The organism is Nocardioides sp. TRM66260-LWL (assembly GCF_020075545.1).
GTDB lineage: Bacteria > Actinomycetota > Actinomycetes > Propionibacteriales > Nocardioidaceae > Nocardioides.
In genome coordinates, this window is sequence record NZ_JAIQZK010000008.1 from 57672 (window position 1) to 113904 (window position 56233).

The window sequence follows — 56233 nt, forward strand, 5'->3', positions numbered from 1 at the left end:
GGCTCCTCGACCACCGGCAGGTCGTCCCAGGTGATCTCGATCGTCTCGAAGCCCTTGTGCCGCTGGGAGCGCACGTAGCCCTGGTAGGCGCGGCGGTCGGCCTCGGTGAGCCGGACGTTGTCGGTGAACGGCGTCAGCAGCGCCCGCGGCCACAGCCGGCGGGCCAGGACGACGTTGACCTCCATGCCCAGCACGCCCATCAGGGCGGCGAGGTAGATGATGCCGACCAGCCCGAGGACGAGCCCGAACGTGCCGGTCATGGTGTCGGTCTCGGCGAGCACCCGCGTGGCGTAGACGGTGCCGAGGGTCTGCAGGCCCTGCCACATGATCGCGACCGCCAGGGCGCCCGGCGCGGCGGTGCCGATCGTGTGCGAGCGGGCGGCCGCCAGGCGGAACAGCAGCGTCAGCACCAGCCAGAGCAGCGCGACGGTGCCGAGCCGCACGATCCACTGCATCTCGGCGTCGAACGAGGGGCCGAAGACCTGGGTGCCGGACGCGAGGGCCGAGGCGATCGAGACGCCGAGCACGGCCACGCCCGCGGAGAGCAGGAGCAAGAGGCTCTTGAGCCGCAGGACGATCGGGTTCGGACGGTTGTTGCGCGGCACCGACCACGCGACGTTCACGGCGTTCTGGATCGCCTGGCCCAGGCCCAGCGAGCCGTAGAGCGCGGCGACCGAGCCGGCGATCACGGCCGCCAGCGAGCCCTGCAGCTCCTCGGGTCGGCCGAGCTTGTCGCCGATGATCGGGAACTGCGAGAGCGCCGAGTTCAGCACCTGCTGCTGGAGGTCGGGATAGCCCTGCAGCACGACGCCGAGGATGGTCGAGGCGAGCAGCAGCAGCGGGAAGATCGCGATGAACGCGTAGTAGCTGATGATCGCCGCGAGGTAGGTGCCCTGGTCGTCCGCGAACTTGTAGACCACCGCGAGCGGCATGCCGATCACCGGCACGCGCTGCTGCGTGCGATCGGCGGCGTCGACCAGGCGTCCCACTCCTCCCACGGTAGTGCGGAACCCGTCGATCGGGCTCATCCGTCGCGGCCGTGAGGAGATGGTCGAGCCTGTCGAGACCCCGATGGTGTGAGCCGCGACATCGTGGGTGAGGATGCCGCCATGATCTCTCGGAACCCCCTCCGGAGGGCGGCCGGCCTCGGTGCCGCCGCCCTCGTCCTGACCGCCGGGCTCGCCCCGGCCGCCCACGCCGGCACCTACCGGCACGCCGACGCCACCGGCGACGTGCGCGTCTCCTCCCAGAACGTCGGCGGCGGATCGTTCTCCGACGAGGGCACCCAGCCCGGCGTCATCGAGGGCGACATCACCACCCTCACCGTCCAGCACACTCGCGACGGCGTGAAGGTCGCCACCGGACTGCGCGCCGTCCCGCCGCTGTCGCACAGCTGGCAGGCCCGCATCGTCACCTCCCGCGGCACCAACGTCTACGACCTGCGTCGCATCGTCCGCGACTCCGGCACGACGGTCGAGCTGCGGCGCAACGGCCGACTGGTCTCGTGCGACGGCATCCGCGTCGTCCCGACCAGCAGCGGCATCTTCGGGTTCGTGCCGCGCGCGTGCCTCGGCACGCCGTACAAGGTGCGCGCCGGCGTCGTCGTCAACGCGCTGCTGGCCGACGACTCCTCCGACGACACCTACACCCGCGGCCGCGACGACGCCCTGCGTGTCGGCAACGCCACCATCGGCCGTCCGACCCTCGGCAGCTGGACCACCGCTCGCTGATCCCTCCGTCCCGCTCGATCCGCACGGCGCGTCCCCTCGGGGGCGCGCCGTGCGGCGTCCGACGGCGGCTCCGGCGCCCCCGAACCGCTGACACGCCGGGCGCCGGCCGCCATGATCCGCCCATGAGCTCTCGGATCCCGCTCCGGAGGACGCTCGGCCTCGGCGCCACCGTCCTCGCCCTCACGGCCACCCTCGCGCCGGCCGCCCACGCCGGCTCCTCCCGGCACGCCGACGCGTCCGGCGACGTGCGCGTCGTGCAGTACTACTCCGACCAGACCTATCGCGACCGCGGCGCCGACGCGTCCGCCCGCGCGGGCGACATCACGGCGCTCACGGTGCACTACGCGCCGGACGAGGTGCGCGTCGCCACCGCGATGCGCGCCCAGCCGGACGTCTGGGCCGCCCGGATCAGGACCTCACGCGGCTCGCTCGTCTACGACCTCCGCTACCGCGACGGTCGCACGATGCTGCAGCGCAACCACCGGTACGTGACGTGTGCGGGTGCACGGGTCACGCCGACGCCCCGCGGACTGGTCGGGGTGGTGCCCAGCCGGTGTCTGGGACGACCTGCCCGGATCCGCGTCGGCGTGCTGACCCTCACCGAGGGGCATCGCAGCGGTCCCTCGCGCTTCGTCTCCGACGACGCGCTCACGTCGGGTGTCGGCTTCACCCGGCTGGCGCCGACGCTCGGCTCCTGGATCACCCCGCACTGAGGCCCCGCGCCGGGCCGCCGACGACGGGCAGGTCCAGCACCGGCGACGGCGCGCCCCCGGTCCGGGGGCGCGCCGTGCGGCGTCTCGGAGGTCGGCAGGGTCGGGCGCTCAGAGCGCCGCGGCCACCCGGGTGCCCTGCTCGATCGCGCGCTTGGCGTCGAGCTCGGCGGCGACGTCGGCGCCGCCGACCAGGTGCACCCGCGGGGCGTCGTCGCGGGCGGCGAGCTCGTCGAACAGGCCGCGCACCGACTCCTGGCCCGCGCAGAGCACCACGTGGTCGACGTCGAGCACGTGCTGCACGCCCTCCCGCGTGTAGTGCAGGCCGGCGTCGTCGACCCGGTCGTAGGCCACCGCGTTGACCTGCGTGACGCCGGACTGCTTGAGCACCGCGCGGTGCGCCCAGCCGGACGTCCTGCCGAGGTCCTTGCCGATCATCGTCGCCTTGCGCTGCAGCAGCGTCACCTCGCGGGCGGGCGTGCGCGGCTTGGGGTCGGTGAGGCCGCCGCGGTCGAGCGCGGGGTCGCCGACGCCCCAGTGCGCGAGCCACTCCTCGTCGGTCTCGGGCTGGTGGGTGAGCCACACGCTGACGTCGACGCCGATGCCGCCGGCGCCGACCACCGCCACCCGGCGTCCGGGCACCGCGCGGCCGGCGAGCACGTCGGCGTAGCTGAGCACCTTCGGGTGGTCGACGCCCTCGAAGGCGGGGACGCGCGGCTCGACGCCGGTGGCCACCACGACGTCGTCGAAGTCGGCGAGGTCCTGCACCGAGGCCCGGGTCGAGAGCCGCACGTCGACGCCGAGCACCTCGAGGCGACGCGTGAAGTAGCGCAGCGTCTCGGCGAACTCCTCCTTGCCCGGCACCGCCATGGCGAGCCTGAACTGGCCGCCGAGGTGGGGCTGGGCCTCGAACAGCGTGACCGCGTGGCCGCGCTCGGCCGCGCTCACCGCGGTGGCCAGACCGGCCGGCCCGGCGCCGACGACCGCGACCCGACGCCGGGTGCGGGTCGGGCTGAGCACCAGGGTGGTCTCGCGGCCGGCGCGCGGGTTCACCAGGCACGAGACCTTCTGGCCGCTGAAGGCGTGGTCGAGGCAGGCCTGGTTGCAGGCGATGCAGGTGTTGATCTCGTCGGCGCGGTCGGCGGCCGCCTTGGCGACGAAGTCGGGGTCGGCGAGCAGCGGACGCGCCATCGAGACCAGGTCGGCCTGCCCGGAGGCGAGGATCTCCTCGGCCAGCTCGGGGGTGTTGATCCGGTTCGACGCGCACACCGGCACCGACACCTCGGCCTTGAGCCGCGCCGTCACCGACACCCAGGCGCCGCGCGGCACCTGCGTGATGATCGTAGGCACCCGCGCCTCGTGCCAGCCGATGCCGGTGTTGAGCACCGTGACGCCGGCCGCCTCCAGGCCGTGGGCCAGGGCGAGGGTCTCGTCCCAGGTCTGGCCGTCCTCGACCAGGTCGAGCAGGGAGATGCGGTAGACGATCGGGAAGTCGGCGGGCACCAGCTCGCGGGCCCGGCGGACGACCTCGAGCGGGAAGCGCATGCGTCGTTCGGCGCTGCCGCCCCAGGCGTCCGTGCGGTCGTTGGTGCGCGCGGCGAGCATCTGGTTGATGAAGTAGCCCTCGGAGCCCATGATCTCGACCGCGTCGTAGCCGGCCTTGCGGGCCAGGGCCACCGAGCGCGCGAAGGCGCTGGCGGTCTCGTCGACCTCGCGGCTGCTCATCGTGCGCGGCTTGAACGGGGTGATCGGCGACTTGCGGCTCGACGCGCCCGCGCTCAGCGGGTGGTAGGCGTAGCGGCCCGCGTGCAGGATCTGCAGCGCGATGGCGCCGCCCTCGGCGTGCACGGCGTCGGTGGTGTCACGGTGCCGGGCGGCGTGCAGCCGGGTGCGCATCTCGGCGCCGAACGGCAGCAGCCAGCCGCGCCGGTTGGGGGAGTGGCCGCCGGTGATGATCAGCCCGACGCCGCCGCGGGCGCGCTCGGCGTAGTAGGCGGCCAGCTTCACGCGGTCCCACGGGTGGTCGTCGAGGCCGGTGTGCATCGAGCCCATGACGGCGCGGTTGCGCAGCGTCAGGCCGCCGATCGTCAGCGGGGCGAGCAGGTGCGGGTAAGGGGACGGGGTGGTCATGCGTGAGCCTCCAGGTACTCGGTGAGCCAGGCGACCCAGGCGTCCTCCATGAGGATGCCGCCGCGGAGCACGAGGTGCTGGTCGCGCTCCAGGCCGCTGAGGGTGGACGGGTCGGGGTAGTCGCGGGACATGAGGTACCGGTAGTGCGCCAGGCGGGCGTGGTGCTCGGCCAGGGCGGTGCGGACGACGTCGAGCACCTGCGCCCGGTCGCCGAAGGACGCGCCGCGCATCTTCACGGCGAGGTCGGAGCGCAGCGGGTGGGGGTCGGCCGGCTCGGCCAGCCACGTCGCGAGCACCCGGTGGCCCTCGTCGGCGACCTCGTAGACCCGCTTGGCCGGCTTGCCCTGCTGCTCGACCGTGTGCGAGACCAGCCAGCCGTCGTCGTCCATCCGAGCGAGGGTCCGGTAGATCTGCTGGTGGGTGGCCGACCAGAAGTAGCCGATCGAGCGGCTGAACCGGTGCGCCAGCTCCAGCCCGGACGCCGGACGCTCGGCGAGCGCGACGAGGAGGGCGTGGTCGAGGGGCACGTCCCCAGGGTGGCGGATGCTGCCGACCCTATGCAACGAGTTGCATGCCGATGTGCGCCAGGTCACGCGACGGCGCGGGCCGCCGTCCCAAACCCGAGCGCGCCCCTAGACTTCGCGCATGCGCCTCCGCTCCACCGCCCCCCGCCGCGCTGCCGGCCTGCTCGCCGCCACCGTCCTCACCGCGTCCGCGCTGGCCGGGTGCGCCTCGACCGCCGACACCGCGGCCGACCCGGCCGCCTCCCCGACGGCCGGCGAGACGGCGAAGGACTGCGCCGCCAAGGCCACGCTCACCGCCCCCGGCAAGCTCACCGTCGGCACCGACAGCCCGGCCTACGAGCCCTGGTTCTCCGACGACGACCCGACCAACGGCAAGGGCTTCGAGTCGGCCGTCGCCTACGCCGTCGCCGACCGCCTCGGGTTCGCGGAGGACGCCGTGAGCTGGACCAAGGTCCGCTTCAACACCTCGTACGCGCCCGGCGCCAAGCCGTTCGACTTCGACATCAACCAGATCTCGATCACGCCGGCACGGCAGAAGGCCGTCGACTTCTCCGACGGCTACTACGCCGCCGCGCAGGCCGTCATCGCGCTCAAGGGCAGCAAGGCCGCCTCGATCACCTCGCTGGCCGACCTGAAGGACCTGCGCCTCGGCGCGCAGACCGGCACCACCTCGCTCACCGCGATCCGCGACGGCATCCAGCCGACCACGGAGGCCTCGGTCTTCCAGGACACCAACGCCGCCAAGCAGGCGCTGCAGAACGGCCAGGTCGACGCGATCCTCGCCGACCTGCCGACGGCCTTCTACATCACCGCCGTCGAGATCCCGAAGGGCACGATCGTCGGGCAGTTCCAGCCGACGACGGGTCAGCAGGAGGAGTTCGGCCTGCTCGCCGCCAAGGGCTCCTCGCTGACGCCGTGCCTCGACCTCGCCCTGGCCGAGCTGAAGGCCGACGGCACCCTGGCCGGCCTGGAGAAGCAGTGGCTCTCCGACGTCGTCGACGTGCCCGTGCTCCAGTGACCTCCGCGCAGCCCGTCGCGGCGACCTCGCCGGACGCGCCCTGGCGGCCCAGCGAGCGCGAGCGGCAGCGGCGGCGCGTCCGGCGGCGTCAGCGCCTGCGGTCCCTGGCGATCGCGAGCCTCGCGACGGTGCTCGTGCTCGGCGGCCTGGTGCTCGGCCTGGTCAACAGCCCCGGCTGGCCGGCGGTCCGCGCGCTGTTCCTCGACGCCGGGTTCGCCCGGGACGCCCTGCCGGGCATCCGGGAGCACTTCTGGCTCAACGTCCGGCTCTTCCTGGTCGCCGAGGCGGGCATCCTGGTCCTCGGGCTGCTCGTCGCGCTGATCCGGGTCTCCCGGTCGCCGCTGCTCGCGCCCGTGCGGCTGCTCGCGGTCGTCTACACCGACGTCTTCCGCGGCATCCCCACGCTGCTGCTCGTCCTGCTGCTCGGCTTCGGCCTGCCCGCGCTGCAGCTGCAGGGGGTGACGACCAGCCGCACGGTGTGGGCGTGCGTGGCGCTGATCCTCTCCTACGGCGCCTACGTCGCCGAGGTCTTCCGCTCGGGCATCGAGTCGGTGCATCCCTCCCAGGTCGCCAGCGCCGCGGCGCTGGGCCTCTCGCGGGCGCAGACGCTGCGGTTGGTCGTCGTCCCGCAGGCGGTGCGCCGGGTGATCCCGCCGCTGCTCAACGACTTCGTCTCGCTGCAGAAGGACACCGCCCTGGTCTCGGTGCTCGGCGTCGTGGAGGCCGTCTCCTTCGCCCAGGACTACGGCAACTTCAACTTCAACTACACCGCCTACGTCGTCGTGGCCGGCTTCTTCATCGCCCTCACCGTGCCCACCGCGCGGCTCACCGACTGGCTGGCCGCGCGGGCGCGTCGCCGCGAGCAGCCGGGGCAGCGATGAGCGGGATCGAGCCGGACGAGGACTTCGGCCGCGACGACGAGGAGCGCCGCCGTGCCGCGCTCGCCGGCGACCTCACCAGCGGGCTCGCCACCACGGCGCCGCTGCTCTCGGTGCGCGACGTCCGCAAGGCCTACGGCCGGCAGGTCGTGCTCGCCGACGTCTCCCTCGACGTCGCCCGGGGCGACGTCGTGTGCCTCATCGGCTCCTCCGGCTCCGGCAAGTCGACGCTCCTGCGCTGCCTGAACCTCCTGGAGCCGATCGACGACGGCGTCATCGTCTTCGACGGCCGGGAGATCTCCGACCCGCTCGTCGACGCCCGGCGGGTGCGGCGGCGGATCGGGATGGTCTTCCAGGCCTACAACCTGTTCCCGCACCTGACGGTGCTGCAGAACTGCACGCTCGCCCCGCGCCACGTCCACGGCCTGCGGCGGCGCGAGGCCCGCGACCGGGCCCGCGACCTGCTCGACCGCTTCGGCCTCGCCGAGCACGCCGGCTCCTATCCCGACCGGCTCTCCGGCGGGCAGCAGCAGCGCGCCGCCCTCGTCCGGGCGCTGTGCGCCCAGCCGGACGTCCTGCTGCTCGACGAGATCACCGCCGCCCTCGACCCCGAGCGGGTCGGCGACGTGCTCGACGTCGTGCGCGAGCTCGCCGCCGCCGGCACCACGATGGTGCTCGCCACCCACGAGATGGCCTTCGCCCGCGAGATCGCCACCACGGTGCACTTCCTCGACGCCGGCCGCATCCTGGAGTCGGGCCCGCCGGAGCGGCTGCTCGTCGCTCCCCGCGAGGAGCGCACCCGGGCGTTCCTGTCGCGGGTGGTCGGGGGCTGAGGCCGGGCGGTTTCGTCGGCTGACCGACGAAACTGTCGCTGGGACGATGAAGCTTCAGCGTGCAGGCGCCAGTTTCATCGGCTGACCGATGAAACTGGCCGCCAGCCCCACTGTGACAGTGCTTCTGTCATGATCCCGTCATGACCATCGAGCTGGGACAGGGAACGGGGCCGCTGCGGGGCCTCAAGGTCGTCGAGATCGCCGGCATCGGCCCGGGGCCGCACGCGTGCATGATCCTCGCGGATCTGGGCGCCGACGTGATCCGCGTCGAGCGTCCGGGCGGTCAGCTGCTCGCCGGCGGCGCGACGATGCTGCTCAACCGCGGCCGGCCGAGCGTCGCTCTCAACCTCAAGGACCCCGAGGCGACGAAGGTCGTGCTCGAGCTCGTCCGCGACGCCGACGTGCTGGTCGAGGGCCTGCGTCCGGGCGTGTGCGAGCGGCTCGGCATCGGGCCCGAGCAGTGCGCCGAGGTCAACCCGCGGCTGGTCTACGGCCGGATGACCGGCTGGGGGCAGGACGGCCCGCTGGCGCAGGCGGCCGGCCACGACATGAACTACATCGCCATCACCGGCGCGCTCTTCGGCCTGGGACAGGACAAGAGCCGACCGCACTTCCCCGGCAACCTCGTCGGCGACTTCGGTGGCGGCTCCACCTACCTCGTCATCGGCATCCTCGCCGCGGTGCTCGAGGCGAAGATCAGCGGACGGGGCCAGGTGGTCGACGCCGCGATCGTCGACGGCACCGCGCACCTCAACGCCATGACGAACGCCTTCGTCGCCTCCGGCGGCTACCGCGAGGAGCGCGCCGCCAACCTGCTGGACGGGGGCGTGCCGTTCTACGACGTGTACGAGACCTCCGACGGGCGGCACATGTCGGTCGGGGCGCTCGAGGGCCAGTTCTTCGCCGAGCTGGTCCGGCTGCTCGGCCTCGAGGGCCGGTGCCCGGGCCAGCACGAGCTGGACCGCTACGACGAGATGCGCGCCCTGTTCGTCGAGACCTTCCGCAGCCGCACCCAGGCGGAGTGGATCGAGCTCTTCGAGGGCACCGACGCCTGCGTCGCGGGCATCGTCCCGATGAGCGAGGCGTTGACGCACCCGCACCTGGTCGCGCGGGAGACCTTCGTCGAGGCGCACGGCATGGTGCAGCCCCAGCCGGCCCCGCGGTTCTCCCGCACCCGAGCGACGATCACGACGCCGCCGAGCCGCGCGGCCGGCGAGCACACCCGCGAGGCGCTGGCGGCCTGGGGCGTCGACGACGTCGAGGGCCTGCTCGAGCGGGGCGTGGCGGTCCAGGCCTGACCGGCCCGCCCGCCCGCCCGGCCCGCCCGTCCCGTCCGGGCGGGCCGTCCGACCCCTTGCTGAATATCTGTCAATAAGCGTACGCTCGGGCCATGCCCACCTCCGAGCCCCAGCACGTCGACGTGCTCATCGTCGGCGCCGGCCTGTCCGGCATCGGCGCCGCCTGCCAGCTCAAGACCGCCCACCCCGAGCGCACGCTGGCCGTGCTCGAGGCCCGCGAGGCCAGCGGCGGCACCTGGGACCTGTTCCGCTACCCCGGCATCCGGTCCGACTCCGACATGTTCACCTTCGGCTACCGCTGGCGTCCGTGGCCCAGCCACACCTCGCTGGCCGACGGCGCGCTGATCCTCGACTACCTGCGCACGGTCGCCGAGGAGCACGGCGTCGACCGGCTGATCCGCTACCGGCACAAGGTCACCGCCGCGGAGTGGGACACCGCCAGCGCGCGCTGGACGGTCACGGTCGAGGTCGACGGCGAGTCCCGCGAGCTCACCTGCTCGTTCCTGTGGGGCACCACCGGCTACTACGACTACGACGAGGGGCACCGGCCGCAGTTCCCGCAGGAGGAGTCGTTCGAGGGCACGATCGTGCACCCGCAGTTCTGGCCCGAGGACCTCGACTACGCGGGCAAGAAGGTCGTCGTCATCGGCTCCGGCGCCACGGCGATCACCCTCCTTCCGTCGATGGCCGACAAGACCGAGCACATCACGATGCTCCAGCGCACGCCCACCTACATCCTCCCGCAGCCCGGCGAGGACGAGCTCTCCAAGCGCCTCGACTTCCTCCCGTTCTCGGTGAAGTACCCGATCGTGCGCTGGGCCAACGTCATGCGCCTGGTCGCCAGCTACCAGCTCGCGCGGCGCTACCCCGACCAGGCCAAGAGGTTCGTCCGCCGGTTCACCGAGCGGCAGCTGCCCGAGGGCACGAGCTACGACGAGAACTTCCAGCCGCCGTACCAGCCGTGGGACCAGCGCCTGTGCGTGGTGCCCAACTCCGACCTCTTCCGCGCGCTGCGCAAGGGCGACGCCTCGGTCGTCACCGGCCGGATCAAGCGCTTCGACGCCACCGGCATCGAGCTGGAGTCGGGCGAGCACCTCGAGGCCGACATCATCGTCACGGCCACCGGGCTGAAGCTGAAGCTCTTCGGCGGCATCACGCTGACGATCGACGGCGAGAAGCTCGACCCGTCCTCGTCGATGGCCTACAAGGCGCTCATGCTCAGCGGCGTGCCGAACTTCGCCTACACGATCGGCTACACCAACGCCTCCTGGACGCTCAAGGCCGACCTCGTCGGCGACTACGTCAACCGGCTGCTGTCCTACATGGACGCGAAGGGCAAGAAGGTCGTCGTGCCCGTGCGCGACGAGACCGTCGGCGAGCGCCCGTTCATGGACCTCGCCTCCGGGTACGTCCAGCGGGCCCTCGACGGGCTGCCGCGCCAGGGCGATCGCGCCCCGTGGTCGCTGAAGCAGAACTACCTCAGCGACATCCGCACCATCCGCCGCGACCGGATCGACGACGGCGTCCTGTCCTTCTCCTGACCCGCCGCGCCCCGGCGCCGCAACACCGCGACACCTCGACGGCCGCCCACCCCTTGGAGGGTGTGGGCGGCCGTCGTCGTGAGCACCGTGAGGAGGACGGGCCGCAGTGGCCCGGCCACCGCACAGCCGATCAGGGAGGTGCCCCATGGGTATCGCGGACAAGATCTCGAACAAGGCCGACGACCTCGCCGGCAAGGGCAAGGAGGCCGCGGGCAAGGCCACCGGTGACGAGCACCTCGAGAACGAGGGCAAGGCCGACCAGGCCAAGGCCTCGCTCAAGGACGGCGTCGAGAAGATCAAGGACGCCGCGTCCGACGTGAAGGACAGCCTCAAGAAGTGAGCGGACGGGCCGGCCGACCCGGCCCTCCGACCGACGGGCCGTCCCCCGGTGGGGGAGGGCCCGTCGGCGCGTCCGGCCCCCGGCGAGCGCGGCGCGCGGGTCCGATGTGGCCAGTGCGACGCTGGGACGCTCCCGCTGAGCCCCTCTCGCGACCTAGGCTCGACGCCGTGAAGCCCCTCCCCGTGCTCGTGCGCCGCTCGCTGTGGGACGTCGTCCCGCGCGACCAGCGCGACACCGACGCCGGGCTGCGGCGTCGCCAGTGGGTGACGGCCGGCTTCCTCGTGCTCGGCGGGGCGGTGCTGGCGGTCTCGCTGCGGATCGAGCCGGGCAGCGTCTGGTTCTACCCCGCGACCCTGCTGCTCGCCGCGGTCTGGATCGTCGGCGCGCTGGTCTCCGGGCGCCTCCACCTGGGCCGCATCGCCGATCTCGACCGGCCCGGCGGTCTCGAGCGGCCGATCCTGCCGCCGTTCCTGCTCGGCGCCGCGATGGTCGGCGTGTTCGTGCTCGGCGGCCTGACCGTCCGCGCGCTGCCGTTCCTCCAGCCGCTGGAGGACCAGATCTCGAACGTCCTCGCGCTCGCCGACGCCGGCAGCCTGCCGGTGCTGTTCGTGATCACCGCGATCAACGGCATCGCCGAGGAGCTCTTCTTCCGCGGTGCCGCCTACGCGGCGATCCCGCACCATCCGGTGCTGTGGACGACCGTGGCGTACACGATCGCGACGCTGGCGACGGGCAACGTCATGCTCAGCTTCGCGGCGCTGCTCCTCGGCCTCGTCGCTGGGCTGCAGCGGCGCGCGTCCGGCGGCATCCTGGCCCCGGCGATCACCCACCTGACCTGGTCGCTCTCGATGCTGGTCGTGCTCCCCGCCATCTTCTGAGCCCGCCTCCCGGGCTCGCGGTCGACTCTCGTCGCGTGCGCTTGTGAAAGTCTTCACAATATTTGTGACTACTTTCACAAAGCCTGGGAGGAGCCCGTGCGCCGACCTAGCGTCGAGGACGTGGCACTCATGGAGACGATCGGGGCGACGCTGCCCCACCCGCTGGTCGCGGCCCTGTCCGACGCGAACGCGCCGGCGGGTCTGCTGCCCGCCCGCGAGCAGATGGCGCTCTCGCTGGGCTGGCACATCGTCATCGCCTGCTTCGGCGTCGCCTTCCCCGCGATGATCGCCGTCGCCCACTGGCGCGGCGCCTACCGCGGCGACGACGGCGCCCTGCTCCTCGCGCGCCGCTGGTCGAAGGTGGCCGGCGTGCTGTTCGCCGTGGGCGCGGTCTCGGGCACGGTGCTCAGCTTCGAGCTCGGCATCCTCTGGCCCGGACTGATGGGCCCGTTCGGCGACGTGCTCGGCCTGCCGTTCGCCTTCGAGGGCATGTCGTTCTTCGTCGAGGCGATCTTCCTCGGCATGTACCTCTACGGCTGGGGCCGGCTGAGCCCGCGGCTGCACGTCCTGCTGCTCGCGCCGATGGCCGCCGCGGGCGTCTTCGGCACCTACTGCGTGCTGGCCGTCAACGCCTGGATGAACGACCCGCGGGGCTTCTCGATCGTCGACGGCCGGGTCACCGACGTCGACCCGTGGGCCGCGCTGACCAGCGGCCAGGCGGCGCTGCAGTTCGCCCACATGTGGGTCGCGGCGTTCATGGTCGTCGGCTTCGCCGTGGCGTCGGTCTACGCCGTGGGCCTGCTGCGCGGACGGCGCGACCGGCACCACCGGCTCGGCTTCACCATCGGCTTCGGCTTCGCGACGGCGGCCGCGCTCGTCCAGCCGCTCGTCGGGCACGTGCTCGGCCTGCGGGTGGCCGACACCCAGCCCGCGAAGCTGGCCGCCTTCGAGCTGGCCACGACCACCGAGAGCCCCTCGCCGCTGCGGATCGGCGGCGTCCTCATCGACGGCGAGGTGCGCGGCGCGATCGACATCCCGGGCCTCGGCTCGATCATCGCCCGCAACTCGCTCACCGAGCCCGTCCGCGGCCTCGACACCATCCCCGCGGCCGACCAGCCGCCGGTGAACCTCACCCACCTCGCCTTCCAGTCGATGATCGGCATCGGCACCCTGCTGGCCGCGCTCGTCGCCGGCTACTGGCTGCTGCGCTGGCGTCGCCGCGACCTGCTCGACCCCGCGCAGCGACTGCACCGGCCGTTCCTGCGCCTCGTCGCCGCCAGCGGCGCGCTGGCCGTCGTCGCCCTGGAGGCCGGCTGGATCGCCACCGAGGTCGGCCGCCAGCCCTGGATCGTCTACGGCGTGCTGCGCACCACCGACGCCGCCGGCGACAACCCGGGCCTGTGGTGGGTCTACGGCGCGAGCGTGCTGCTCTACGGCGGGCTGACGATCGGCGCGGTCACCGTCCTGCGCTCGATGGCGCGGCGCTGGCGGGCCGGCGAGGAGGAGCTGCCCTCGCCCTACGGCCCCGACCGCGAGTCCTCCGACGACGGACCGCGGCAGCCCGAGACCGTCGGGGCGGGACGGTGAGCCCCGACACCCTGGCCGTGCTGGTCGCGGCCGCCCTGTTCACGGGCGTCCTCGCCTACGGCGTGCTCGGCGGTGCCGACTTCGGCTCCGGGCTCTACGACCTGATGGCCGGCGACGCGCGACGCGGCGCGGCGCTGCGCACCCGGGTCGACCACAGCCTCGGCCCGGTCTGGGAGGCCAACCACGTCTGGCTGGTCTTCGTGCTGGTCGTGTGGTGGACCGGCTTCCCGCGCGCCTTCGCCGCGGCCATGGACACCCTGGCGATCCCGCTGGCCCTGGCGCTCCTCGGCATCGTCCTGCGGGGCTCGACGTTCGCGTTCCGCAAGCACGCCGAGGGGCTGCGCCAGGCGCGGCTGCTCGGCGCGGTCTTCGCGCTGTCGTCGGTGCTGACGCCGTTCTTCCTCGGCACCGTCGCGGGCGCGATCGCGTCCGGACGGGTGCCCCTGGACGAGCGGGGCGACCGCGTCGCTGCCTGGGTCAACCCCACGTCGCTGGTGGGCGGCGTCGTCGCGGTCGGCACCTGCGCGTTCCTGGGCGGGGTGTTCCTCACCGCCGACGCGGTCCGCTCGCAGGAGACGGCGCTGGCCGTGTGGCTGCGCCGTCGCACGCTGGCGGTCGGCGTCGTCACCGGGGCGCTGGTGTTCGCGGGCCTGCTGCCCCTGCGCGCCGACGCCCCCGTGCTGTGGGCCGGGCTCACCGGCCGCGCGCTGCCGCTGGTGGTGGTCGCGGCGCTCGCGGGCCTGGCGACCCTGGGGCTGCTGGCGAGCGGGCGGACGTCCCTGGCGCGGGTGCCGGCGGTGCTCGCCGTCGTCGCGGTGCTCTCCGGCTGGGGCGTGGGGCAGTACCCGTACCTGCTGGTCGACCACGCGACGCTCGTCCAGGCCGCCGGCGCCCCGGCGACGCTGGCGGCACTGCTGATCGCGGTCGGCATCGCGGCCGTCGTCGTCCTGCCCGCGCTCGGGATGCTGCTCTGGTTCGCCCAGACCGACCATCGCGACGACCACCGCCACGGCCGGCACCACGTCGACCGGCCGGAGGCCGGCGACGCGACTCAGGCCGGGACGGCGTCCGCCTCGGCGATCGCCCGACGCACGGCCTCGGCGTAGGTGAGCGGCTCGCCGGGCACCACCTCGCGGATGGCGTGGTCGCGCTGCACCACCTCGGTGCGCATCGACTCGATCAGGTTGCCGGCGGTGACGACGTCGACGCCGGTGATGAGCTTGATCCAGTACGCGGAGAGCAGCGGCGTGCCGATCGGCAGCTGCATGATCGGCAGGCGCCGCCCGCGCATCACCTGGGCGGCCTCCTGCAGCATGCCGAGGTAGGACAGCTGGTCGGCGCCGCCGATCTCGAAGACGCGATCGAAGGCGTCGGCGTGGCCGGCGACCCCCACGAGGTACCGCACGACGTCGTCGATCGCGATCGGCTGGGTGCGGGTGGCGGCCCACTTGGGCACGACCATGGCCGGCAGGTGGTGCACGAGCTGGCGGGTCATCTCCCAGGAGATGCCGCCGTCGCCGACGACGATCGCCGCGCGCAGCACCGTCACCGGGACGCCGGCCTGGCCGAGCAGCGTCTCGACCTCGCGCCGCGAGCGCAGGTGCGGACTGAGCTCCTCGTCCTCGGCGCCGAGACCGCCGAGGTAGACGATCTGCCGGACGCCGGCCCGGGCCGCCGCCGCGCCGAACGCGCGGGCGGCGTCGGCGTCCTTGCGCTCGAAGTCGTGGTCGTCGAGGGAGTGGACGAGGTAGAAGGCGATCTCGCAGCCGTCGAGCGCCTCGCGCAGCGAGGTGGGCTCGGCGACGTCGCCGAAGACCGGGTCGGCGGGACCGGCGTAGTCGAAGGGGCGGCGCGTCATCGCCCGCACCTCGTGACCGGCCTGCACGAGGCCGGGGACGAGGCGGCGGCCGACGAAGCCGGTGGCGCCGGTGACGAGGACAGTGCTCACGCCCTCGACGGTAGGCGACCCGGTCCAGGACTGTCGCCCTCGCAGGGGGGAGACCCCCGTCGGGGTGTGGTCGTCGCGGCCCGGTCGGCGGGACGGCGTCAGTCGCGACCGCGCGACCGCGCGGCGATCCGCTCGCGGCGGCTCTCGTCCATCGCCGCCTCGTAGGCGGCCACGAGGCTGGCGATCGAGAGCGGCTTGAGCCGCTCGACCATCTCGCGGATCGTCTCCGGCGAGGCGCCGGCGTCGCGGTAGGCCGGCCACACCATGGTGCGGAAGACGTCGTTGAGCTCCTTGGCCAGCTGGCGGCCGTGGGCGGTGTAGACGTCGGCCGCGGCGACCGCCGCCTCGGTCGGGAAGCCGAGGTCGATGAGGCCGACGCCGACGGCCAGCTGGGTGGTGGAGACCTGGTAGCGGCCGCGCTTGTTGCGGATGGCGACCCCGAGAGCGGCGAGGGTGGCCAGCTCGTCGTCGGTGAGCTCGCGTCCGGCGCGGCGGCCCAGCTCGGTGCGGCTCATCTCCACCGTGGTCTCGCCCTGCCACGGCGAGAGCATCGTGCGGTGCAGCGCGAGGTCCTCCGCGCTGGCGTCGGCGGGGATGGCGGCCAGGTAGCCCTCGATCGCCGAGAGCGTGAAGCCGTGACGCTGGAGGTCCTTGACCAGCTCGAGCCGGGCCACGTGGTCGGCGGTGTAGTAGCCGCTGCGACCGCGGCGGATCGGCGGGGGCACGAGGCCCTTGCTGGTGTAGAAGCGCACGTTGCGCACGCTCAGGCCGACCCGCGCGGTGAGCTCCTCGAGGGTCAGGAGCGCAGGCTCCGCGCGGACGTCGGGCGACGTCTCAGCGGACGGCTCAGGCTTGACCATGACACCAATAGTGTCACAATCAAGGCACACACCCCGCACTTCTCAAGGACGGTCATGGCAGAAGCATTCGTGTACGACCACATCCGCACGCCGCGCGGCAAGGGCAAGGCGGCGGGCTCGCTGCACGAGGTCAAGCCGGTCGACCTCGCCGTCGGCCTGCTCGACGAGATCAAGACCCGCAACCCCTCCCTCGACCCGAACCGCGTCGACGACGTCGTGCTCGGCGTCGTCTCGCCGGTCGGCGAGCAGGGCGGCGACATCGCCAAGACGGCCGCGCTGGCCGCCGGCTACCCCGACACCGTCGCGGGCGTGCAGCTCAACCGCTTCTGCGCCTCGGGCCTGGAGGCCGTCAACCAGGCCGCGGCCCGCATCCGCGGTGGCATGGAGGACCTCATCCTCGCCGGCGGCGTGGAGTCGATGAGCAACGTGCCCATGGGCTCCGACGGCGGCGCCTGGGCCTCCGACCCGGCCACCGCCTTCAAGGCCGGCTTCGTCCCCCAGGGCATCGGCGCCGACCTGATCGCCACCGTCGAGGGCTGGAGCCGCGACGACGTCGACGCCTACGCCGCGGAGTCCCACCACCGCGCCGCCAAGGCGTGGGCCAACGGCTACTTCGCCGACGCCGTCGTGCCGGTCAAGGACGTCAACGGCCTGGTCGTGCTCGACCACGACGAGACGATCCGCCCCGACACCAGCCCCGAGGGCCTCGCCGGCCTGAAGCCGTCCTTCGCCGACCTCGGCCGCGACGCCGGCTTCGACGACGTCGCGCTGGAGAAGTACCACTGGCTGGAGCGGATCAACCACGTCCACCACGCCGGCAACTCCTCGGGCATCGTCGACGGCGCCGCCCTGGTGGCGATCGGCAACGAGCAGGTCGGCACCGACCTCGGCCTCACCCCCCGCGCGCGCATCGTCTCGATGGCCGTCTCGGGCGCCGACCCCGTCATCATGCTCACCGGCCCGGCCCCGGCCGCCCGCAAGGCGCTCGCCAAGGCCGGTCTCGAGGTGAAGGACATCGACCTGTTCGAGATCAACGAGGCGTTCGCCGCCGTCGCCATGCGGTTCATGCGCGACATGGGCATCAGCCACGAGATCACCAACGTCAACGGCGGCGCCATCGCCATGGGCCACCCGCTCGGCGCCACCGGCGCGATGATCCTCGGCACCCTGATCGACGAGCTCGCCCGCCGCGACCTCAAGCGCGGCCTCGCCACGCTCTGCGTCGGCGGCGGCATGGGCATCGCCACCATCGTCGAGCTCGTCTGAGCCCCGCCCCCGCCACCCCCACGATCCTCGAGCACGAGAACAGGACCCAGATGAGCACCACGACCGAGCAGACGGCCGTCCGCTACGAGAAGGACGCCGACGGCATCGTCACCCTCACCCTCGACGACCCGAACCAGTCGGCGAACACCATGAACGAGCTGTACATCTCCTCGATGAAGGCGGTCGTCGACCGTCTCCACGAGGAGCTCGCCGAGGACGAGAAGAGCGTCACCGGCGTCGTCGTCGCCTCCGCCAAGAAGACCTTCTTCGCCGGCGGCGACCTCAAGGGCATGGTCAAGGCCACCAAGGACGACGCCGCGGACGTCTTCGCCATGGCCGAGAACGTCAAGGCCGCCCTGCGCCGCCTCGAGACCTTCCCGCGGCCGGTCGTCGCCGCGATCAACGGCGCCGCCCTCGGCGGCGGCTTCGAGATCTGCCTGGCCACCCAGCACCGCATCGCCGTCGACGACCCGAAGGTCGAGATCGGCCTGCCGGAGTCGCAGCTGGGCCTGCTGCCGGGCGGCGGCGGCGTCACCCGCATCGTCCGCCTCCTCGGCCTGCAGACCGGTCTCATGGAGGTGCTGCTCACCGGCACCCGCTTCAAGCCGGGCGCGGCCAAGGAGAAGGGCCTGGTCGACGAGCTGGTCGCCACCCGCGAGGAGCTGGTCCCCGCGGCCAAGGCGTGGATCAAGGCCAACCCCGACGCCGCCCACAACCCGTGGGACGTCAAGGGCTACAAGATGCCCGGCGGCTCGCCGAAGAGCCCGGCGCTCGCCGGCTTCCTCCCGGCCTTCCCGGCGCTGCTGCGCAAGCAGACCAAGGGCGCGCTCTACCCGGCCGCCCGGGCGATCCTCTCGGCCGCGGTCGAGGGCGCCAACCGCGACTTCGACACCGCCTCGCGGATCGAGTCGCGCTACCTGACGAACCTGATCGTCAACCAGGGCTCGAAGAACATGATCCAGGCGTTCTTCTTCGACCTCCAGGCGATCAGCTCCGGCTCGCTGCGTCCGCAGGGCATCGAGCCCTACCGCGCGCAGAAGGTCGGCGTCCTCGGCGCCGGCATGATGGGCGCGGGCATCGCGTACTCGTGCGCCCGCGCCGGCATGCAGGTCGTGCTCAAGGACGTCTCCGACGAGGCGGCCGCCCGCGGCAAGGACTACTCGGCGAAGATCAACGCCAAGGCCGTCAGCCGCGGCAAGCTCACCGAGGAGAAGTCCCAGGAGCTGCTCGACCGCATCACCGCGACCTCCGACCCCGCCGCCCTCGCCGGCTGCGACCTGGTCATCGAGGCCGTCTTCGAGGACCCCTCGCTGAAGCAGAAGGTGTTCGCCGAGATCGCGCCGCACGTCAACCCCGACGCGCTGCTGTGCTCGAACACCTCCACCCTGCCGATCACCGAGCTGGCCACCGGCGTCGACCGTCCGGCCGACTTCATCGGCCTGCACTTCTTCTCGCCGGTCGACAAGATGCCGCTGGTCGAGATCATCCGCGGCAAGGAGACCTCGGACGTCGCCCTGGCCAAGGCCTACGACGTGGTGCAGCAGATCAAGAAGACCCCGATCGTGGTCAACGACAGCCGCGGCTTCTACACCTCGCGGGTCATCGGCACGATGGTCAACGAGGGCCTCGCCATGGCGGCCGAGGGCGTCCAGCCCTACTCGATCGAGCGCGCGGCCACCCAGGCCGGCTACCCGGTCGGCCCGCTGCAGCTCACCGACGAGCTCAACATGGAGCTCATGGCCAAGATCGCCAAGGCCAGCCGGGACGCCGCCGAGCGCGACGGCACGCCGTTCGACGAGCACCCGGGCATCAAGGTCGTCGAGAAGATGATCGAGATCGGTCGCCCCTCGCGGCTCAAGGGCGCGGGCTTCTTCGACTACGACGAGGCCGGCAAGCGCGGCTCGGTCTGGAGCGGCCTGGCGGAGGTCTTCCCGATCGCCGACGAGCAGGTGCCGTTCCAGGACGTCAAGGACCGCATGCTCTTCGCCGAGGCGCTCGAGACCGCGAAGTGCTTCGAGGAGGACGTCATCACCTCGGCGGCCGCCGCGAACATCGGCTCGATCATGGGCATCGGCTTCCCGCCGAACACCGGCGGCGCGGCCCAGTTCATGACCGGCTACGTCGGCGCCGACGGCAGCATCGGCCTCCAGGCGTTCGTCGCCCGGGCCGACGAGCTGGCCGAGGCGTACGGCGAGCGGTTCCGTCCCACCCCGTGGCTGCGCGACCTCGCCGCCTCGGGCGGGTCGTTCCCGGCCTGACCGTCCCCGCACCGAGCCCCGGGCCGGCGTCCACCCCTCGCGGGCGGGCGCCGGCCCGGGGCCGTTCCACCAGCCACCAGGAGGCGGATCCCATGGGCCTGTGGTCGACCCACGTCGTGCCGCGCGTCGTCGACGTCGCGCTGGGCCGTCCGGAGATCCGGGCGCTGCGCGCCGAGGTGTGCGCCGGGCTCTCCGGACGCGTGCTCGAGCTGGGCGCCGGCAGCGGCCCCAACCTCCCGCTGCTGCCCACGGACGTCGCGGCGCTCGACGTCGTCGAGCCCTCCGACGTCGCCTGGGCCCGGTCGGCGGCCCGACGGGCCGAGGCATCGGTGCCGGTGACGCGCATCGGTCTCGACGGACAGCGGATCGCCGCGCCCGACGCCTCGTACGACGCGGTGCTGTGCACCTTCGCGCTCTGCACCATCCCCGACCCCGCGGCCGCCCTCGGCGAGGCGGTGCGGCTGCTGCGCCCGGGCGGTCGGCTGCACCTGCTCGAGCACGGCGCCCATCCCGACTCGCGGATCGCCCGCTGGCAGGCCCGACTCGACCCGTGGCAGCAGCGGCTGGTCGACGGCTGCCACCTGACCCGCGAGCCCTTCGACCTCGTCCGCGCCGCCGGTCTGCGGGTGGTCGAGGAGCACGCGCGCGATCTCGGCCCGGGTCCGGGACGCGTCGTCGGCCACCTCCGCTGGGGGCTGGCGGCCCGCTGACCAAGACGCGCGCCGCGGGTTGGCGCGGCTTCCTAGGCTCGCGGGCATGCGCATCACCCACATCGCCTTCGCCCAGCGGGTCGGCGTCGACGACGAGGGCATGCTCGACCTCAAGGGCGTCTTCGCCGGCGGCATCAGCGCGCCGCCGGAGGACCCCGGGCCCCACTGGGGCCAGCCGATCGTCCTCGGCTACGACGACGCCGCGCCCGACGTCGTCGAGACCCTGCGGCTGGTCTTCCACCGGCCCGACGGCGTCCTGCAGTACCGCGACCTCGAGGTGCGCACCCTGCCGACCGACGGTCCGCGCGCGTTCGTCACCCTGGCCCTGCTCTGGGAGACGATCGCCGCCAAGCCGGGTCGCTGGCGCATCGACGCCCTCGTCCTCGGCGACGGCTCGCCGGCGGCGACGGTGAGCATCGACGTCGTCCACGACGCGGAGGCCGCCGGCGGCGTCGGCTCCCCGGAGTCCGCGGCCGGCTGAGCGGGACCTCACCCGGCCGGGTGCCGGATTGAGCCCGGGCGTGGGTGGGCATGAGGAGCGGGCTGCCCGCCACGACAGCCGTCCCACCACCCGAGGGAGTCCCACCCGTGACCGTCTCGCTCTCCGTCGCCGCCCCGTCCGTCCCCCCGCGGGACGCTCGCGTCAGGTGCTCCGGAAGCGCGCATCACGACTGGACGCTCGCCGGCGTGGACTACGAGGAGCTCGTCGCCGTGAGCGAGTACCGGTGCCGCGGATGCGGCCTGGTCGAGTTCCGATGACCGGCACCCACCCCGTCGCCACCGGACAGGAGCACCACCTGTGAGCACCACCCCGAGCACCCCGAGCACCCCGCGCCGCACCACCGCGCGCGGTCACCTCTCCCTCGTCGGCGCCGAGCGTCCCGTGCGCGTCGCGCTGCTCGACACCTACGAGCTCGCCGCCGCCGGCACCCGCGTGGTGCTGCGCCCCTTCGCCGCGCGGGTCACCGTCGTCGAGCTCGACGCCGCGATGGCCGACCCCCGCAGCGTCGACGTCGTGCTCTACGAGCCCGTGCGGCAGAGCCCGGCCGGCCAGGAGATGCTGCGCCGCCTCGTCGGCCTCGGCGGCGCCCGGGCCGTCGTCTACTCCTGGCGCGACCGCGCGGAGGGCGCGTCGTACGGCGCGTTCGCCGGCCACCTCTCCAAGGCGTTGCCCGCCGACGGCCTGGTGCGGGCGATCGAGGCCGTGCACCGCGGCGAGGGCGACGACGCCGCGCTGCCGATGCGCGCGCCCGTCGACCGCGGTCCGCTCCGCGCCATCCGCGCCTGCGGCCCCGACCTCGACCTCACCGCGCGCGAGGCCGAGATCCTCTCCCTCGTCACCCAGGGCCTGACCAACTCCGAGATCAGCGGCCGGCTGTACCTCTCGATCAACTCGGTCAAGACCTACATCCGCACGGCGTACCGCAAGATCGGCGTCACGCGTCGCTCGCAGGCCGTGGCCTGGGGCATGTCGCACGGCCTCGCGCCGCTGGCGTCCGACGTCGTCAACCTCTGAGTCGTCCCGCGCCGCGCGCCCCGTCCGCATCGGACGGGGCGTGCGGCGGCCCGCCTCCCCAGGTGTGCCGCCGCACGGGGGACCACGCGTTCCCCGTCGACCCGGCGCCGTCGGCGTCGGGCCCGCCCGCTCGAGCATCCGTCGCGCGCCGGCGGATCGAGCAGGCTGCCGGGACCGGGCGTCGTGTGCGCGAGGCCGACGAGGACCGGTGCCGAGGCTGATCGGACGAGGGCTCGGGCCGGGAGGTTCGCCGGAGGGGGACACCGCTCGTCGCACGACAGGTTCGCTGTCGTGCTCCCTCAACGACCGACGCGGGCGGAGGCGACGGTCGGAGGGCTGATCGGTCCCGCCGTGCGGCACTGGTCTGGACCGGACCGGCGGACCGCGGCGGTCGCCGTCCCCGGCCTCTGGGATGATGGGCTCCCGTGGAGCCCGATCGTCGCCTCGACCCCGCCCTCGTGGCGGTGCGCGGCGCCTGCGTCGGCGGCCTGGCGCTCGTCCTCGGCGTCGCCGGCCACGTGTCGGCGGACGGGCTCCTGCCGGGAGCGCCCGTGCTCGTGCTCCTCGCGGCGGCCAGCGTCGTCGCCGGGCTCGGGCTGCTCGCCCGTCCCGCCGGCGGGGCTCGGATGGTCGCGTTGCTGATCGGCGGACAGACCGCCATCCACCTCGCGCTCACCATCACGGCAGGGCACCGCGGCGACGCCCCCGGCGGCGCGGGAGCCGGCGCGTCCGGCGCTGCCCTCGGGACGCCCGTGCTGCCGATCGTCGGGGGACGCCGGCTCGGCTCGCTCCAGGACGCCTACGCGGCCTCCGACCCCTCGGCGACCCACCTGCGGCCGACGCTGCCCGTCGGCCACCTCCTGGCCGACCTCTCCGCGCACGCGCCGATGATGCTCGTCCACCTCCTCGCCGCCGCCCTGGTCGGGCTGTGGCTCGCGTGCGGCGAGCGCGCCCTGGTCGGCCTGCTGCACCTCCTGGCCGAGCGGGTCACCACCGGCGTCGCGCTGCTCGTGGCCCTGCTCGACGCGCCGCTGGTCGTCGGGCCCGCGCCCCTGCGCCCGGTCGCGGTCGGGGCGCCGGTCGTCCGCACGGTCCCGCAGGCCTGGGTCCGCGCGCTCGTCCGCCGCGGGCCGCCTCGGAGGGCCTGACCCGCCGCCGAGCCGCTCCGACCCGCGTCCCGCGTGGTCGGCCGTTCGCGCGGGTCGACGCCCGTCCGCTCGCCGCCGTCCCGTCCGGGGCGCGCCGGCGGCCGACGTGACCCTCCGTCCCCGCCCGCGGGGCGCCGACGCGTGCCCGCGGGCCTCCTCCGAGGAGACCCATGTCCATCGACACCTCCACCGACCCCTCGTCCCGGTCGACCCCGGCCGAGGGGACCCCGCGCTCCGAGCGACCCCGTTCCGGCGGGGGACTGTTCCGCGCCTTCTGGCGCTGGCACCTGTTCGCCAGCGTCCTCGTCGTCCCCGTGCTGGTGCTGCTCTCGGTGACCGGCCTGATCTACCTGTTCCGCTTCCAGCTCGAGCCGATGCTGCACCCCGACCTGATGCGCCTCCAGCCGGCGGCCGCGACCGCGGTCGAGCAGCCCGCCTCCGCGCAGCTCGCGGCCGTCGTCGGGGAGTTCCCCGGCGCCACGGTCGTCTCGATGACCGAGCCCGGGGCGGCCGACGAGCCGTCCCGGTTCTCGATCGTCACCGCCGACGGCGCCGCCCGCGACGTCTTCGTCGACCCGCACGGGCCGAAGGTGCTCGGCTCGCTGGACCCCGACACGACGCTGTCGGGCTACGCGCTGCGCCTGCACGGCGAGCTGATGTCGGGCCGGCTCGGCGACGCCGTCATCGAGCTCGGCGCCTGCTGGGCGATCGTGATGGCGCTCACCGGCTACTACCTGTTCGTCCGGGGCCGCAGGGCGCGCCGGCTCGCCCTGCGGCGGGCCCGGGAGAAGCGGGTCGGGCTCGCCCGCGCGCGGCTGCGCTGGACGCACGCCGGCGTCGGCGCGTTCGTCGGCGCCGGGCTGCTGCTGCTCCTGGTGAGCGGCCTGCCCTGGACCGGCTTCTGGGGCGAGAAGGTGCAGCAGCTCGCCAGCGAGCGGGGCACCTCGCTGTGGAGCACCGACCCGGGCGCGGTCAGCGACCCGACGTCCACCCTCGACGAGTCGCTGCCGCACAGCCACGCCACCGACGTCCCGTGGGCGCTGCAGGAGTCCGAGGTGCCGCGGTCGCAGCCCGTGGACGCCGGGCAGGACGGCGAGCGCAGCGTCGCGAGCATCGACACCGCCGTCGAGGTCGCCGATCGCGAGGGCCTGCGCCACCCGTTCACCGTCGCCCTGCCGGAGTCGGAGGACGGCGTCTTCTCGGTGATCGGCTACGCCTTCGACGCGCCGAGCGACGAGCGGACGGTGCACGTGGACCGCTTCGGAGGCCAGGCGATCTCGACCTACGGCTACGACGACTACCCGGCGCTGGCCAAGGTGGTCAGCCAGGGGATCGGCCTGCACGAGGGCCGCAGCCTGGGCCTGTGGTCGTTCTGGGGCGCCGCGCTGATGTGCGTCGCGATCCTGTTCGCGTGCGTCAGCGGTCCGCTCCTGTGGTGGAGCCGCCGGCCGCGGGGCGCGGGCCGGATCGGGGCGCCGCGGGGCCGCATGCCGCTGCGCCGCAGCCCGCTGCTGCTCCTCGGGGTGGTCGCGCTGGGCGTCGTCCTGCCGCTGTTCGGGGCCTCGCTGCTGCTCGTGCTGGCGCTCGACCAGCTCGTGCTGCGCCGGGTCCCCGCCCTCGCGCAGTGGTTCGACGTGGCCTGACCCCTCGTCCGGGCTCGGCTCGACTCGGCTCGGCTCGTGCCGCGGGACGGCGACGGCGCGGACCCCTCGGGGTCCGCGCCGTCGTGCGTGAGGGGCCGTGCTCCGGCGGTCCGCCGGAATGTCGCTCCGGCAGGCTCAGGTGAGCGGCTGCCAGGCGGTGCCGTCCCACACCCAGCGGCCGTCGTCGCTGACGATGCCGGCCTGCCGGCTGACCGGCGCGTCCCCGGGCACGCCCGCCTGGACGGCCGCGATGACGTCGGGGCTCGGCGAGGGCCGCGGCGCCGCCTTCTGCCGCGTCTGCCGCTCCGCGACCCGCCGGCGCGCCTGGGCGACGAGCTCGGGGTCGAGGGCGTCGATGGCGGTCAGGCCCTGCATCCGCTGGAAGGTCTTCTCGTAGCCGTCGGTGGAGCCGTCGAAGAACACCACGTTGCCCACGCCGTCCTTGGCGACGTCGCGCAGCGTCTCGGTCCACATCTGGAACGACAGGACGGCGGGGTCGACGCCCTGCGCGGCGAGCTCGTCGGCGGCCTCGGCGAAGCCGGACGCCAGCGCGCGACGGAAGCTCGCGAGGCCCTCGCCGCGCAGGCGCGCGGCCTCGGCCTCGTTCTCGGCGGCGATCTTGATCGCGGCGCCCTCGGCCTGGGCCTCCTTCGTGCGCCGGATCAGCAGCGCCTGGCCCTCGAACTCCGCGGCGGTCTGGGCGTTCTTGGCCGCGACCACGCGCGACATCGACTGCATGACCTCGGCGTCGAAGGCGATGTCGTTGACCGTCAGGTCGATCAGCGTGTAGCCCCACGACGCGAGCTGCTCGTCGAGCGACTCCTTGGCGTGGGCGACGATCGTGCCGCGCAGCCCGAGCACGTCGGCCTGCAGCTTGGTGGCCACGAACTCCCGCACCGAGGCCTCGACCGCGCTGGTCAGCGCGATGCCGAAGGCGCGGGCGTCGATGAAGGCGAACGCGACGCGCTGGATCGTCTCGGCCTGGTGGTCGGAGACGGTGTAGATGATCGTGGCGGTGAAGTGGACGTTCGCCTGGTCGCGGGTGATCGCCGCGAACTGCAGCTGGGCCGTCTGGTTCTGCACCGGCACCTTCGAGTGGATCGACTCCAGCACCGGGATGACGAAGTTCAGACCGGGTCCGAGCACCCGGCGGTACTTGCCGAACATCGTGACGACGCCGACGTGCGCCTGGTCGATCGTCCTGACCGACAGCAGGACGAGCAGGACCACGAGTCCGAGCAGGACGAGCAGGGCGAGCATGGGGGGCTCCGATCCGAGAGGGCGGGTGGGAGCCCAGGATGTCGGAGCCCGGCGCCGCCTGCCACCCCGTGGGGTGTTCGGTCGCGGCGGGGCGCGTGGTGGTCTGGAGGCGGCTCGACCGACTCACCACGTCCGGGTGGTGGAGTCCACCCGATCCGGGGTGATCGAGCAGCGCGGTCTCGGTCGGCGACGGCCGAGGCCGCGCGCCCGCCCCGCCGTCAGGGGCGCGTCACGGGTGACGCCGCAGGAACCGGCCGAGGTCGGCGACGGCCTCCGTGGCCGGCGCGACGGTCCCGGCCTGCAGGTGCACGACGTGCCACACGCCCTCCAGGCGCCGGTAGGTCGTCGGCGTGCCGGCCCGCTCGAGCTCGCGCGCCACCCGCTCGACGTCGGCGAGCAGGATCTCCTGCTCCGAGCCGTGGACGATCGTGGGCGGGAGGCCGGCGAGGTCGGCGTGCAGCGGCGAGAGGGCCGGGTCGTCGAGGGGCGGACCGTCGGGGCCGGCGTAGCGGGTCGCGCACGCCGCCAGCCAGTCGCGGGTGAGCAGCGGGTCGCGCGGATCGTCGGCGACGCCGACCAGCGTGAGGTCGACCCAGGGGGAGACCAGGGCCAGCGCGGTCGGGGTCGGCCCCCCGGCGTCGCGCAGCCGGACCGCCAGCGCGAGCGCCAGGCCGCCGCCGGCGGAGTCGCCCGCGATCGCGACCCGCAGCCCTCGCCCGGCCAGCTCGAGGAAGGCGGCCTCGGCGTCCTCGATCGCCGCCGGGTGCGGGTGCTCGGGGGCCAGCCGGTAGTCGAGCGCGTGCACCGGCGCGGCGGCGGTGGCGGACAGGTGGGCCGCGAGCGCCCGGTGGGTGCGCGGCGAGCCGACCGTGTACCCGCCGCCGTGCAGGTAGAGCACCGCGCGGTCGGGGTCGGTGACGGGCGCGCTGACGACGTCGGCCGGGCGTCCGCCGAGCGTCGTCGCGACGACGTGGGTGCCGCGCGGCGGCGGCAGGGCGACGGCGGCCGCCTCGAGCAGTCGGCGCTGGCGGCGCACCGGGACGGTCGGCCCCAGCGCCGGGCGGAGGGTCAGGCGGACGACCGCGCGGGCGGCCGGCACCGGCAGGGGGATCGACGGGACGCGCACGGATCGCACCCTAGGCGCCGGCCGCCGCCCCCGACCGTCCGTCCGCAGGCCGATCGTCCGTCGGCTCCCCGCTTGCGCGCGCGGCCCGCCCCCTGCGCGTCACCGCCCGCCCGGCACCATGGGGACATGGAGCACGGGAGCCGCGGGACGGGGGACGCCCGGCCGGGCCGCGGCGACCTGCCGGGCCGGCCCGAGCACCTCGACCACCTCACCCGGCCCGTGCTGCCGCCGCGGGCCATCCACCCCGCGGGTCTCGACGACGTCCGCCCCCGGCTGCCGCGGCTGGTCTGGCTCATCCCCGCGTTCGCGCTCGGGGCGGCCCTGGCCGTGGTGGGCATCGCGCTCAGCGAGGAGCGACCGCAGGACAGGCTGCCCCAGCGGATCGGCCCGAGCCCGACCGCTCCCGTCCAGCCGGTGGAGCCGATCATCCCGCCCGATCCGTACGCCCCCGGAGGAGCCCCGTGACCGCCACGACCGATCTCACCGCCGCCGACTTCGAGCGCACGGTGCTCGAGAACGAGCTGGTCCTCGTCGACTTCTGGGCCGCGTGGTGCGGGCCGTGCCGCGCCTTCGCGCCGGTGTACGAGGCCGCCGCGGCGCAGCACGACGACGTCGTCTTCGGCAAGGTCGACACCGAGGCCGAGCGCGAGCTCGCCGCCGCGGCGCAGATCAGCTCGATCCCGACGCTCATGGCGTTCAAGGCCGGCCGGCTCGTCTTCGCCCAGCCGGGTGCGCTCCCGCCGGCTGCGCTGGAGCAGGTGATCAGCGGGCTGCGGGCCCTCGACGTCGCCTCCCTCGAGCGGGCCGACGAGGCACCGCCCGAGGGGTGACGCGCGGTCTGGACCAGCCGACCGAGGATCCGACGGGTCCCATCGGCCCCTCGGATCCCTCGCACCCCAGACGGCTGCACGCGTCACGCATCGGGCCCCGGAGGCCCCTCGATCGGACGCCCGACATGGCCCATCCGTGTGGGCGAGACCACGCCCGCATGCCGTCCGGGGTATGACCTGGGCTACGTCGATCGACTCATCTGCCGCTATCGTTCGGGCCAACGCCCGCAGCGATCCCCCCACGCCAGGACACTGGTCCCAGGTTCGAGCGGAGCAAGCCAGCACGTCCCACCCGAATTTGGTGCCCCGGAAACAGGCATCGCTTCCGCGGATCGGGGCACAAGGGCGAGGGACCTGCGCAGCGCGGGCTCCGCCACGATGAGAGGAAAGCAGATGAAGAAGACGGGGATGCGGATCGCGGCGCTCGGAGGAGCCGCGGCCCTCCTGATGACCGCGGCGGGCCCGGGCTACTCGGCCACCACCGTGTCGCAGGCCAGCGCCACCGCCCTCCAGCTGTCCATCGCCGGTTCCGGCTTCGACACCGGCACCGTGGCGGCCAAGAACTTCGGCAAGGGCGAGGAGAAGACGGGCGAGGTCAACCCGCCCATCAGCATCCTCAAGAACCAGGCCCTCGCCGGCATCGGCGTGCTCGCGCAGGACGCCACCGCCACCGTCGAGAGCAAGGACGGCGTCTCCGCCGCGTGCTCCGGCGTCGCGGGCCGCGGCGGCTCGGTCGTCAACGTTGGCGACTCCGGCTGCCTCAAGGCCGGCAACAACGTCGACCTGAACTTCATCAACCTGGACCTCTCCAAGGCCCTGACGATCGACCCCAACTCGGCCCTCGGCCCGCTGGCCCAGGCCAACCCGGTCGTCCAGCAGCTGCTCGGCGCGATCCTCACGCCGCTGACCCAGGCGCTGCAGAACTCGCCGCTCGGCACCCTCAACGTCTCGCTCGGCGCCGGCGTCATCGAGGCCGTCTGCTCGGCCCGCCCCGGCACCGCCACCGGCTCCGCCAACATCGTCGACGCCGGCCTCAACGCCAGCTTCGGCGGCCAGAGCGTCAAGCTGGTCAACCTCCCGGTCAAGCCGGCCCCGAACACCCAGGTCGTCACCGACCTCGACCAGGTCGTCAACAACGTCCTCGACGGCCTGAGCGTCCAGCTCAAGACCGCGCTGAACGGCGTGCTCGACCCGCTGAACGTCCTCACCGACGCCCTCAAGACCCAGATCGTCGACACGATCGTCAAGCCGGTCGCCGACCAGCTCAAGCCGCTCGAGGACAACGTCCTCAAGATCACGCTCAACGAGCAGTCGTCGAAGGAGAAGGGCCAGATCACGGTCACCGCGCTCGACCTGCAGGTCCTGCCGGCCGCCAAGCAGTTCGTCGGCTCCTCGCTGATCGAGGGCAAGATCGCCACCGTCAACTGCGGCCCGAACACCCGCGTCACCACCCCGGACCCGAACCCGACGCCGACCCCGTCGCCGTCGCCCACCCCGGGCCCGGGCCCGAAGCCGACCCCGCCGACCGTCATCGACGCCGGTGAGAACGGCTCGACCCCGTGGGGCGCCGGTCTGGCCGGTCTCATGGCCCTGACCCTCGGCGGTGCCGCCGGCATCGCGACGCAGCGTCGCCTGGCCACTCGCAAGTGACCGACGAGAACACCACGCCCGACGGCTCGGCGCAGCCTCCCTCCGGGGATGGCTCCGCCGGGCCGTCGGCCGTCTCGGGTCCGACCGACGCCGCGGCGTCGGTCGGTGGGTCGGCCTCGCACGAGGACGACGCGTTCTACGACCTCGACCCCGAGGTCGACGACACCGCCACGGCTCGTCCGTGGTGGCGCCGCAGCCTCCCGGTGCTCGTCGGCGTGGGCGCGGCCGCGGTCGTGCTGCTCGTCGCGCTCGGCCTGCGGGTCGTGCTCGGCGGCGGCGACGAGCCGTCGGCGGACCAGCCGGGCGGGTTCGTCGTCCCGGCGGCCGTCCCGGACGCGCCGGGTCACAAGCCGCTGCAGCTCAACGTCCCCTCGATCGGGCTGACCGCGAAGATCATCCCGATCGCGAAGGACGCCGACGGCGTGCTGACGCCGCCGGAGAGCCCGATGGTCGGCTGGTGGAACTACTCCGCCCGTGCGGGCGCCTCGCGCGGGCAGATGCTCGTCACGGGGCACACCATCCACACCGGCGGCGGCATCATGAACAAGCTGGGCGAGGTCAAGAAGGGCTCGATCGTGAAGATCAAGTCCACGAAGGGCACCTACACGTACCGCACGACCAAGGTCGTGGTGCTCTCCAAGGCCGAGCTCGCGAAGAACGCCAAGACCCTCTTCGGCCAGGACCGCGGCGACGGCAACCTCGTCCTCGTCACCTGCGACGACTGGGTGAACGGCGAGTACCTGTCCAACATCGTGCTGTCCGCCGAGCCGATCCGGAAGGACGCCGGCTCCCAGGACACCACGTCCGCGCTCGCCCGCTGAGGCAGCGCGAGCGACGAGGAGCCCGCATGACGACGGCCGTCCGCCACGACGTGCGATTCCGCTCCGGGGACGACTGGTGCGCGGGGTGGCTCTACCCCGCGCACCGGTCGTCCGACGCCGCGTCCCTCGGCGTCACGGTCGTGCTCGCCCACGGCCTGTCGGGCGTCAAGGAGATGCGGCTCGACGCCTACGCCGAGCGGTTCGCCGCGGCGGGCGCCGACGCCCTCGTCTTCGACTACCGCCACTTCGGCGCCTCGGCCGGCCACCCGCGGCAGCTGCTCGACGTCCGACGCCAGCACGCCGACTGGACCTCCGCCGTCGCCTTCGCGCGCGGCCGCGCCGAGCTCGCCGCGCAGCGGCTCGTGCTCTGGGGCTCCTCGCTCTCCGGCGGCCACGTGCTCGCCCTGGGGGCCCGCCTGCACGCCGACGGCGTCATCGCGCAGGTGCCGCACGTCAGCGGACCGCGATCCGCGGCGCTCAACGGTCCGGTGCAGTCGGCCCGGCTCGCCGCGCACGGCCTGCGCGACGTCGGCCGGAGCCTGCTCGGTCGTAGTCCGCACTACCTGCCGGCCGCCGGCGCTCCGGGCGACGTCGCGCTGATGACCGACCCGGAGGCCGCCGCGTACCTCGGCCTGGTGCCGGATGACCTGTCCTTCGACGACCGTGTCGCGGCCCGCTTCGCCCTGCGCATCGGCACCTACTCGCCCGGCCGCGCGGCTCGGCGCCTGACCGTCCCGACGCTGGTGCAGGTCGGCGAGCACGACCGCACCACCCCGCCCGGCCCCGCCCGTCGTCTGGCGCGCCGCGGCCGGGACGTGCGGGTCAGCGTGCACCCGGTGGGCCACTTCGATCCCTACACGGGCGAGGCCTTCGAGGTCTTCGTCGCCGAGCAGATCGCCTTCCTGCAGGAGATCGCCGGCCACGTCACCAGATGACGCCGCGGTCGACGACCAGGTTGGCGGCCGTGATCGAGCGCGCCGCGTCGGAGGCGAGGAAGAGGACGGCCTCCGCGACGTCGCCGGGCGGCATGAACCCCGGGATGACGCTCTGGCTCTTCGCGATCAGGCTCCAGTCGGCGTCCTGCGGCAGGCCGGCGGCGGCGGCCTGGACCATCGGCGTGTCGATGCCGCCGGGGGACACGCAGTTGACCCGGATGCGCCGCGCGGCCAGCTCGACCGCCAGTGCCCGCATGCCGAGGAGGACGGCGGCCTTGCTGGCGCAGTAGGCCGCGTTGTACGGCTGCCCCATGAGCGCGGAGATCGAGGCGACGGTGACGACGTTGCCCCGCCCGTCCGGCGCGGCGGAGAGCGCGTCGGCGAAGGCCCGGACGAGCAGGAGCGGCGCGACGGCGTTGACCTCGAGGTGACGCCGCAGCAGGCCGGCGTCCAGCTCCTCGACGGTCGCGAAGCGCTGGTAGCCGGCGATGTTGCAGAGCACGTCGAGCCCGCCGAGCCGCCCGAGGACGGCCTCGACCAGCGCGGGCAGCGCGTCGGCGTCGGCGAGGTCGTGGGCCAGCAGGCCCAGCTCGTCGACGGCCGGGCCCGGCACGTCGGTGCCGACGACGTCCGCGCCCTCGGCGCGCAGCCGCTCGACCAGCTCGCGGCCCAGGCCGCCGGCGGCGCCGGTGACCAGGACCCGTCGTCCGGCGAAGCGCCCGGCGGGGTGGCTGGGGTCGGCGGTGGCGGCGTGGGCGGCGGCAGGGGTGGTCATGGGAGCTCCTGGGGTGGCTCGAGTCCGAGGGCGGGGACGAGGGTGCGGTGCAGGAAGGCGCGCAGGCGCTCGGGGGTCTCGGTGCGCGCCGAGCGGTAGGCGAGCACCGAGAGCAGCATCCGGACGACGACCTCCGCGCGCTCGTCGAGCAGGTCGCCGTCGAGCGGCGCGCCGTCGGCGTCGAGCAGGCGACCGCGCAGGAAGCCGCGGGTCAGGCGCAGGGACTCCGCCGAGACGGTGCCCTGCTCGGTGGTGGCCGGGCTGAGCGTCATCGCGATCACCTGCGCGATCGCGACGTCGCGGCGCGCCTCCTCGTGGAAGGCCACGACGACCTCGACGACGGCCTCGGCGGTGGTCGGCAGCGTCGCGACCTCGCGCGCGATGCGGTCGGTGAGCGCCAGGGCCGCGTGCTGGACGGTGGCGGCGAGCAGCTGCTCGCGATCGGGGAAGTGCGCGTAGATGGTCTGCCGGGCGACGCCCGAGGCGCGGGCCACCTCGGCGAAGGACAGCCGGGTGGAGCCGGTGCGCCGCATGCAGGCCAGCGCGCCCTCGAGCAGCCGATCGCGGGTGGAGTCGGCCGACTCGGTCCGCAGGGGTTCGCTCACAGGGCGGGACCCTAGCCCAGAGCGGTCCTCGATGGCGACATCGGAGACGACATTCGACCCGACGTCTGTCATCTGGACCGTCTTGCATGCGTCTGGGTGCGCCCCCTAAGGTTCAGGGCAGCCGCCCGTGCTCGACGTGGCCTGCCCGCATGCTGGTCGCGGGAGGCCCCGGCACGGCACCCGAACCCGTTCAGGAGCACGACCGTGACCCATGCCGATTACCGGCTGAGCCAGCTGGACCAGCTGGAGGCGGAGTCGATCCACATCTTCCGCGAGGTGGCGGCGGAGTTCGAGAAGCCGGTGCTGATGTTCTCCGGCGGCAAGGACTCCATCGTCATGATGCGGCTGGCCGAGAAGGCCTTCCACCCCGCGCGCATCCCCTTCCCGGTGCTCCAGGTCGACACGGGCTACGACTTCCCCGAGGTGCTCTCCTGCCGCGACTCCTGGGTCGACCGGCTCGGCGTCCGGCTGATCGTGGCGAGCGTCGAGCAGGCCATCGCCGACGGCGTCGTCGTCGACGACGGCAAGACCTCCCGCAACCGGCTGCAGATCGGCACCCTGCTGAACGCGATCGAGGAGAACGGCTTCACCGCGGCCTTCGGCGGCGGACGCCGCGACGAGGAGAAGGCGCGGGCCAAGGAGCGCGTCTACTCCCACCGCGACGAGTTCGGCCAGTGGGACCCCAAGAACCAGCGTCCCGAGCTCTGGAGCCTCTACAACGGGCGCCTGCACGAGGGCGAGCACATGCGGATCTTCCCGATCAGCAACTGGACCGAGCTCGACATCTGGGACTACATCCGCCGCGAGGGCATCGAGATCCCCTCGATCTACTTCTCCCACCGCCGCCGCGTCTTCGAGCGCGACGGGATGCTGCTCAGCGAGAGCGAGCACAACCCGCTGCGCGCCGGCGAGTCGGTGGAGGAGCGCACCGTCCGGTTCCGCACCGTCGGCGACCTCACGCTGACCGGCTGCCTGGAGTCCGAGGCCTCCACGATCGACCAGATCATCGAGGAGGTCGCCGTCGCCCGGGTCACCGAGCGCGGCGCCACCCGCGGGGACGACCGGTTCTCCGAGGCCGCCATGGAGGACCGCAAGAAGGAGGGCTACTTCTGATGGCCGACCAGACCGCCACGCCCGCCGAGTCGGAGCGGCAGATGGACCTCCTGCGCTTCGCCACCGCCGGCTCCGTCGACGACGGCAAGTCGACTCTCATCGGTCGGCTGCTCTACGACAGCAAGTCGATCTTCGCCGACCAGCTCGAGGCCGTCGAGCGCACGAGCGAGGCCAAGGGCCACGACTACGTCGACCTCTCCCTGCTCACCGACGGCCTGCGCTCCGAGCGCGAGCAGGGCATCACGATCGACGTCGCCTACCGCTACTTCGCCACCCCGCGGCGCAAGTTCATCATCGCCGACACCCCCGGGCACGTGCAGTACACGCGCAACATGGTCACCGGCGCCTCGACCGCCGACCTGGGCCTGGTGCTCGTCGACGCGCGACACGGGCTCACCGAGCAGTCGCGCCGGCACGCCGTCCTGCTGTCGCTGCTGCGGGTGCCGCACCTGGTGCTGTGCGTCAACAAGATGGACCTCGTCGACTACGACCAGGCCGTCTACGAGCGCATCCACGCCGAGTTCACGCAGTTCGCGACCAAGCTCAACATCCCCGACCTCGAGGTCATCCCGATCTCGGCGCTCAAGGGCGACAACGTCGTCGACCGCTCCGAGCACACGCCGTGGTACTCCGGGCCCACGCTCATGCACCACCTCGAGCACGTGCACGTCGCCTCCGACCGCGACCTGATGGACGTCCGGTTCCCGGTGCAGTACGTCATCCGCCCGCACTCGGAGGACCACCGCGACTACCGCGGCTACGCGGGCCAGGTGGCCGGCGGCGTGCTCAAGCCCGGTGACGAGGTGATCGTGCTGCCCTCGGGCATGACCAGCACGATCGCCGGCATCGACCTCTTCGACCGCGAGGTGACCGAGGCGTTCCCGCCGATGTCGGTGACGATCCGGCTCGAGGACGACGTCGACGTCTCGCGCGGCGACATGATCGCCCGCGTGCGCAACGCGCCGACGCCCAGCCAGGACATCGACGCGATGATCTGCTGGATGACCACCACGCCGCTCAAGCCCCGGCAGAAGCTCGCGATCAAGCACACGACCCGCACCGCGCGGGCGCTGGTCAAGGACATCCAGTACCGGCTCGACGTCAACAGCCTGCACCGCGACCCCGATGCCGGCGAGCTCGGGCTCAACGAGATCGGCCGCGTGCAGCTGCGCACCACGCAGCCGCTGCTGTGCGACCCGTACAGCAAGAACCGGACGACCGGCTCGTTCATCCTGGTCGACGAGGCCACCGGCGTCACCGTCGGCGCGGGCATGATCAACCGCGCCGACTGACCTCCCCGGTCCGTTGGGGCCCGGACTACGCGGTGGTCGGCCGCGCGAGGCGCACGACCTCGGGCGGCCGACCCCACTCGTCGCGGCCGAGCCGCGACACGGGCGCGAGCGCGGCCATCGTCGGGTGGTCGCCGTCCAGCGCGGTCTCCAGCACGGTGACGGCCGTGACGGTGCCGAGCACGATCGTGGAGTCGCCGAGCTCGTGGGTGGAGTGCAGCCGGCACTCCAGCGACGTCGGGGAGTCGGCGACCCGGAACGGCCGCACCGTGGCGCTGGGCTCCATCCGCAGGCCGACGGCCTCGGCCTCGTCGACCTCCGCCGCGTACGGCGCCGCGGTGGCGTTCGCGGCGTCCATCAGCGGCTCGCTGACCATGCTGACGACGAACTCGCCGGTCGCCCGCACATTGCGCAGGGTGTCCTTCGCGCCGACCGAGGTGAACTGGACGATCGCGGGGTTCGCGCACGCGACCGTGAAGAACGAGTGCGGCGCGAGGTTGCCCACCCCGTCGGCGTCGACGGTGGAGATCCAGGCGATCGGCCGCGGCACCACGACCGCGGTGAGCAGCGGGTAGAGGCTGCGCTGCTCGTCGGCGGACGGGGCGTGGACCACGCGGCGGGTGCTCATGCCCGCCAGGCTAGGCCGCGGGTCGGCCCGGCCGGGCGTCCGCGCGGGTGGATCAGGGATCCGTCAGGGGGCCGTACGGGAGCCGTCGGCGGGCCTGGTGCCGAGGCGGAGGCCGAGGTGCGCTGAGGACATGGCCACCCTCACCGACCCGCCCGTGCCCGCGCCGCCCGCCCTCGCGGGCGGCGGCGCCGCGCTCCTCCTCGGCGCCGCCGGCCTGGCTGGCGGGCTCGCGGCCGTCATGCGGCTCCTCGTCGGCTGACGCCGGGGCGCGCGGGCCGCGCGCGCCCCGGCCGTCCTCAGCGGACGATCGGCAGGATGAAGCTCCGCTGGATCTCGGCGCCGGTGGCGTCGGTCGCGATCACGTTCATCGTCAGCTGGCCGAGCCCGTAGGGCGTGCCGGACATCGTGAAGGTGGAGCCGGACGTCCGCTGGCCCACGCCGCCCGGCGAGCCCGGGCCCAGCCGGAACGTGTACGGCGCGGTGCCGCCGCGCACTTCGACCGACACCTGGCCGGGCTTCCCGCTGGTGAGCGAGGGCAGCAGGGTCGGGGTGGTGAAGGCGAACGGGATCTCCTTCGGCCGCACCCGCAGCGCCACCGAGGTGCGCGCGCGGGCTCCGGTGCGGTCGGTGACCGTCACGACGACGCGTCGGGTGCCGGCCTCGCGCGGCGTCCCGCTGATCGCCCCGGTGCGCGCGGAGATCCGCAGGCCCGCGGGCAGCCGGGCGCCGGCGAACCGGTACGGGCCGCGGCCGCCGCGCGCCGTCACCGGGCGCGTGGAGTAGCGCTCGCCGGCGAGGGCGACCGGGGCCTTCCCGGTCAGCAGCCGCAGCGGCTTGATCCGCAGCGAGCCGGTGCTGAGGCCGATCTCGTAGTGGCCGAGCGAGGCGTAGTCGGAGTACCCGCCCGGACGCGAGGGGTCGCCGTCGCCGACGCCGGTCACGTAGGCGACGTACGCGCCGCCGAGGGTCGGCGCGGTGAAGGAGACCGAGGCGTCGAGGCCCGAGGCGGTGGACGGGCTGACGAACCCGGAGGACGGGTTCGACACCGCGACCGTCGTGCCGTCCAGCGTCGCCACGCGCAGGCGGGCGTCGAGGTCGGCGTAGGCGGCGGTCATGACCGACACCGTCGTCGGGCCGCTGGCGATGAACCGGAAGGCGTCGACGTCGGTGCGGCTCGACACCACCCCGTCGATCCGCGCTCCCGGCCACAGCGTGCCCGCGTCGAGCGCGGTGTCGCCGACGTCGTCGCGACGCAGCGGGGCGCCGCCGTCGGCGATCACCTCGACGTCGTCCTGCTTCTGGTTCGCGCCGGCGTACTCCCCGCGCGACCACTGGGTGATCGGCTCGTAGTAGCTCGCGCCCATGATGGGGGCCCAGGGCCGGGCGCCGACCGAGTAGCCCTCGCTCGGCGTGCCGTCGTGGTAGAGACCGAAGAGGTGGCCGGCCTCGTGGGCGGCTGCCTCGCCGAGGGTCTTGGCGCTGTCGCCCACGCCCTTGACGAAGACCCAGGCCGGCTGGAAGCGCTCGTGGTCGGGGCCGGCGGCGTCGAACACGTCGACGTAGCTGAGGCCGCCGCACCGGCACGACTCGAAGACCGGGTTGCTGCCGCCGGCGAAGACGACGCGGGCGCCGTAGACCTGGTCTGCGTCCGAGGAGCGGTCCAGCGCCGCGGTGCCCGGCCACCGGGTGGTGACGTTGAGGTCGAACGGCGCGTAGTCCTCCGCGACGATCTGCCACACGCGCTGGATCGTGGCCAGCTCGTCGTTGGAGAAGGCGCTGCTGCCGTCGCTGGAGAAGGTGGGGACCTTGATCGGCTGGCCGCCGTTGTAGGAGTCGTTCCAGACCGTGTCGGAGACGGTGAGCCCGGTGAAGTCGAGGTAGAGCGTGCGTCGTGCCTCGGGACGGGACTGCAGGCGGAAGGTGTCGGCGAGCGGGCGGCGCGCGATCGCGGTGCGCTGCGAGCGGGGGACGGCGCGACGATCGGCCGCGGCCAGGCGCGCCTGGGCGCCGGCGGAGAGCCGCCGCTCCGCGTACAGCGGCCGGCCGCAGCCGTCGAGCAGCAGCCCGCGGTCGGCGGCGAGCGTCCGCAGGCGGGCGTCGCCGGTGACGGCGCGGGCGCGGGCGTAGCGGCGCGGGCTGGTGCGCATCACCTCCGCCGCGGGGCGGGGCCGGACCGCCTCGGCGGCGCCCGGGCAGCTCGCCGCGGCCGCGGCCGCGCGGACGGCGGGGTCGGCCGGCACGCCGACCCGCAGGCCGGCGGAGTGCGCGTCGGCGGACGCGCTGGACAGCGGGACGACGCCCGCCGCCGGGGTGACGAGGGCGGTCAGGGCGCACAGCAGCAGGAGTGATCGGCGCACGGCAGGGCCTTTCGAGGGAGCACGGGGGCGTCGACCTCGTCCGGTTCGGGGGGGTGGAGAGGTCCGACGTGTGCCCCCATCGGCAGCCGCGGCCCGGACTTCAGTGAAGAGACGCAACGGTCTGGCCCGGTGGGCCGATCCGGCGGGGATCGCTCAGGTCGGCGCGGCGCCGGCCGAGTGGAGGGGGTCGGTCAGATCCAGCCGCGCCGGCGGAAGACCAGGTACAGCACCAGGCTGACCAGCAGCATCATCGCCAGGGCGAACGGGTAGCCGTAGTGCCAGTGCAGCTCGGGCATGACGTCGAAGTTCATGCCGTAGACCGTGCCGATGAGGGTGGGGGCGAAGAGGATCGCGGCCCAGGCTGAGATCCGCTTGACCTCCTCGTTCTGGTCGATGCTGGCCTCCGAGAGCGCCTTCATCTCCTCGTTCTGCTGCTGGGCGACGAGGGTGGCGTTCACCGTCAGGATGTCGCGCAGCAGCTGCCGGAAGCCGTCGACCTGCTCGATCACGACGGTCAGGTGGTCCTCCACGTCGCGCAGGTAGCGCTGCAGCTCCTCGTCGGTGCCGTACTTGTCGAACCCGGCGGTCAGCGCCGCGACGACGGCCGCCAGGGGGCGGGTCGCGCGCTGGAACTCGATGACCTCGCGGCTGAGCTCGTAGATGCGCCGCGACACCCGCGGGTCGCCCTGGAAGACCTCGGTCTCGATCTCGTCGATGTCGTTCTCGAGGCCGGCCACCACGGGGGCGTAGCCGTCGACGACGCGGTCGAGGATGGCGTAGAGGATCGCCTCGGGGCCCAGCCGCAGCAGGTCGGGGTTGGACTCCAGGCGTCGGCGCACCGCCGAGAGGTCGGGCGCCTCGCTGTGCCGCACCGAGATGACGAAGTCGGGCCCGACGAACAGGTGCACCTCGCCGAACTCGACCTCCTCGACGTCGTCGAGGTAGCGCGCCGCGCGCAGGACGACGAACAGGGTGTCGTCGTAGCGCTCCAGCTTGGGCCGCTGGTGGGCGGTGATGGCGTCCTCGATCGCGAGCTCGTGCAGGTCGAACTCGTGGGCCAGGCTCGCCAGCTCGTGGTCGTCGGGTCGGTACAGGCCGATCCAGCCGACGGCCCCGGGGTGGTCGTGCAGGGCGCGGTAGGTGCCGGCCAGGGAGTCGGGGGAGTCGACGCGATCGCCGTCGAGGTAGACCGCGGTGTCGATCAGGCTGCTGCGCGGCTCGACGGGCTCCGGGGCGGCCGCGGCGGGCAGCGTCGAGGGACGCTCGGGGGTCCGCCGCACGCGTCCGGCGAGCGCACGGATGCGCGAGGCCCGGTCGAGGCGGTCGCCGCGGTCGGACCGGCCGGTGGTGCGCTCGGACATCGATCCTCCTCCGCGGCGAGGGCCGGACGTCCGGCTCCGGCGCCAGGGTAGCCCGCGCGGCGCGGCGACTCCCCGGGCGCGTCGGCTCGGCCTGCGGTCCATGCGCTCCTCCCCCGACCGGGTGGCGTTCGCGCTCCCACAGCCCGGATCGGGCCGCGGAGGCTCTCCGAACGCCCGTTCGGCCCTAGCGTGTACACGTGTCCGACCCGCTCTTCCGCGCGGCCGGCGAGCTGCGGGCCGACTACGAGGCGGTCGACTGGGCCGCCTCCCCGCTCGGCCCGCCGGCGGCGTGGTCGACCACGCTGCGCACCACCGTCGCGCTCATGCTGCGCATCCGCTTCCCGATCACGCTGATCTGGGGGCCCGACGAGGTGCTGCTCTACAACGAGGCGTACGTCGGTCTGATCGGCGACAAGCACCCCGCCGCACTCGGACGCACGGTGCTCGAGATCTTCCCCGAGGCCTACGACCAGCTCGAGCCGCTCATCCACACGGTGCGCGACACCGGCCAGGCCGTCCTCCTGGACGACTCGCTGGTGCCGCTCGTCCGGCACGGCTTCCTCGAGGAGTGCCGCTTCACCTTCGCCTACTCGCCGGTCGTCGGCCCCGACGGCGTCGAGGGCATCATCGACGTCGTCGTCGAGACCACCCCGCGGGCCCTGAGCCAGCGGCGGCTCGCGCTGGTCACCCGCCTCGGCGACGCCGTGGCGAGCGCCCGCGAGCCCCAGGAGGTGCTCGTCGAGGCGCTCCACGTGCTGCGCGACAGCCCGGACGACCTGGTGGCCGCCGACGTGCGTCCCGCCGCCGATCCCGGGCTGGTCGACCCCCGCCTGCCGATCGCGCCCTCGGCCCCGCTCGGCCACCGCGACCTGCTGGTCGACGAGCGGGCCGACGGCGCCGTCGTCTGGCTCGCGCTCACGCCCGGCGCCGACCTCGCCGAGGCGGCCGTGCACGCCGAGGCCGTCGACCGTCCCGACCTGGTCGTGCGGCCCAGCCCGATGCTGGTGCTCGACGAGGAGCACGAGGAGTTCCTGCGGCTGGTGGCCGCGACGATCGGCGGCGCGCTGGACCGTGTCGAGACGATCTCGCGCGAGCGGCGCACCGCGGCGGCCGAGCGGGCGCTCTCGCGCACCCTCCAGCTCAGCCTGCTGACGATGCCGTCCTTCGACCTGCCGGGCCTCGACCTCGCGGTGCGCTACCAGCCGGCCGAGGACGTCGCGCAGGTCGGCGGCGACTGGCACGACTCCTTCCGGCTGGCCGACGGCGACCTCATGCTCGCGGTCGGCGACGTCGCCGGCCACGACAGCCGGGCGGCCGCCGGCATGGCCCAGCTGCGCAACCTGCTGCGCGGCATCGCCTGCACCACCGACGGCCCGCCGTCGGTGGTGCTCGAGCGGCTCGACCGGACGCTCGCGACGCTGGCGGTGCCGGCGGTCGCCACCGCGATTCTGGCGCGGGTCGGCGAGGTCTCCGGAGGGCGCTGCCTGACCTGGTCGAACGCCGGCCACCCGCCGCCGTTCCTCGTCGACGCGCACGGCCGCGTCCGGCTCCTCGACTCCGAGCCCGAGCCGCTGCTGGGCGTGGCGCCCGGCATCGAGCGCAGCTGCCACGACGTCGCGCTGACGCCCGGCAGCGTCCTGCTGATGTTCACCGACGGCCTGGTCGAGCGGCGGGGCGAGCCCTTCGACGCCGGCATGGAGTGGCTGCGCCGCTGGCTGGAGCTGCGCGCGGCGATCGGCCCGCTCGACGACCTCGAGGCGCTCGTCGACGAGCTGCTCGCCGAGGTCGTGGGGCACAGCGACGACGACGTGGCGCTGGTCGCGGTGCGGGTGGTCTGAGCCCGGCCGCGGCGCGCGGGGTCGTCGGCGCTCAGAGCAGATCGGGGGCGGCGGCCAGCAGCGGCAGCGCCCGGCGCCACCGCTCGACGATCGCCGGGGTGCCCGCGCGCTCCTCGAGCAGCCCGGCGAGCCGGGATCCGGTGAGCAGGTCGATGCTGAACTGCACGAGGGTCGGGACGCGGGGGTCGGCGTCGCCGACCAGGGCGGTGACGCTGCGGTGCACCGTGCCGAAGAGCCGCTCCTGGACGGGCACCAGCGCGGCCCGCAGCTCGGCGTCGGTGCGGGCGGCGACCCAGAGCTCGAGCGCCGCGCTGAAGGCCGGGCTGCGCAGGTCGTCCCAGACGAGGTCGACCAGGGCGTCCCAGTCGGCGGGCCCGGCCGACCCGCTCGGCGCGGCGGCGAGCACGGCGAGCCGGCGTCCGGCGATGTCGTCGAGCACGCCGAGCATGAGCGCGGTGCGGGTCGGGAAGTGGTGCAGCAGCGTGCCCCGGGCGACGCCGGCGCGCTGCTGGACGGCGCCGAGCGTCGTGGCCGCGTACCCGCCGTCGAGCAGGCAGGCGAAGGCGGCGTCGACCAGGCGGGCGCGGGTGGAGGCCGAGCGCTCCTGCTGGGTGCGTCGGGGGGCGGCCACGGGCTCACGGTAGTGGCCGACCAGCGGATGGGACGGGCTTGCCCCGCGTCCTGCGGCACCGCAGACTACAAAACAGTCCGATCGGACGGTATGTCGCTGAGAGGTGCCCCATGACCCGTGATCGCTCCCCGCTCGACCGCCTCGCGCGCACGGTCCGCAGCCTGCCCGCGCAGGCCCGCGTGCTCGCGCCGGTGCTCGCGACGACCGCGCGGCTGGCCGTCGAGAGCCGGCTGCCGGCCGCGCTCGGCGGCGGGTCCACCGAGTCCGACGTCCCGCTCGAGGGCGCACCCGCCCTGCCTGCGCCGGCCGGCGTCGAGGGCTACGCCCGGCAGGTGAGCGCGCAGCGGCTCGTCCCGGCGCCTCCGGAGGCGGTCGCGGAGCTGCTCGCCGACCTCGAGCAGCGGCACGCCTGGCTGACCCTGCACGTCGGCTGGCGCGGCGAGCGTCCGGCGCGGCTGGACGCCGAGGCGGTCGGCGCCGAGCTGGTGGAGCAGATCCGGCTCATGGACATCCCCGCCCAGGCCCGCTGGCGGGTCGAGGCCGCCGGCCCCGACGGCTTCGCCCTGCGCGGCACCGGGCCGATGGGCATCACCGTCGGGCTGTGGGCGAGCCTCGCCGCCGCCGGCCCGGCGGGCACGGTGGTCCGGCTCGACGGCGCGCTGGACGGCCCGCCGGTCAAGGGGCCGGTCGGTCTCACGGCGGTGCGCAGCGTCGAGGTGGCGCTCGGGGAGTCGCTCGCCGCGCTCGCCGAGCTGCTCGACGCCGACGGCGTCGCGCGGCTGCGGGTGTCGGACGAGCCGGTGCTCCACGTGCGCACGGGCCGCCTGCTCGACCCGCGCACCCCGGTCGTGGTCGGGGTCGGCCAGGTGACCCAGCGCCAACCCGACCCGGACGCCGACCCGGTCGCGCTGGCGGTGCGCGCGCTGCGGGCGGCCGCCGCCGACGCGACCGCCGCCCTCGGCGCCGAGGCGCTGCTCGCCTCGGCCGACCTCGTCTACGCCGTGCCCAGCGCGTCCTGGACCTACGGCGACCAGGCCGGCCTGGTCGCGGCCGCGGTGGGGGCCGACGCCGCGGCCACCGTCCAGACCTCGCCCTACGGCGGCGACGGCGCCCAGCTCGCGCTCAACGACGCAGCCCAGCAGGTCGTCGACGGCGCCGCCCACGTGGTGCTGGTGTCGGGCGCCGAGGCCGGCGCCACGGTCTCGGCGCTCCAGCGGGACGGCCGCCAGCCCGACTGGACCCGCCAGCCGGACGACGCCGCGCCCGGCCGCGTCATCGGCGTCGACCGGCCGGCCAACCACGAGGCGGAGACCGCCGTCGGCCTCGGCGCCCCGATCTACGTCTACGCGCTCCTGGAGTCGGCGCTCGAGGGCGCCGCGGGCGACGCCGGGGTGGCGCCGGCCGAGCACCGGGCCGCGATCGCCGACCTGTGGGCGCGCTTCTCGCAGGTGGCCGCCGGCAACCCCCACGCCTGGGACCCCACCGCCCGCTCGGCCGCCGAGATCGGCACGCCCACGCCCGAGAACCGCGCCGTCAGCGGCCTCTACACGAAGCTGATGTGCGCCAACTTCACCGTCGACCTCGGCGCCGGCGTCGTCGTCATGTCGGCGGCCGCCGCGCAGGCCGCCGGCGTCCCGCAGGAGCGCTGGGTGTTCCTGCACGCCGGCGCCTCCGCCACCGACGAGTGGTTCGTCGCCGAGCGCGCCGACCTCGCCGCGTCCCCCGCGATCGCCGCGATCGGCGCGGCCGCGCTCGAGCACGCCGGCGTCACCGCCGCCGACCTCGGGCCGGTCGACCTCTACTCCTGCTTCCCGGCGGCGGTGCAGCTCGGGGCGCAGGCGCTCGGCCTGCCCTGGCAGGACCCGGCCCGTCCGCTCACGGTCACCGGCGGGCTCACCTTCGCCGGCGGGCCGGGCAACGACTACGGCACGCACGCGGTGGCCACGCTCGTCCCGCTGCTGCGGGAGCGACCCGACGAGATCGGGCTCTCCTCCTCGCTGGGCTGGTACGCCACCAAGCACGCGCTCGGCCTCTACTCCGCCACCCCGCCCGAGCGCCCGTTCGCGCACCTCAAGCCGGTCGTCGAGCGGCCCCCGGCGCGGCCGGTGCGCACCGAGCTCGAGGGCACCGGCGTCGTCGAGGCGCTCACGGTGCCGTACCGGCGCGACGGCTCCGCCGAGGGCGTCGTGCTGAGCGTGCTCACCGACGACGGCGCCCGCGTCCTGCTGCGCTCGGAGCACCCGGACGACGTGGCGCTCGCCGAGGCCGACGGGCTCCAGCGCCGCACGATCCGCTGGGAGCAGGGTCGGCCGGTGGTGGTCGACGAGACGCGTGCGCCGTTGCCCGAGCCGCCGCCCGCGCCGGTGCGCACCGAGCGTCACGGCCCCCGCGGCGAGGTGCTCGTCGTGACGCTCGACCGGCCGCACGTCCGCAACGCGGTCGACCGTCCGACCGCGCTGGCACTGGAGCGCGCGATCGACGACGCCGAGGCCGACGCCTCGGTGCGCGCGATCGTCCTGACGGGGGCCGGCGGCACCTTCTGCGCAGGGATGGACCTCGCCGGCGCCCACCGCGGCGAGATCCCCGTGACCGACCGACGCGGGCCGCTCGGACTGACCGCCGAGCCGCCGACGAAGCCCACGATCGCCGCCGTCGAGGGGCCCGCGCTGGCCGGAGGGTTCGAGCTCGCGCTCTGCGCCGACCTCGTCGTCGCGGCCGAGGACGCCGTCTTCGGGCTCCCCGAGGCCAAGCGCGGGCTGCTCGCCGCGGCCGGCGGGCTGTGGCGCACCGCGGTGCGGCTGCCCCGGCCGATCGCCCTGGAGCTCGCGCTGGTGGCCGACCCGCTGCCGGCCGCGCGGCTCGCCGAGCTCGGGCTGGTCAACCGGCTCGTGCCCGCGGGCACGGCGCTGGACGTCGCGCTCGACCTCGCGCTGCGGATCGCCGCGAACGCCCCCCTCTCGGTGAGCGTCGGCAAGCGGATCGTCGACGAGGCCCCCGGGTGGAGCGCCGAGGAGGGGTTCCAGCGGCAGAGCGAGCTGGCCTCCCCGGTGGTGCTGAGCGACGACGCGCGGGAAGGCGTCGCCGCCTTCGCCGAGAAGCGCGACCCGGTCTGGCGGGGACGGTGAGCGCCCCCGGCGCGGCGCGCGTCCGGGAGGCGGCGCTCGACCTGCGCGGCTCCGCGGCGGCGGCCGCCGTGCTGGTGCGCGAGCGGCTCGTCGAGCCGACCCGTCCGCTCGACACGCTGCGGACCGCCCGCGACACCGAGCGTCTCGGGCCCGTGGCCGCGGTCGTGCGGCGCGGCGCACGACGCCATCCCGACGCCGTCGCGCTCCTCGACGACGACGGCGAGCTGACCTACGGCGCCCTGGACGCGGCGTCCGAGGCGCTCGCGCAGGAGCTGCTGGCGGTGCTGCCCGAGGACCGTCCGCTCGGGGCGCCGTCGGTCGTCGGCCTGCTGGCCCGCGACCACCGTGGCGCGGTGGTCGCCCTGGGCGCGGCGGGGCTGGTCGGACTCCGCGTGGTGCTGCTCAACACCGGCTCCGCGGCGCCGCAGCTGGCCGCCGTGCTCGAGCGCGAGGGCGTGGCGCTGGTGCTGCACGACGAGGGCTCCGCCTCCGTCGTCGCCGAGGCGCTCGGGTCGTCCCCCGCACCGCGGCCGGGCGCGCTGCTGCTCGACGGCGCCGAGGGCTTCCTCGCCCGGGCGGCGGCCGACCCTCGCCGGCAGCGCTCGCCCCTGCCGCTCCCGCGTCGCTCCGGCGGGCTGGTGGTGATGACCAGCGGCACCACCGGGGTGCCCAAGGGCGCGCCCCGCGGACGCGTCTCGCCGCTGCAGAGCGCGCAGGTACTCGACCGGCTGCCGTTCCCCCGCGGCGGGACGGTCGTCATGGCCGCCCCGGTCTTCCACGGCACCGGGCTCTCCCAGCTCGTGCTGGCCCTGGCCGCGGGCTGCCGGGTGGTGCTGGCCCGACGCTTCGACGCCGCCCGCTGCCGCGACACCATCGCCGCCACCCGGGCGGACGCGCTCGTCCTGGTGCCGACGATGCTGCACCGCCTGCTCGCCCTCGACCCCGACCCGGCCGCACTCGCGTCCCTGACCCGGGTCTACGCGGCCGGCTCCGTCCTGCCCGCGGACCTGTGCCGGCGCACCCACGCCCTGCTCGGGCCGGTGCTGCACAACATGTACGGCTCCACGGAGGTGGGCGTCGCCGCGGTGGCGCGTCCCGACGAGCTCGCGCTCGCCCCCGGCTGCGTCGGACGCCCGCCCGCCGGCGCCCGCATTCGCGTGCTGGACGCCGACCGGCGGCCGGTGGCGCGCGGCGAGCGCGGCACGATCTTCGTGCGCAGCCTGCTCGCCTTCGGCGGGTACACCGACGGCTCCGGCAAGGAGGTCGTCGACGGCTACGTCTCCACCGGCGACGTCGGCCACGTCGACGCCCACGGGCTGCTCCACGTCGACGGCCGCGAGGACGACATGATCGTCTCCGGCGGGGAGAACGTGATGCCCGGTCGGGTCGAGGCGCTGCTGGCGGCGCACCCGGACGTCGACGAGGCCGTCGTGGTCGGGGTGCCGGACGAGGAGTTCGGGCAGCGGCTGCGCGCGGTCGTCGTGCCGCGTCCCGGTTCCGCTCCCGACCCCGACGCCCTGCGTGCGCTGGCCCGCGAGCGGCTCGCCCGCCACGAGGTGCCCCGCGAGGTCTGGATCGTCGACGTGCTCCCGCGCAACGCCACCGGCAAGGTGCTGCGGCGGCTGCTGGTGGCCGCCGCCTCCCCGGCCGACGTCGTCCCGCCGGGCTGATCGAGGCGACTGGTCAGGGGAATCTGGACGTTGTCAGGGGAAACTTCCCCTGACAACGTCCGGTTTCCCCGGATATCCGGGGATTCCTGCGCTGGTCAGCCGACGGCAGCCCCGCGCCGGACGGCGGCGTGCCGCCCGGCGCGTCGGCCGAAGAAGGAGCCCTCGCCGAGCTGGGTGCCGGAGCAGTAGCCGGCGCCGTCCTGGGCGATGTTGGAGGCGCAGGCGCCGGCGGCGTAGAGGCCCTCGATCACGGTGCCGTCGGGGCGGCGGGCCTGGCCGTCGAGGGTGGTGGCGATGCCGCCGAGGGTGAACCCGGCGTAGAGGGCCTCGCCGAGGGCGAGGCTGTAGACGCCCCAGGGGCCCTCGGTCTGGGGGGCGAGCCAGTCGGGGTGCTTGCCGAAGTCGGGGTCCTCGCCGCGGGCGGCGTGCTCGTCGTAGCGCGCCATGGTGGCGACGAGCGACCCGGCGGGCAGATCGAGGGCGGTCTCGATCTCCTCGATCGTGTCGAACCCGTCGACGAGCTTGGCCAGCGGCATGCCGCGCTCGCCCATGTGGGCGCTGTCGGCGATGAGGTACGCGGTCGCGTCGCGCTGGTGCATGACGTGGTAGGAGGTGCGGGAGTGGTAGGAGTCCTCGGCGACGAACCGCTGCCCGTCCTTGTTGACGATCACCCCCTTGACCAGGCTGGAGGGCGGGTAGAACGGCGCGGTGATGAACGGCTGGTCCATGTGCTTGAGCTCGGCGCCGGCCGAGGCGCCCAGGCGGATGCCGAGCCCGTCGTCGTAGGTGGAGCCGAGGGTGAACAGCTTCGACCCCAGTGCCGGGGTGTGGGCGGCGACCATGTCGGCGTTCATGACGAACCCGCCGGCCGCGATCACGACGGCGTCCGCGGCGAGCACGCCGGTCTCCTCGAAGCGTCGCCAGGCGACGCCGCGGACCCGCCCCTCGCCGTCGAGGACGAGGTTGGTCGCCCCGGTCTCGTAGCGGACCTCGACGCCGGCCTCGGCGCAGCGGTCGCGCAGCAGGTCGACGACGATCCGGGCGCCCTCGGTGTCGCCGGGCACGGGGACCTTGTGGCCGCGCGGTGCGGGGCGGGCCAGATCGCGGTAGGGGTGCACCTTCTCGTTGCCGGTGTACATCAGGCCCTCGGTGCCGGGCTGGATGACCGCCTTGTGCGGGTAGTACGAGCGCTCGAACTCGAACCCGAGGGCCTCGAGCCACTCGAAGTGCTCGACCGAGCCGTCGCAGTAGGCGCGGATCTTGTCGTGCTCGGGGTCGCGGCTGGTCGCGACGAGGTAGGCGTACATGTCGTCGGGGGTGTCCTCGTGCCCGGTCGCCCTCTGCACCGCGGTGCCGCCGCCGAGGTAGAAGTGACCGCCGGCCATGCAGGTCGTGCCGCCGTGCACCGCGGCCCGCTCCAGGATCAGCGTGCGGGCTCCGGCCCGGGCGGCCTCCAGCGCCGCGCAGCCGCCCGCGATCCCGAACCCCACGACGATCACGTCGTAGCGCTCGACGTCGGGGGGCAGCGTGTCGGCCGGGACGACGGACGGGATCGTGGTGCCGCTCATGGCACCAATCTAGAACACGTTCCAGTTCTGCGCGACGGAAGGCCGCGGCGTCCTGCTCGCTAGGCTGAGCCCCCACAGCCGGCCAGCGCCACCCGAGAGGTGACATGACCTTCGACGTCCACCAGCTCGACCAGTTCGTGCTGTGGGGCGCCGCGGTCACCCTCGCCGCCGTCCTCGCCGTGCGCGTCACCGCGCGCGCCGGACTCCCGAGCCTCCTGCTCTACCTGCTCATGGGCGTCGCGCTGGGGGAGTCGGGGCTCGGCATCCCCTTCGAGGACGCCGAGCTGGCCCATGCCCTGGGCTTCGCCGCGCTGGTGCTGATCCTCGCCGAGGGCGGTCTGACGACGTCCTGGCGCGCCATGCGGCCGTCGGTCCGCCTCGGTGCGTCGCTCGCGACGGTCGGCGTCGCGGTCTCGGTGGCGGTGATGGCGGTGGCGGGTCACGTCGTGCTGGGGCTGTCGTGGCAGCTCTCGATCCTCCTCGGCGCGGTCTGCTCGCCCACCGACGCCGCCGCCGTGTTCTCGGTGCTGCGCGTGGTGCCGCTGCCCCGCCGGATCATCGGCGCCCTCGAGGCGGAGTCCGGCCTCAACGACGCCCCGACCGTGGTGCTGGTGACCCTGGTCGCCTCCGGCGCCGCCCTGGACCAGCCGGCCTGGGCGATCGGCGCCCTCGTCGTCTACGAGCTGCTGGCGGGTCTGGCGCTCGGGCTGCTGCTCGGCGCGGGCGGCGCCTGGGTGCTGCGGCGCGCGGCGCTGCCGGCCTCGGGGCTCTACCCGATCGCCGTCCTCAGCCTCGCCCTCCTCGCCTACGGCATCGCCGCCGCGCTGCACGCGAGCGGGTTCGCCGCCGTGTACGTCGCCGCGCTCGTGCTCGGCAACTCCGAGCTGCCGCACCGCGGCGCCACCCGCTCCTTCTCCGAGGGCATCGCCTGGCTCGCCCAGATCGGGCTCTTCGTCATGCTCGGCCTGCTGCTCTCGCCCGGACGCATCACGCTCGAGGTGGTCGGTCTGGCGCTCGTCGCCGGGCTCGTCCTCACGCTGGTGGCGCGTCCGCTCTCGGTGCTGGCCAGCGCCGTCGTCCGTCCCATGCGCTGGCCCGATCTCGCCTTCCTCTCCTATGCGGGCCTGCGCGGCGCGGTGCCGATCGTGCTGATGACGATCCCGCTCGCCGAGGGCGTTCCCGGCTCGGAGCGCCTGTTCGACCTGGTCTTCGTCATGGTCGTCGTCTTCACCCTGATCACCGGGCCCACGCTGCCGCTGGTCGCCCGGGTGCTGCGCGTCGCCCGACGCTCCGAGCCCCGCGACCTGGACCTCGAGGCGGCGCCGCTCGAGCGGATCGCCGCCGACCTGCTGCAGATCACCATCAGCCCGGCGTCCCGCCTGCACGGCGTCGAGGTCGGCGAGCTGCGGCTGCCGCCCGGGGCCTCGGTGTCCCTGGTCATCCGCGACGGCCAGGCGCTCGTGCCCGAGCACCGCACCGTGCTGCGTCGCGGCGACGACCTGCTGGTCGTGACCGCGCGCAAGGAGCGCGAGCGCACCGAGCGCCGGCTGCGCGAGGTCAGCCGCCACGGTCGGCTGGCGCGGTGGTCGCGGCCCGAGCGGACGGCCGCGGGCGCCGTCGGCGGGATCGGCGCTCCGGGGGCCCCGGCCGCGGGACCTCGCAGCGGTCCGCGCCCCGGACGCGGGGCCTGGCCCCGCCGCCGGTCCTAGGCCCGTCCGCCGGACGTCAGCCGTCGCCGCAGACGCGAACGGCCTTGGTCGCCCGCAGCGACGAGCGGGCGGTGCCGAGCTCCCCGTCGAAGCCTGGACCGACGACGACGATCACCCCGGCCGCCTGGGGCGCGCCGGCCGGCGGGAGCACGGCCTGGGTGGCGTCGGGAAGGGCCGAGAGCACCAGACGCGTCTCGAGCGATTCGGGCTCGGCGCTCCAGACCGTCACCGGCGCCTGGCCGTCGCCGGAGTTGCCGGCGCTCCCGCGCTGGAAGCCCTGGGCCACGAGGGCGTCGAGCGCGCTGCCTGCGGAGCCTCCCGGCGCGCCGGCGTTGAGCACCGAGACGGTGACGTCGCTCGGACGCACGGTCGGACCCGTCGGCCGGCGGACGGTGCGGCAGGCGGGCGTCGCGTCGCCCGACCCCGGGCCGGCGGCGTCGCCCGCGGAGCCGCCGGAGCCGCCGGAGCCGCCGAAGGGAGCGGTGAGCGCGGAGACGCCCCACAGGAAGCCCGCGACCGTCAGCGCGAGCAGGACGAGCAGGATCGTCGCGGTGCGGCCGGTGGGACCCAGGCCGCTCCCGCCCGGGGTCGGGTCGGAGTGCGAGCCGCTCACGAGGCGTCCTCGAGGACGCGCACGCGCGCGTGGAGCACCGTGCGTTGCTGCAGGGCTGCTCGGAGCGCGCGGTGCAGTCCGTCCTCCAGGTAGAGCTCGCCGCGCCAGGCGACGACGTGGGCGAAGAGATCGCCGTAGAAGGTCGACTCGGAGTCGAGGAGGGCAGCCAGCTGCAGGGTGTCCTTGGTGGTGATCAGCTGGTCGAGGCGCACCTGCCGGGGCGGGAGGGCCGCCCAGTCCCGCGGCGCCATGCCGTGGTCCGGGTAGGGGCGACCCTCCCCGACGCCCTTGAAGATCACGACCGGACTATAACGACGCGATCGCCCGGGGCGCCGTGCTCGTGCACAGGTCGCCGCGGGTCCCGCGTCGGGCCGGGGTCGCGGTCGGTCAGGCCGTCCAGCGCAGCGAGTCGTCGATGAGGTCGGCGAAGCCGTTGATGCCGCGCAGGTCCTCGCGGTCGGCCATCAGGCGGGCGAGCGCCTGGGAGTGACGGGTCCTCAGGTCGGTGGGCGGCGTGGGCAGGGTGGCGTGGTCGCGCGTGGCGCTGGTGGGGTTCTCCATCGGTGCCTCCGGGTGCGTGGGTGGTCGGTGAACTCATCGTGGGCCGCCCGCATGGCGGGGCGGTTGAGAGCCGGTTACAGGCGGTTTTCGTCGTGTGTGACGGCGAGCACGCGTAGGTTGCGGCTGTGACCCAGACCACCTCCCCCCGGATCGACCTCCAGGACGATCGCGACGCGATCGCCCGGCTCAAGTACCGCTACCTGCGGACCCTCGACACCAAGCAGTGGGACGCCTTCGAGGAGTGCTTCCTCCCCGAGGCGACCGGCGACTACAACGGCCTGACCTTCGCCAGCCGCGACGAGCTCGTCGGCTACATGCGCGCCCAGCTCGGCGAGGGCCTGATCACGCTGCACCAGGCCCACCACCCCGAGATCGAGGTGGACGGCGACACCGCCATCGGGCACTGGTACCTACAGGACAAGGTGATCGTCGAGGCCTTCCGCTTCATGCTCGAGGGCGCCGCGCTCTACGAGGACCGCTACGTGCGCACGCCCGACGGCTGGCGCATCGCGCACACCGGGTACCGGCGCACCTACGAGGCCACGATGAGCCTCGACGACCTGCCGAGCTTCAAGGTGAGCGCCCCGGGGACGCACACCCACGTCTGAGGTCGTCGCCGGCCCCGTCGACGTCGGTGCCCGGGCCCGTCCCGATCGTCACCGCGGGGTGGGCCGGTCGGTGCAGGCGTCCCTCGGGTCCGAGGGCCCCGAGGGGCCCGAGGTCGAGCGTCCACCAGCCGGGGGCGGGTCGCGTGCGGTCCGCCCCTCCCCCCACGACGAGGGTGGCCCACGCCGCGGCACCGGGTGATCGGAGTCGGAGCAGGGAGCGCAGCAGGGCGGGCGTCGGCTCGTCGGCCAGCACCAGCAGCCTCGGGTGCGCCGGCGGCCCCCCGCCGTCCTCGGGACCGATCGGTCGGGTCTCGAGGTGGCGGACGATCTCGGCGATCCGTGCCTCGGCGGCCGCGGGATCCTGCTCGTCCGCGTCGAGCCAGGGGACGCACAGCTCCGGCGGCGCTGGGCCGGCCGCCGCGCCGCCGACCCGCAGCATCCGCCAGGCGGTACCGCGATCGACGGCGCGTCGAACCAGCAGATCGAGGCAGTCCGCGCGGGCGGAGCGAGCTCCCCGGACCAGCAGGGGGGCCAGGAGCCGCACCAGCTGCGGTCCCGCAGGGGTGGCGGCGACGCCGAGGAGGAGGGCCGCGCCTTGGAGGTCGGCCCGGGCGGCCACGCGCTGCCGGCCGGGGGCGACCGCCGAGCGGCTCGGCGTCGGCGTCTCCAGGTGATCGGGCCAGGCGTCCCGCACGCTCCGGGCCATCCGCGCCTCGTCGGCGGTCGATCCCGGGCAGGCGAGCAGCACGTCGTGACCCTCGACGTCGAGTCCGCGGCCCGGCCGGTCGCGGGGGACGTCCCCCGCGCGGCGTCGATCGACGCCGGACTCGCCCGGATCGCCCAGCCGCAGCTCGGCGAGGAGCCGCAGGCGGTCGCGGACGGCCGGGCGCAGGTCCGACCAGCGGGCGGCGCCGACCGCGCAGCGCAGGCCGCGCGCCGGATCGGCCGTCGGCAGGCCGCGCAGGACCTCGGCGACCGGCGGGGCGAGCGCGTCGAGGCGGCCCCAGCCGTCGACCACGACGAGCAGGTCCGGCCGATCGTCCGCGCCGTCGCCGGCGCGGGCGCGCATCTCCTCCCGGAGTCGGGCGGCGAGCTCGTCGAGCGCCTCCGGCTCGTCGGCCCGTGCGCGCAGGGTCACGTGCGGGAGGTCCCGGAGCGGATCGAGCCCGCGCCCTGCCAGGTCGACGAGCACCACCTGCAGCGATCGGGGTGCGCGGTGCAGCACGTGCGCCCAGGCGATCGAGCGCAGAGCGGTGCTGACGCCGGAGCCCGCGCCGCCGACGACCAGCAGGTGACGTCCCCGGTCGAGATCGATCTCGAGTCGCTCGAGCCGCCGGCCGCGCGGGCGTTCGCGGACTCCCACGGCGACGATCCCGGTGGGGGCGGTGTCGGTGTCGGGGCCGTCGGGCCGCTCGGTCGGGGCGTCCGGGTCGAGCAGGTCGAGCAGCGGGAGGGGCCCGATGAGCTCGGCCGTCCAGATCGGCGCGCTCCGCCGTGGATGAGAGCCAGCCGTCGACCGCAGCCTCTGCTCCCAGGCGACGAGGTGGCCGGCGTCGGACGGGGCGGCCCCGAGCGGGCGACTCCGCACGGTGCGGGTGGGCGCCGGCCGGGGGCGGGTCAGGTCGAGGCTGCGGAACGGGCGGACGACCCCGTCCGCCCGCAGCAGTCCGTGGCCGGGGGCCCGCGGCAGCCGCGCGGCGTCGGGGAGGCCGAGCACGGCGCGCGACTCGGTCTCGGAGAAGGTGCGCAGGGCGATGCGGTACGAGAGGTGGGCCTCGAGACCGTGGAGGCGGCCCTCCTCCCAGCGCTGGGTCGAGACGAGCAGGTGGATGCCGAGCGACCGTCCGACCCGACCGAGCGCGGTCAGCACGTCCAGCAGGTCGGGACGGGCGACCAGGAGCTCTCCGAGCTCGTCGACGACGAGCAGCAGGCGGGGCGGCGGGGGGCCGTGCACGAGCGTCGTCTCTGGCGTCCACGCCCCGAGGGACGGGAGGCGGCCGGCGTCGCTGAGCCGCTGCTGCCGCTCCGCGACCTCGGTGGTCAACGCCGAGGCCAGGCGATCGACGAGGGCGAGGTCGCCGGCCAGGTTGGTCGCCAGCCCGGCCACGTGGGGCAGGCCTACGAGATCGGCGAAGGCGGCGCCCCCCTTGAAGTCGATCAGCCCGAGCGCGAGGCGCTCGGGCGGATGGGACGCCGCCAGGTCGAGCACGAGGCTCCGCAGGAGCGCGGACTTGCCGGATCCGGTGGCGCCGACCAGGAGCCCGTGCGGTCCCTGACCGCCGTCGGCCGCCTCCCGCAGGTCCAGCGTCACCGGGGATCCGGCCGGGTCGAGGCCGAGCATCACCTCCAGCCGCGGCAGGCCCTGCGCCCGACGGTCTCGGTGGCCGACCCCGCCCACCCGTGCCAGGCCCCGAGCCGCCCGCTCCGCGGCGGCGCGATCGAGGAACGGCTCGTCCACCTGCGACGCAGGGCCGGTCGGATCGACCCGGAGGACGGTCGTCGACGGCCCCGCGGCACGCAGGACCTCTGCGGGGTCGTCGCCCGCCTCGACCACCAGCAGCAGGTGGACGTCGCGGGGGAGCGCCGCAGCGGCCTCGGACGCCTCGGGGGAGGCCGCACGGGCATGGGGCAGCCACGCCGTCCAGCGCCACGCCTCGCGCGCGGCCTCGTCCCCGGCCAGCACCGCGATGCGGAGCCGGTCGGGCGGATGGCGACGGGCCGCGTCGACGACGATCGCCCGCGCTCGGCCGCGAGCACCTGCACCGCTCGTGACCAGGCGCTCGGTGGTGCGGAGGTCCGCCAGCCGCGGCAGGCGGCGCCCCGGCAGCCGCAGCGCTCGCTCCAGGGCGTGCAGGCAGCCGGGGTCGACGTCGGGCGGCACCGCGGGTCGGGCCGGGTGCTCGTCCTCGAGCCCGGTGCCGACCACGACCGGCAGGGACTCGTCCGCCATCGCGGGCTCGCAGCCAGCTCCGCTGTCACGTGCGGTGCGCCACTGCTCGAGCGCGGCCCGGTAGTCGCCGCGCAGCCGCTCGAGCCGGCGCCGCCGCGCGGCACGGGATCGCCCGAGCTGCGCACCCACGAGGACGGCGGCCGTCAGGAGCGTGACCCCGAGGAGCGGCAGCATGCGACCGCCCCGACCCGCGACCAGGGCGAGCGAGCCGGTGCCGGCGAGGAGGGGGAGCGCGCCCATCAGCGCGAGCGCCGGCCCGTCGCGCTCGGGGGCGCTCGGGGGAGCCGGCGGCGACGGGTCGGACGCCCGGGCGTCGGGGCGGGCGGCGCTGATGGCTGGTGGCATGGGCATCTCCGGGGAGCAGGGACCCCCACGCTCGCCCTGCCCCGCGGCCCGACGCCACCGGGCCCCGCGATCTGGGGATCGCCCCGTTCCGACCTCGCCTGTGAGCGACAGGTGGCGATCTGCGGCGGCCCTGGGGACGACGGGATGCGCCGGTGTCGTCGAACGACGAGCGTGAGCGGCCCGGAGCGCATCGCCCGGCCCGTCGAGGAGGTCCCCATGTCCCATCCCGTCCCGTCCCTGCCGTCCGGCGGCGATCTCGTCGTCGGCGAGCACGCCCTCTCGCGGGCGGCCACGCTCGTGACCGCCGCCCACCACGACCTGGTCGCGATCGGCCGGGGCCTGGAGGCCGACGTCGAGACGCTGCGGTCGCACTGGTCCGGCGCCGGCGCGACCGCCTTCCAGGCGCTCGCCCGGGCGTGGAGCGAACGTCACGCCCGGGTCGTGGCCGCCCTCGACGGGCTCGAGGCGGGTCTGCGCTCGACCGAGCAGCAGGTCACCGAGGCCGATCAGCAGCAGGCCGCGTCGCTGGCGGCGCTCCACAGCGCGCTCGGCTGACCCCCGATCCATCCGCCACCCACCGTCCCACCGCTGAGGAGAGAACCATGACCATCGACGGCATCCACGTCCGTCACGCCGGCGTCGCGGCCGGCGCCGCCGACCTCGCCCGCACCGTCCGTCGGCTCGAGGAGCGCCTGCAGCGACTCGAGGCGGACCTCGCGCCGCTGCGCGCCGGGTGGGACGGCGAGGCCCGGTCCGCCTACGACGCCGCGAAGGCCGCGTGGGATCGCGCGATGGACGACCTGCGCGCCCTCCTGGCCGCGACGGGGTCCGCCGTCGCGACCGCCGACGCCGAGTACGCGGCGGCCGATCGGCGCGGCGCGGGCCTGTTCGGCTGAGATCGGGACGCCGTGAGCGCGCTGGCGGGTCTGTGGGAGGAGTCGCGGTCCCGCGTCCTGCCCGTGTCGATCGTGGCCGGAGCGGTCCGGGCCGATCTCGAGTTGGATGCCGAGCTGCCGGTCGGCGAGCTGCTGGTCGAGCTCCTCGAGCGA

General features: G+C 74.5%; 52 protein-coding genes (2 of these 52 only partly in view). 34 read left to right on the forward strand and 18 right to left on the reverse strand.

The features are described 5' to 3' along the window. Nucleotides 1-989, reverse strand: partial view of a YihY/virulence factor BrkB family protein gene (locus tag K8Z61_RS16040; RefSeq protein WP_224130980.1) — the 5' portion only. 76 nt of this gene lie to the left of the window's left edge; only the first 989 of its 1065 coding nucleotides appear in the window; it begins with the start codon at nt 987-989; its stop codon lies beyond the left edge, outside the window. 120 nt (nt 990-1109) lie between these two features. Here K8Z61_RS16040 and K8Z61_RS16045 point away from each other — a divergent pair, with 120 nt between their 5' ends. Both K8Z61_RS16045 and K8Z61_RS16050 read left to right on the forward strand, forming a co-directional pair. After that, on the forward strand, nt 1110-1730 hold the full coding sequence (locus K8Z61_RS16045) for a hypothetical protein (RefSeq protein WP_224130982.1): 621 nt from the start codon (nt 1110-1112) through the stop codon (nt 1728-1730). A 122-nt stretch (nt 1731-1852) separates the two neighbouring features. After that, complete coding sequence (locus K8Z61_RS16050; RefSeq protein WP_224130984.1) at nt 1853-2443, forward strand: hypothetical protein; 591 nt, start codon at nt 1853-1855, stop codon at nt 2441-2443. A 108-nt stretch (nt 2444-2551) separates the two neighbouring features. Here K8Z61_RS16050 and K8Z61_RS16055 read toward each other — a convergent pair whose 3' ends face one another. Both K8Z61_RS16055 and K8Z61_RS16060 read right to left on the reverse strand, forming a co-directional pair. Beyond that, entirely contained in the window at nt 2552-4570 is a 2019-nt protein-coding gene (locus K8Z61_RS16055; RefSeq protein WP_224130986.1) for an NADPH-dependent 2,4-dienoyl-CoA reductase, read from the reverse strand. After that, on the reverse strand, nt 4567-5097 hold the full coding sequence (locus K8Z61_RS16060) for a PadR family transcriptional regulator (RefSeq protein ID WP_224130988.1): 531 nt from the start codon (nt 5095-5097) through the stop codon (nt 4567-4569). Before K8Z61_RS16060 ends, K8Z61_RS16055 begins: the two co-directional genes overlap by 4 nt. 118 nt (nt 5098-5215) lie before the next feature. On the opposite strand from K8Z61_RS16060, the gene K8Z61_RS16065 reads away from it, so the two are divergent. From K8Z61_RS16065 to K8Z61_RS16105, 9 genes are all read left to right on the forward strand, one after another. Beyond that, nucleotides 5216-6112: an ABC transporter substrate-binding protein gene (locus tag K8Z61_RS16065; RefSeq protein ID WP_224130990.1), complete on the forward strand. Its 897-nt coding sequence runs from the start codon at nt 5216-5218 to the stop codon at nt 6110-6112. Then, on the forward strand, nt 6109-6993 hold the full coding sequence (locus tag K8Z61_RS16070) for an amino acid ABC transporter permease (RefSeq protein WP_224130992.1): 885 nt from the start codon (nt 6109-6111) through the stop codon (nt 6991-6993). The genes K8Z61_RS16065 and K8Z61_RS16070 overlap by 4 nt, the downstream gene beginning before the upstream one ends. Beyond that, a complete protein-coding gene (locus K8Z61_RS16075; RefSeq protein WP_224130994.1) occupies nt 6990-7823 on the forward strand; it encodes an amino acid ABC transporter ATP-binding protein in 834 nt (277 codons plus the stop codon). Before K8Z61_RS16070 ends, K8Z61_RS16075 begins: the two co-directional genes overlap by 4 nt. A gap of 140 nt (nt 7824-7963) precedes the next feature. Beyond that, nucleotides 7964-9121 carry a CaiB/BaiF CoA-transferase family protein gene (locus K8Z61_RS16080; protein WP_308116792.1) on the forward strand — a complete coding sequence of 386 codons (1158 nt, stop codon included), beginning with the start codon at nt 7964-7966 and terminating at the stop codon, nt 9119-9121. Between the two features lie 92 nt (nt 9122-9213). Beyond that, complete coding sequence (locus K8Z61_RS16085; protein ID WP_224130995.1) at nt 9214-10662, forward strand: NAD(P)/FAD-dependent oxidoreductase; 1449 nt, start codon at nt 9214-9216, stop codon at nt 10660-10662. Nucleotides 10663-10807: 145 nt separating this feature from the next. Continuing rightward, complete coding sequence (locus K8Z61_RS16090; RefSeq protein ID WP_224130997.1) at nt 10808-11002, forward strand: CsbD family protein; 195 nt, start codon at nt 10808-10810, stop codon at nt 11000-11002. A gap of 167 nt (nt 11003-11169) precedes the next feature. After that, nucleotides 11170-11880, forward strand: a complete 711-nt coding sequence (locus K8Z61_RS16095; protein ID WP_224130999.1) for a type II CAAX prenyl endopeptidase Rce1 family protein — start codon at nt 11170-11172, stop codon at nt 11878-11880. A gap of 129 nt (nt 11881-12009) precedes the next feature. After that, nucleotides 12010-13467, forward strand: a complete 1458-nt coding sequence (locus K8Z61_RS16100) for a cytochrome ubiquinol oxidase subunit I (RefSeq protein ID WP_224131096.1) — start codon at nt 12010-12012, stop codon at nt 13465-13467. Then, nucleotides 13464-14573: a cytochrome d ubiquinol oxidase subunit II gene (locus tag K8Z61_RS16105; RefSeq protein WP_224131001.1), complete on the forward strand. Its 1110-nt coding sequence runs from the start codon at nt 13464-13466 to the stop codon at nt 14571-14573. The genes K8Z61_RS16100 and K8Z61_RS16105 overlap by 4 nt, the downstream gene beginning before the upstream one ends. Here the strand turns inward: K8Z61_RS16105 and K8Z61_RS16110 are convergent. Both K8Z61_RS16110 and K8Z61_RS16115 read right to left on the reverse strand, forming a co-directional pair. Next, nucleotides 14519-15415, reverse strand: coding sequence for an NAD(P)H-binding protein (locus K8Z61_RS16110; protein ID WP_224131003.1), 897 nt, complete (start codon nt 15413-15415; stop codon nt 14519-14521). The two genes, K8Z61_RS16105 and K8Z61_RS16110, sit on opposite strands and share 55 nt — an antisense overlap. A 98-nt stretch (nt 15416-15513) precedes the next feature. Then, nucleotides 15514-16275 (reverse strand): MerR family transcriptional regulator, encoded by a 762-nt coding sequence (locus K8Z61_RS16115; protein WP_224131005.1) that lies wholly within the window; start codon nt 16273-16275, stop codon nt 15514-15516. Between the two features lie 54 nt (nt 16276-16329). Between K8Z61_RS16115 and K8Z61_RS16120 the strand changes: the two genes are divergently transcribed. The 7 genes from K8Z61_RS16120 (at nt 16330) to K8Z61_RS16150 (ending at nt 24816) form a co-directional block, all read left to right on the forward strand. After that, nucleotides 16330-17541 (forward strand): acetyl-CoA C-acetyltransferase, encoded by a 1212-nt coding sequence (locus K8Z61_RS16120; protein WP_224131007.1) that lies wholly within the window; start codon nt 16330-16332, stop codon nt 17539-17541. A 50-nt stretch (nt 17542-17591) separates the two neighbouring features. Beyond that, nucleotides 17592-19799, forward strand: a complete 2208-nt coding sequence (locus tag K8Z61_RS16125; RefSeq protein ID WP_224131008.1) for a 3-hydroxyacyl-CoA dehydrogenase NAD-binding domain-containing protein — start codon at nt 17592-17594, stop codon at nt 19797-19799. 92 nt (nt 19800-19891) lie between these two features. Beyond that, a complete protein-coding gene (locus K8Z61_RS16130) occupies nt 19892-20509 on the forward strand; it encodes a class I SAM-dependent methyltransferase (RefSeq protein ID WP_224131009.1) in 618 nt (205 codons plus the stop codon). A gap of 46 nt (nt 20510-20555) precedes the next feature. Next, nucleotides 20556-20990 carry a hypothetical protein gene (locus K8Z61_RS16135; protein ID WP_224131010.1) on the forward strand — a complete coding sequence of 145 codons (435 nt, stop codon included), beginning with the start codon at nt 20556-20558 and terminating at the stop codon, nt 20988-20990. 318 nt (nt 20991-21308) lie between these two features. Beyond that, nucleotides 21309-22025 carry a response regulator transcription factor gene (locus K8Z61_RS19400; protein ID WP_224131012.1) on the forward strand — a complete coding sequence of 239 codons (717 nt, stop codon included), beginning with the start codon at nt 21309-21311 and terminating at the stop codon, nt 22023-22025. Between the two features lie 425 nt (nt 22026-22450). Further along, entirely contained in the window at nt 22451-23173 is a 723-nt protein-coding gene (locus tag K8Z61_RS16145; RefSeq protein ID WP_224131014.1) for a hypothetical protein, read from the forward strand. A gap of 170 nt (nt 23174-23343) precedes the next feature. Next, nucleotides 23344-24816, forward strand: a complete 1473-nt coding sequence (locus tag K8Z61_RS16150) for a PepSY domain-containing protein (protein WP_224131016.1) — start codon at nt 23344-23346, stop codon at nt 24814-24816. Between the two features lie 135 nt (nt 24817-24951). Here K8Z61_RS16150 and K8Z61_RS16155 read toward each other — a convergent pair whose 3' ends face one another. Together K8Z61_RS16155 and K8Z61_RS16160 are read right to left on the reverse strand one after the other, a co-directional pair. Then, on the reverse strand, nt 24952-26076 hold the full coding sequence (locus tag K8Z61_RS16155; RefSeq protein WP_224131018.1) for an SPFH domain-containing protein: 1125 nt from the start codon (nt 26074-26076) through the stop codon (nt 24952-24954). A gap of 229 nt (nt 26077-26305) precedes the next feature. Next, the gene (locus K8Z61_RS16160) at nt 26306-27202 is read right to left on the reverse strand and encodes an alpha/beta hydrolase (protein ID WP_224131020.1); all 897 of its coding nucleotides are present in this window, start codon (nt 27200-27202) and stop codon (nt 26306-26308) included. A gap of 126 nt (nt 27203-27328) precedes the next feature. On the opposite strand from K8Z61_RS16160, the gene K8Z61_RS16165 reads away from it, so the two are divergent. From K8Z61_RS16165 to K8Z61_RS16185, 5 genes are all read left to right on the forward strand, one after another. Further along, nucleotides 27329-27667 (forward strand): hypothetical protein, encoded by a 339-nt coding sequence (locus K8Z61_RS16165; RefSeq protein WP_224131023.1) that lies wholly within the window; start codon nt 27329-27331, stop codon nt 27665-27667. Beyond that, nucleotides 27664-28032: a thioredoxin gene (gene trxA, locus K8Z61_RS16170; RefSeq protein ID WP_224131025.1), complete on the forward strand. Its 369-nt coding sequence runs from the start codon at nt 27664-27666 to the stop codon at nt 28030-28032. The genes K8Z61_RS16165 and trxA overlap by 4 nt, the downstream gene beginning before the upstream one ends. Before the next feature lie 393 nt (nt 28033-28425). Next, nucleotides 28426-29682, forward strand: coding sequence for a hypothetical protein (locus K8Z61_RS16175; protein WP_224131027.1), 1257 nt, complete (start codon nt 28426-28428; stop codon nt 29680-29682). Next, nucleotides 29679-30503 (forward strand): class F sortase, encoded by an 825-nt coding sequence (locus K8Z61_RS19405; protein ID WP_224131029.1) that lies wholly within the window; start codon nt 29679-29681, stop codon nt 30501-30503. Before K8Z61_RS16175 ends, K8Z61_RS19405 begins: the two co-directional genes overlap by 4 nt. Before the next feature lie 26 nt (nt 30504-30529). Then, the gene (locus K8Z61_RS16185) at nt 30530-31438 is read left to right on the forward strand and encodes an alpha/beta hydrolase (RefSeq protein WP_224131031.1); all 909 of its coding nucleotides are present in this window, start codon (nt 30530-30532) and stop codon (nt 31436-31438) included. On the opposite strand, the gene K8Z61_RS16190 is transcribed toward K8Z61_RS16185, so the two are convergent. Both K8Z61_RS16190 and K8Z61_RS16195 read right to left on the reverse strand, forming a co-directional pair. Then, nucleotides 31428-32213 carry an SDR family NAD(P)-dependent oxidoreductase gene (locus K8Z61_RS16190; protein WP_224131033.1) on the reverse strand — a complete coding sequence of 262 codons (786 nt, stop codon included), beginning with the start codon at nt 32211-32213 and terminating at the stop codon, nt 31428-31430. The genes K8Z61_RS16185 and K8Z61_RS16190 overlap by 11 nt on opposite strands. Continuing rightward, nucleotides 32210-32818, reverse strand: coding sequence for a TetR/AcrR family transcriptional regulator (locus K8Z61_RS16195; RefSeq protein ID WP_224131035.1), 609 nt, complete (start codon nt 32816-32818; stop codon nt 32210-32212). Before K8Z61_RS16195 ends, K8Z61_RS16190 begins: the two co-directional genes overlap by 4 nt. Nucleotides 32819-33022: 204 nt before the next feature. Here K8Z61_RS16195 and cysD point away from each other — a divergent pair, with 204 nt between their 5' ends. Then, nucleotides 33023-33931: a sulfate adenylyltransferase subunit CysD gene (cysD, locus tag K8Z61_RS16200; protein ID WP_224131037.1), complete on the forward strand. Its 909-nt coding sequence runs from the start codon at nt 33023-33025 to the stop codon at nt 33929-33931. Continuing rightward, a complete protein-coding gene (locus K8Z61_RS16205) occupies nt 33931-35223 on the forward strand; it encodes a sulfate adenylyltransferase subunit 1 (RefSeq protein ID WP_224131039.1) in 1293 nt (430 codons plus the stop codon). Before cysD ends, K8Z61_RS16205 begins: the two co-directional genes overlap by 1 nt. Nucleotides 35224-35248: 25 nt before the next feature. On the opposite strand, the gene K8Z61_RS16210 is transcribed toward K8Z61_RS16205, so the two are convergent. Next, entirely contained in the window at nt 35249-35848 is a 600-nt protein-coding gene (locus K8Z61_RS16210) for a flavin reductase family protein (protein ID WP_224131040.1), read from the reverse strand. 130 nt (nt 35849-35978) lie between these two features. On the opposite strand from K8Z61_RS16210, the gene K8Z61_RS19090 reads away from it, so the two are divergent. Then, on the forward strand, nt 35979-36107 hold the full coding sequence (locus K8Z61_RS19090) for a hypothetical protein (RefSeq protein WP_263431208.1): 129 nt from the start codon (nt 35979-35981) through the stop codon (nt 36105-36107). Between the two features lie 37 nt (nt 36108-36144). On the opposite strand, the gene K8Z61_RS19410 is transcribed toward K8Z61_RS19090, so the two are convergent. Together K8Z61_RS19410 and corA are read right to left on the reverse strand one after the other, a co-directional pair. Further along, on the reverse strand, nt 36145-38205 hold the full coding sequence (locus K8Z61_RS19410; protein WP_224131042.1) for a putative Ig domain-containing protein: 2061 nt from the start codon (nt 38203-38205) through the stop codon (nt 36145-36147). A gap of 191 nt (nt 38206-38396) precedes the next feature. After that, complete coding sequence (gene corA, locus K8Z61_RS16220; RefSeq protein WP_224131044.1) at nt 38397-39566, reverse strand: magnesium/cobalt transporter CorA; 1170 nt, start codon at nt 39564-39566, stop codon at nt 38397-38399. A 197-nt stretch (nt 39567-39763) separates the two neighbouring features. On the opposite strand from corA, the gene K8Z61_RS19415 reads away from it, so the two are divergent. Next, on the forward strand, nt 39764-41404 hold the full coding sequence (locus K8Z61_RS19415; RefSeq protein ID WP_224131046.1) for a PP2C family protein-serine/threonine phosphatase: 1641 nt from the start codon (nt 39764-39766) through the stop codon (nt 41402-41404). 31 nt (nt 41405-41435) lie between these two features. Here the strand turns inward: K8Z61_RS19415 and K8Z61_RS16230 are convergent, their stop codons facing one another. Further along, nucleotides 41436-42035, reverse strand: a complete 600-nt coding sequence (locus tag K8Z61_RS16230; RefSeq protein ID WP_224131047.1) for a TetR/AcrR family transcriptional regulator — start codon at nt 42033-42035, stop codon at nt 41436-41438. Between the two features lie 110 nt (nt 42036-42145). On the opposite strand from K8Z61_RS16230, the gene K8Z61_RS16235 reads away from it, so the two are divergent. Next, a complete protein-coding gene (locus K8Z61_RS16235; protein ID WP_224131049.1) occupies nt 42146-45160 on the forward strand; it encodes a crotonase/enoyl-CoA hydratase family protein in 3015 nt (1004 codons plus the stop codon). After that, nucleotides 45157-46830, forward strand: coding sequence for an AMP-binding protein (locus K8Z61_RS16240; protein WP_224131050.1), 1674 nt, complete (start codon nt 45157-45159; stop codon nt 46828-46830). The genes K8Z61_RS16235 and K8Z61_RS16240 overlap by 4 nt, the downstream gene beginning before the upstream one ends. 95 nt (nt 46831-46925) lie before the next feature. Here K8Z61_RS16240 and K8Z61_RS16245 read toward each other — a convergent pair whose 3' ends face one another. Next, nucleotides 46926-48398 (reverse strand): FAD-binding protein, encoded by a 1473-nt coding sequence (locus K8Z61_RS16245; protein ID WP_224131051.1) that lies wholly within the window; start codon nt 48396-48398, stop codon nt 46926-46928. 104 nt (nt 48399-48502) lie between these two features. Here K8Z61_RS16245 and K8Z61_RS16250 point away from each other — a divergent pair, with 104 nt between their 5' ends. After that, a complete protein-coding gene (locus K8Z61_RS16250) occupies nt 48503-50107 on the forward strand; it encodes a potassium/proton antiporter (RefSeq protein WP_224131052.1) in 1605 nt (534 codons plus the stop codon). Nucleotides 50108-50123: 16 nt separating this feature from the next. Here K8Z61_RS16250 and K8Z61_RS16255 read toward each other — a convergent pair whose 3' ends face one another. The 3 genes from K8Z61_RS16255 to K8Z61_RS16265 form a co-directional block, all read right to left on the reverse strand. Further along, nucleotides 50124-50720 (reverse strand): LytR C-terminal domain-containing protein, encoded by a 597-nt coding sequence (locus K8Z61_RS16255; RefSeq protein WP_224131053.1) that lies wholly within the window; start codon nt 50718-50720, stop codon nt 50124-50126. Continuing rightward, the gene (locus tag K8Z61_RS16260; RefSeq protein ID WP_224131054.1) at nt 50717-51019 is read right to left on the reverse strand and encodes a type II toxin-antitoxin system VapB family antitoxin; all 303 of its coding nucleotides are present in this window, start codon (nt 51017-51019) and stop codon (nt 50717-50719) included. The genes K8Z61_RS16255 and K8Z61_RS16260 overlap by 4 nt, the downstream gene beginning before the upstream one ends. An 88-nt stretch (nt 51020-51107) precedes the next feature. Continuing rightward, nucleotides 51108-51281, reverse strand: coding sequence for a hypothetical protein (locus K8Z61_RS16265; protein WP_224131056.1), 174 nt, complete (start codon nt 51279-51281; stop codon nt 51108-51110). 125 nt (nt 51282-51406) lie between these two features. On the opposite strand from K8Z61_RS16265, the gene K8Z61_RS16270 reads away from it, so the two are divergent. Next, nucleotides 51407-51889 (forward strand): nuclear transport factor 2 family protein, encoded by a 483-nt coding sequence (locus K8Z61_RS16270; RefSeq protein WP_224131057.1) that lies wholly within the window; start codon nt 51407-51409, stop codon nt 51887-51889. Here K8Z61_RS16270 and K8Z61_RS16275 read toward each other — a convergent pair. Then, a complete protein-coding gene (locus tag K8Z61_RS16275) occupies nt 51852-55184 on the reverse strand; it encodes an FtsK/SpoIIIE domain-containing protein (protein WP_224131058.1) in 3333 nt (1110 codons plus the stop codon). The two genes, K8Z61_RS16270 and K8Z61_RS16275, sit on opposite strands and share 38 nt — an antisense overlap. A 216-nt stretch (nt 55185-55400) precedes the next feature. On the opposite strand from K8Z61_RS16275, the gene K8Z61_RS16280 reads away from it, so the two are divergent. The 3 genes in view from K8Z61_RS16280 to K8Z61_RS16290 are tightly spaced (at most 47 nt apart) and all read left to right on the forward strand, a layout consistent with a single transcriptional unit that may run on beyond the window. After that, nucleotides 55401-55739 carry a WXG100 family type VII secretion target gene (locus K8Z61_RS16280; protein WP_224131059.1) on the forward strand — a complete coding sequence of 113 codons (339 nt, stop codon included), beginning with the start codon at nt 55401-55403 and terminating at the stop codon, nt 55737-55739. A 47-nt stretch (nt 55740-55786) separates the two neighbouring features. Beyond that, nucleotides 55787-56080 carry a WXG100 family type VII secretion target gene (locus tag K8Z61_RS16285; protein WP_224131060.1) on the forward strand — a complete coding sequence of 98 codons (294 nt, stop codon included), beginning with the start codon at nt 55787-55789 and terminating at the stop codon, nt 56078-56080. A 12-nt stretch (nt 56081-56092) separates the two neighbouring features. Beyond that, nucleotides 56093-56233: the beginning of an EsaB/YukD family protein gene (locus K8Z61_RS16290; RefSeq protein ID WP_224131062.1), read on the forward strand. Its footprint extends 1056 nt past the window's final position; only the first 141 of its 1197 coding nucleotides appear in the window; its start codon is at nt 56093-56095; the stop codon falls past the right edge of the window.

What these genes read in the sequence shown, in the direction of transcription:
- K8Z61_RS16045 (WP_224130982.1), top strand. Translation starts at nt 1,110, where the DNA reads ATGATCTCTCGGAACCCCCTCCGGAGGGCGGCCGGCCTCGGTGCCGCC.
- K8Z61_RS16050 (WP_224130984.1), top strand. Translation starts at nt 1,853, where the DNA reads ATGAGCTCTCGGATCCCGCTCCGGAGGACGCTCGGCCTCGGCGCCACC.
- K8Z61_RS16055 (WP_224130986.1), bottom strand. Translation starts at nt 4,570, where the DNA reads ATGACCACCCCGTCCCCTTACCCGCACCTGCTCGCCCCGCTGACGATC.
- K8Z61_RS16065 (WP_224130990.1), top strand. Translation starts at nt 5,216, where the DNA reads ATGCGCCTCCGCTCCACCGCCCCCCGCCGCGCTGCCGGCCTGCTCGCC.
- K8Z61_RS16075 (WP_224130994.1), top strand. Translation starts at nt 6,990, where the DNA reads ATGAGCGGGATCGAGCCGGACGAGGACTTCGGCCGCGACGACGAGGAG.
- K8Z61_RS16080 (WP_308116792.1), top strand. Translation starts at nt 7,964, where the DNA reads ATGACCATCGAGCTGGGACAGGGAACGGGGCCGCTGCGGGGCCTCAAG.
- K8Z61_RS16085 (WP_224130995.1), top strand. Translation starts at nt 9,214, where the DNA reads ATGCCCACCTCCGAGCCCCAGCACGTCGACGTGCTCATCGTCGGCGCC.
- K8Z61_RS16090 (WP_224130997.1), top strand. Translation starts at nt 10,808, where the DNA reads ATGGGTATCGCGGACAAGATCTCGAACAAGGCCGACGACCTCGCCGGC.
- K8Z61_RS16100 (WP_224131096.1), top strand. Translation starts at nt 12,010, where the DNA reads ATGGAGACGATCGGGGCGACGCTGCCCCACCCGCTGGTCGCGGCCCTG.
- K8Z61_RS16115 (WP_224131005.1), bottom strand. Translation starts at nt 16,275, where the DNA reads ATGGTCAAGCCTGAGCCGTCCGCTGAGACGTCGCCCGACGTCCGCGCG.
- K8Z61_RS16120 (WP_224131007.1), top strand. Translation starts at nt 16,330, where the DNA reads ATGGCAGAAGCATTCGTGTACGACCACATCCGCACGCCGCGCGGCAAG.
- K8Z61_RS16125 (WP_224131008.1), top strand. Translation starts at nt 17,592, where the DNA reads ATGAGCACCACGACCGAGCAGACGGCCGTCCGCTACGAGAAGGACGCC.
- K8Z61_RS16130 (WP_224131009.1), top strand. Translation starts at nt 19,892, where the DNA reads ATGGGCCTGTGGTCGACCCACGTCGTGCCGCGCGTCGTCGACGTCGCG.
- K8Z61_RS16135 (WP_224131010.1), top strand. Translation starts at nt 20,556, where the DNA reads ATGCGCATCACCCACATCGCCTTCGCCCAGCGGGTCGGCGTCGACGAC.
- K8Z61_RS16150 (WP_224131016.1), top strand. Translation starts at nt 23,344, where the DNA reads ATGTCCATCGACACCTCCACCGACCCCTCGTCCCGGTCGACCCCGGCC.
- K8Z61_RS16155 (WP_224131018.1), bottom strand. Translation starts at nt 26,076, where the DNA reads ATGCTCGCCCTGCTCGTCCTGCTCGGACTCGTGGTCCTGCTCGTCCTG.
- K8Z61_RS16165 (WP_224131023.1), top strand. Translation starts at nt 27,329, where the DNA reads ATGGAGCACGGGAGCCGCGGGACGGGGGACGCCCGGCCGGGCCGCGGC.
- K8Z61_RS16175 (WP_224131027.1), top strand. Translation starts at nt 28,426, where the DNA reads ATGAAGAAGACGGGGATGCGGATCGCGGCGCTCGGAGGAGCCGCGGCC.
- K8Z61_RS16185 (WP_224131031.1), top strand. Translation starts at nt 30,530, where the DNA reads ATGACGACGGCCGTCCGCCACGACGTGCGATTCCGCTCCGGGGACGAC.
- K8Z61_RS16190 (WP_224131033.1), bottom strand. Translation starts at nt 32,213, where the DNA reads ATGACCACCCCTGCCGCCGCCCACGCCGCCACCGCCGACCCCAGCCAC.
- K8Z61_RS16205 (WP_224131039.1), top strand. Translation starts at nt 33,931, where the DNA reads ATGGCCGACCAGACCGCCACGCCCGCCGAGTCGGAGCGGCAGATGGAC.
- K8Z61_RS16210 (WP_224131040.1), bottom strand. Translation starts at nt 35,848, where the DNA reads ATGAGCACCCGCCGCGTGGTCCACGCCCCGTCCGCCGACGAGCAGCGC.
- K8Z61_RS19090 (WP_263431208.1), top strand. Translation starts at nt 35,979, where the DNA reads ATGGCCACCCTCACCGACCCGCCCGTGCCCGCGCCGCCCGCCCTCGCG.
- corA (WP_224131044.1), bottom strand. Translation starts at nt 39,566, where the DNA reads ATGTCCGAGCGCACCACCGGCCGGTCCGACCGCGGCGACCGCCTCGAC.
- K8Z61_RS16235 (WP_224131049.1), top strand. Translation starts at nt 42,146, where the DNA reads ATGACCCGTGATCGCTCCCCGCTCGACCGCCTCGCGCGCACGGTCCGC.
- K8Z61_RS16245 (WP_224131051.1), bottom strand. Translation starts at nt 48,398, where the DNA reads ATGAGCGGCACCACGATCCCGTCCGTCGTCCCGGCCGACACGCTGCCC.
- K8Z61_RS16250 (WP_224131052.1), top strand. Translation starts at nt 48,503, where the DNA reads ATGACCTTCGACGTCCACCAGCTCGACCAGTTCGTGCTGTGGGGCGCC.
- K8Z61_RS16265 (WP_224131056.1), bottom strand. Translation starts at nt 51,281, where the DNA reads ATGGAGAACCCCACCAGCGCCACGCGCGACCACGCCACCCTGCCCACG.
- K8Z61_RS16275 (WP_224131058.1), bottom strand. Translation starts at nt 55,184, where the DNA reads ATGCCACCAGCCATCAGCGCCGCCCGCCCCGACGCCCGGGCGTCCGAC.
- K8Z61_RS16280 (WP_224131059.1), top strand. Translation starts at nt 55,401, where the DNA reads ATGTCCCATCCCGTCCCGTCCCTGCCGTCCGGCGGCGATCTCGTCGTC.
- K8Z61_RS16285 (WP_224131060.1), top strand. Translation starts at nt 55,787, where the DNA reads ATGACCATCGACGGCATCCACGTCCGTCACGCCGGCGTCGCGGCCGGC.